This is a genomic window from Cupriavidus sp. 05N38 (assembly GCF_056397345.1).
The window spans coordinates 1-56,556 of sequence record NZ_JBFTNF010000022.1; the positions used below are offsets into that span (position 1 = coordinate 1).

Genomic DNA, 56,556 nt, shown 5'->3' on the forward strand with positions numbered 1-56,556 from the left:
TTGTAAGCTCCGATGCTTGCGCACCGGGCATCCGCTATCAAGCGCCCACACTTATCGGTTGTTTGTTTGTTAAAGAACTTGCCGCGGTTCGCTTTGCTTACCGCGTCGCTGCTTTGTTGTCAGCAGCAGAGAAACGAGATTATGAAGAAACTTAGTAATTAAATCAAGAGTTTTTTGCGAAATTTCTTTTTTTCAAAAACCTCGCTCACCTCGACTAATTACCTTCGCCGACCCAGGCAATCATTTTCCCTGCTTGATTCGCCGCAATATTTCCTGCTGCGGGGGACCGAATACTAAGGGTTCCACACCGAGCTTGCAAGTTTTTTCTGGAAAAAACCAAAAAGTGCCACCATGGCCACATCGAGGGTGCATCGAGGCCCGAAGCCGCCGGCACGCCTTCCTACGGCAGGCCCTCGTGACGGGCAACAGCGCAGGCATCCGGCAAGTTACGCAGGAGCGAAGCGGCATCCCCAGAGCGACGGCGTGTCCAGGTCCATGACTCGCTCAACACCCAGTGCGCCCGGCACTTCGTCGTAGAAATGCCGGGCGCCATGCCCATCCGACATCAGTCATGTGGCGGCGGGACGGGTGCACTCTGCGCTGCGCGCGTTCGCAGGCGTGGTGTCGCGAAGTCCAGGAAGGCACGCAACTTCAACGGCAGCGGCGCTTGTCCTTTATGCACAAGACTGACTGGCAATGGCGCCGACTCGAATTCCTCGAGCACGATGCAAAGTGTCTTATTACGTATGGCATCCGCAACCTGGTAGGACAGCACACGTACCAGTCCAACGCCGAGTATCGCGGCTGCAATAGCCGCCTCCGCGGTATTGACTGCAAGCCGCGAATGAATGGGCACGGATAACTCGGACTTGCCGAATCCAAAAACCCAGGCGCGCATGGACGCGAGAACCTCGAAGGTAATGCATTTATGCCCGGCGAGATCGCGCGGTCCGGCCGGCACGCCGTGAGTTGCCAGATATGCCGGACTTGCACATACGACCCGGCGGACGACTCCGACTCGCGTCGCCATGAGCGTGCTATCGGGCAATTTACCAATCCGGACCGCCACGTCGGCGTGCTCGTCCATCAGATGCACGACGCGATCCGTGAGCGCGAGGTTGATGTCGATCTCCGGATATTGCGCGAGAAATTCCGCAACGACCGGCACGACGTGCAAGCGCCCGAAAGTGACAGGAGCCGTGATGACGAGCTCGCCCCTGGGCGAGGAATGTTCACCGGTCGCAGCGCGCTCGGCCTCTCCGATTTGCTCGAGAATCCGCCTGCAGGCGGCCACGTATGAATCCCCGGCTTCCGTCAGCGAAAGCTTGCGCGTCGTGCGGTGAAGCAAACGGACTTTTAAATGTGCCTCCAGCTCCCCAATCTTGCGGCTGACTGTTGCCAGCGGCACGCCGAGGCGACGCGCGGCGGCGGACAAACTGCCCGAATCGGCGACCGCGATGAGCAGAGACATGGAGTCAAAAAGGTTCATCTGATTCTATCGATTCTATCAATTGATGGAAGGATGACTCTCAATTTTGCTGGATTCTCTTTTCAGATGCAAGGAGGTAACTTACGAACCTAGTATCTCGAGAATGAAAGGAGAGTGCCGTGAGCAACCCATCCAACCCACCCGACAGTCCGCACGCGCCTGCGATGGCGTCCCGTAGCAAGATCGTGATGATGGCAATCATCGCGGGCGCGGTGATCACCAACATCTATTGCACACAGCCGATCTTGCCGTTGATCGCGTCGGACCTGCACCTCGACGTGACAACGGTTGATCTCGTTGCCGGCGCTGCGTTGCTTGGCTTCGCAACGGGGCTGGCGCTTCTGTTGCCTCTGGGCGACCGCTTCGACCGTCGCAAGCTGGTACTCGGCCAGATCGCGCTCGCCTTCGGCTTTGCCGTGGTTGCAGCGCTCGCCCCCGGTGTCTGGGCGCTGATCGCAGCTTCCTTTGGTCTTGGCATTGTCAGCTGCGTGCCGCAACAGCTCGTGCCTTTCGCGGCCGTCATGTCGCCGCCAAGCGAGCGTGGGCGCTCGGTGGGGACGGTCGTCAGCGGGATCATGGTTGGCATCCTGCTTGGCCGCACGATCAGTGGCGTGGTCGGCGCGGCCTATGGCTGGCGCGCGGTCTATGGCGTGGAAGCGGCGTTCATGATCCCGGTCTGGATCGCCGCCGCATCGCTGCTGCCGCGGGGTCGGCCCACCACGAATCTGTCCTATGGACGCCTGCTCGCGTCGCTCTGGCCGCTGGCGCGGGACAATCGCCCGATCCGGGAATCGATGATCATCCAGGCGCTGTTGTGGGCTTGCTTCAATGCGTTTTGGGTGAATCTGGCCGCGCTCCTCGTAAGCGGTCCGTGGCACCTTGGTAGTGCCTGGGCGGGCGGCTTTGGCATCATTGGCGCGGCTGGCGCACTTGCCGCTTCACTCGGCGGTCGCGCCACTGACCGGTTGGGGTCGCGCAGCGTCATTGGGGCCAGTATCGGCATAGTGACGCTTGCGTACGTGCTTCTCGCCGGCGCCGATTCCTCGCTTGCCCTTCTGGTTATCGGTGTCATCGTGCTCGATATTGGCGTGCAGTCAGGCCTTGTGTCCAACCAGACGCGCGCCTTCGCCGTTGATCCGAAGGCGCAGGGCCGCATTAACAGCCTCTACATGACCGCTACCTTCTTCGGCGGCGCCCTCGGTACGGTGATCAGCGGCTGGCTCATGACTCGCTTCGGCTGGACGGGCATCGTCGCATTTGGAATCGTGCTTGGACTCATCGCTTCCGCAATACACTGGATCGGCGCCCGGGGCGGCCAGCGGAGCCCGAATACCGATGCGGCGATCAAAGCGGGCAACATCTCAGCGAGCGCAGATTGAATTGCCCCGGAGCCGGTCCGCGAGGATGCGTCGCGGACCATCCAAGACCTTATTCGAGACGGCGGGGGCCGGGCTCGCGGCCGCAAGCGCGGGCTATTTGCCGATCGCCAACGCTGCCTCAGGAGCGGCCGCCGGCTGGTGCGCCGGACCGGTGATCTCGGCGCTCGTCCTGATGAGGGTCTTGCGGAAAATCTCCACCAGGGGCCGCAGATTGACTTTGTGCCACGCCGCCCACAACGGCGTGCGGTAGGTGAACCACGACAGTTCGTGCAGGACCACCCCGTCCGGCGCCTGGTGGCGCAGGCTCTGCTGGATCATGGTCATGCCGAGGCCTGCTGCCACCAGTCCCAGTGCTGCCAGCGGCTCGGTGGCTTCCATGGTGATGGACGGCGTAAAGCCGGCCCTGGCGCAGGCGGCAATGAAGGTGTCGTGCCGCAGGGCACTCTCCCTGTGCATCACGCCAATCCACTTCTGCGCCGCGAGGTCGTCCGGCGTGAAGCGCTGCGCCGTTGCCAACGGATGTCCCTCGGGAATGGCAAGCAGCATCGGGTCGTTCAGCACCTGTGCGGACTCCAGGTCCGGGTCGTCCGGAGGCGGCGGCTCGCATACCAGGGCGATGTCCAGGCTGCGCTGGCGCAGTCCTTCGATCTGCGCCGCGGAGGGATGGTTGTAGAGCGCGATATGCACGTTCGGGCGCGTCTGCCGCAGTTCGCGCAAGGCATTGGGCAGCACGCCGGAATGCATGGCGTATTCGAGATACCCGATGCACAGCCCGCCCTCGTCCCCCTTCCCCAGGCGCCGGGCCAGTGACTCCAGCCGGTTGCCATGGGTGAGGAAGGCGCGCGTTTCGGCCAGGAATGTGCGCCCGTCCGTGGTCAGGCGGATGCGCTGCTGGGAGCGCTCGAACAGCGTCAACCCCAGCTTTTCCTCGAGTTGCGCGATCTGCCTGCTCAGCGGCGACTGCGAGATGTGCAGCCGCTCCGCCGCCCGTCCGACGTGTTCTTCCTCGGCGACGGCGACAAAATAGTGGAGTTGGCGAATGTCCAGCATCTCAGACCTCTAGAGACTTAACTTTTTCCTGATCATGTCCCGTCGAGGCTCAACTTGCAACGCCCGACCGTGCCGCGATCTGCGGATCTTCATCTCCGCATATTGCATGAAGCATGCCTTGCAATGATTTCCCCGCCGCGCCAGGAAAGGCGTGGCGGGGAGACGATCATTCGCCGCGCCGGAACAGCACGCGCGACGTGCCCGGCCCGGAGCCGACGCAGTACCGGCTTAGGCCGTCGATGGCCTTCAAGACGAAGCGCTGTCGCTGCTGCTGCCAAACGACGCTTCGAGCGCCTTCAGGCCGTCCCGGTAGATACCGCCGAACAGGGCGGACGCCTCCTCATCGCTCACACCAACCGGCGTGAACTGGCCGGACCATTCGACCTGCGCGCCCTGCTCGCCTGGGATTTCCAGCACGCGCAGCGTCGAGCGATAGCCGGTCACGGGGAACGGCGCCTCGAGGATCGAATAGGTGTAGCTGCGCGCCGCGTTGTCGAATACCTCGAGCCGCTCGACGATGGCATTGCCGTCGGGATTGGCCAGGCGACGCACGCGGCCGCCCTCGCTCAACTCGCTCCTGGGAATGTAGGGCAGCCAGTCCGGCAGCGAATCGAAGCCGCCGATCCGTTGCCATACCTGGTCTGCCGGGACCGCGAGCGTGATGCTTGCAAAAGCTTGTGCCATGTTGGCTCCTCAGGCGAGATCGATGGGAAGCGGCGCATTGGGCGCGACCAGGCCTTGCTCGCGCATTTCGCGCCAGAAGCCAGCGGGGATCGGCTCCGACAGCGCGGCCATGTCTTCGGCGATGCGCTCGGGACGGCTCGCCCCCGGGATTACCGCGGCGACGGCGGGATTGGCCAGTGCGAATTGCAGGGCGGCGGCCTTGATGCCGACCTGGTAGCGCCGGGCGATCGCCTTGATGCGCTCGACTTTGGCGACGATGTCGGCCGGCGCCTTCTGGTACTCGAAATGCGTGCCGCCGGCCAGGATGCCGGAGCTGTAGGGGCCGCCGACGACGATCTCGACCTTCTGCGCGGCGGCCGCCGCCATCAGGCGCTGCAGGGCGCGCTCGTGATCCAGCAGCGAGTAGCGCCCGGCGAGCAGGAAGCCATCAGGCTGCGCTTCGGCCAGGTCCAGCGTCAGCTCCAGCGGTTCGACGCGATTGACGCCCAGGCCCCAGGCCTTGATGACTCCTTCCTCGCGCAGCCGGGTCAGCACGCGGAAGGCACCCTTGCGGGCAGTCTCGAAGTAGGACAACCATTCGTCGCCATAGAAGTCCTGCGCGATATCGTGCACCCAGACGATATCGAGGCGATCGGTGCCCAGTCGTTTCAGGCTGTCGTCGATCGAGCGCAACGTGGCGTCGGCCGAATAGTCGTTGACCAGCTTGTTAGGACGCCCGGTGGCGAACAAACCACCTTTTTCGCCAAGATCGCGCGCGCTGGCGTCTTCGACTTCGTCCAGGATCAGGCGGCCAACCTTGGTGCTGATCACATAGTCATTGCGGTTGCGCTTGGCCAGGGCCTGGCCCAGGCGGATCTCGGACAGGCCGGCGCCGTAGAAAGGCGCGGTGTCGAAGTAGCGGATCCCGTGTTCCCAGGCGGCGTCCACGGTGGCGGCGGCTTCGGCTTCGGGGATATCGCGGAACATGTTGCCCAGCGGGGCGGTACCGAAACCGAGGACGCTGCCGGCGGGCAACTTGTCTTTGATGCTCATGACTGCTCTCCAGAAGTGAGTTGAGTGAAGGCAGTCTAGGATCGCAAGTTGAGCCTGTCCAAGACGGAATAGGGAGAACTTAAGTCTCCCAAGGTCTTAATATGAACGAGCGGGCTGGGCCGGACGCGCGTACATTGGCGTCGCATGGGCTGCATCGGCCACTCGGCATGCATCGGCGCGCTTCGTCGATGCCCGCGGCGGTGGGGCGATGCCAAGGCGGCTGGCGCGGGCCAGCCCATCCGAGGCCGGGTCCACGCCGACCATCGCGCCCATTTCCAGGTGCCGGCTATTGCGCATCACCTTGAACATCAGGTCGGTGCCGATATTGCCCGGCCCGATGATGGCGACTTTCAGTTTGCGGTTTTTGCTTGTTTTCCTTCTGGCGGCGATACATGGAAGCCTGCATGCCCGAGCCCTTCCATATCGACCGAGACGTACTGCCCCGGCCGGATCCATTCGGCCTGCGTGGCGCCGCCGGCCATTACCAGCCAGCCTGTCTGCAGGGGCTCGCCGGCGGCTGCGGCGACGCGCGCCGCGGCCACCAGCGAGCGCAGCGGATGGCCGAGAATCGCCGCCGTGGAGCCCACCTGCACCGCCCGGCCGTCGATCGACAGCACCAGGCCGAGGTTGCCGAAATCGCGGTGCGGATCGTGCCAGGCGCCGATCACGAAGCCGCTCGACGAGGCGTTGTCCGCGATGACCTCGGGCAAGGTGAACTTGAAATCCCGGTAGCGCGAATCGATGATCTCGAGCGCCGGCGCGATCGCCTCCACCGCGGCAAGCGCCTCGGCAGCGGTCGCGTCGCCGGCCAGGGGCTTCTTCAGCACGAACGCCAGCTCCGGCTCGACGCGCGGATGCACGTAGCGCGAGAAATCGACCGCCCCGCCCTCCTCCACCTGCATGCCGCTGGTCAGGCGGCCCCAGATCACGTCGGACAGCCCCATCTGGATCATCTTGGCGCGGCTGGTAAAGCCCATCTTCACGCCGACCCGCCGCTCGCCGCGCGCCTCGCGGCGACGCACCGCGGCCGACTGGATCGCGTAGGCGTCGGCGAGCGACAGCGTGCCATCGGCATCGAACTGCGCCACGGCGGTCGCGCCGGCGGCGGCGTCGTCCAGCATTGCAGCAAGATCCTGGATCGATGTCAGCGAGGTCATTGCGCGTTCTCCGGTTCGAATACGGCCTTCACGCTGCCCAGGCCGTTGATATGGGCATCGAACACGTCGCCGGGCTGCACCGGCACCATCGGGCCGAGCGCGCCGGACAGCACGAGATCGCCGGCGCGCAGCGGGCTGCCAAGCGCGGCCATCGTGCGCGCCAGCCAGACCACCGCGTTGAGCGGATTGCCAAGGCATGCGGCGCCCGCGCCGGTCGAAACCGGCTCGCCGCGCCGCATCAGCGCCATGCCGCACAGGCGCGCGTCGAATGCCTGCAAGGTCTTCGGCGTGGTGCCGAGCACGTAGGCTGCCGAGGATGCGTTGTCGGCCACCGTGTCCACGAACCGGATATTCCAGTTGTCGATGCGGCTGCCGACGATCTCCAGCGCCGGCAACGCGTACTCGATGGCGCCGAGCACGTCCACCAGGCCCGCGCGCTCGAGGTCAAGGTCGCGGCCCAGCACGAAGGCGACTTCCGCTTCGATCTTCGGCTGCTGCAGCGCCGACACCGGAACCGGCTCGCCATCGCCATAGCCCATGTCGTCGAACAGCGTGCCGAAGTCGGGCCGGTCCACGCCGAGCTGCGCCTGCACGGCGCGTGCCGTCAGGCCGATCTTACGACCGACGATGCGATGCCCGCCAGCCACGCGTGCCTCGGTGTTGATGCGCTGGATCGCATAGGCTGCCTCGGCGTCGATGCCCGGGTACTGCTCGCGCAGCGGAGCGATCCATTCGCCGGTGCGCGCGGCCTCGCGCAGCGCAAGCGCGGCGGCTTGTTGTTGCTGGGGTGTCATGGGTTCTCCCTGGCGGCGCGCGCAGCGTCGATCTCGTCCTTGGTGCGGTCGCCCACGCTCCACTGCGTGGCGGGCAACTGGCTGACCAGCACGCGGATGCTCTCCAGCGGCGCGCCGAGCGTGGCGTGCACGGTGCGCGCCACCTCCTGGATGCAGCGCTTGACGGTCGCTTCGTCGCGACCTTCGATAAGGGTGATCTGTACGATCGGCATGAAGGTTTTCGCTATGGAGTGGAATTCAGGCGGCGGGCGGCGCCACCGCGATATCGGTCTTGCCGGCGCGCTTGAGCGCGTCGGCCACGAAGCCGTTGCGCTTCATGGCTTCGACGAAGTCATGCAACCAGGCGGCACCGGCCTCGCGGCCGCGCGGCAGGCACAGCGCCTGGTCGATCGCCAGGAAGTCGTCGGCCATCACGCGCAGGTGCGGCCGCGTCGCCGCGTATTGCTCGATCACGCGGCGCACGCCGGCGGCGGCGTCGAGCGGCGCGGACTCGAACAGCGCGAAGGCCTCGGCGGCCGTGGGCCGGCGCTCGATCCGCGCCTGTTTCAAGGTCCGCGTCAGGTGCAGGTCGTAGGCGGCCCCCTTGCCGACGGCCACGCTGCGGCCCGGCGCATCGACGTCCTGCGGGCGCTGCAGCGGCGAAGCGGCGTGGACCATGTAGCAGGCAGCGATCTGCACATAGGCCGGCGAGAACGCCAGGCGGTCGGCGCGCACGGGGTCGACCGCCAGGAAGGCTACGTCCCAGGCGTCGTCGGCGAGGGCATCGGTGACCTTGCCCGCGGCATCGTAGGGCACGAGTTCGGTCTCGAGTCCGAGCTGCTCGCCCAGCGCATAGGCCATGGCGACCGAGATGCCCCCCGGCGCGCCGGTGGCCGGATCGCGCTGCGCGAGCGCGGCATTGCCGAAGTTGATCGCAGCACGTACGCGGCCGTGCGGCGCCAGGTCCCGGAGGACGGAAGCATCGATAGTCATCAGGTTCATTCCTGGTCTGGGGGTGGGCCGGTCAGGGCGGGTCGGGTCAGTCAAGGTGCACGCCGGCCGTCTTGATGACCGTGCCCCACTTCGCGCTCTCGCTCTTGATAAAGCGCGCCAGCACCTCGGGGGTGCCGCCGCCGAGCTCCACGCCCGAAGCCGCGAATTTTTCCTTGACCTCCGGCCGCTTGAGCGTGGCATTCATCGCGGCATTGAGCGCCTGCACTACGTTGGCGGGCGTGCCCGCCGGTGCGACGATGGCGAACCAGGCGATGGACTCGAAGCCCTTCACGGTCTCGGCGATCGCCGGGACGTTCTTGAGCGCCGGCACGCGGCCGGGCGTGGCCACGCCCAGCGCCCGCATCCGCTGGGCCTCGACGAACGGCAGCGTTGCCGGCGAATTGTCGAACATCACCTGCACGTTGCCGCCCATCAGATCCGTGGCCGCGGGCGAGCTGCCGCGGTACGGCACGTGCAGCAGGTCGATGCCGGCGCGGCTCTTGAGCAGTTCCATGGTGAGGTGGCTGGTCGTGCCGTTGCCCTGGGAGCCGTAGGAAAGCTTGCCCGGATGCGCCTTGGCGTAGGCGATCAGCTCCGGCAGCGTCTTGAAAGGCTGCCCGGTATTGGCCACCAGCATGATGGGCACGGTGGCGATCAGGCCCACGGGCGCGAAGTCCTTGGCGGGGTCATAGCCAAGCCGGCGGTAAAGATACTGATTGATGCTCAGCGGGCCGGCGGTGGTCACCAGCAGCGTGTAGCCGTCCGGCTTGGCATGCGCGACGATCTCCGCGCCGACGTTGCCGCCAGCGCCCGCGCGGTTGTCGACGATGACTGTTTGCTTGAGGGCGTCGCCCATGCCGACGGCCAGGGCGCGCGCGACGATGTCGGTGGTCCCGCCCGCCGGGAACGGCACGACGATGGTGACCGGCTTGTCGAAGCTCTGTGCGGCGGCGGCGCCGGCGGCAAGCATGGCGGTGCCGGCGAACAGCCCGGCGGCGAGACGCCGCCATGGCGAACGGCCCGGGCGGGTACTGGTGATGCGCAAAGGCATTTCTGTCTCCTGTCTGAATCTTGTCCTGCGGTCAGTCGTCAAAGCCGTACAGGCGCGCCGGATTGTCCACGAGCATGCGCCGCTGCTGGTCCGCGTCAGGCACCCAGAGCGGAATCAGGTCGACGAGGTCGGCATCGTTGGGCATCGCCCCCTTGTAGATGGGATGCGGCCAGTTGCTGCCCCAGATCACGCGGTCGGGATACGCGCGCACCACGGCATGGATCATCGGCAGCATGTCCRGGTGCGGATATGCCTGCGACGACGAGCGATACAGGCTGGCGAGCTTGACCCAGCAGCGGCCTCCCTCCAGCAGGCCCATGAGCGCAGCGAATCCCGCCGACTGCACGCCCTCGTCGCCAAGCACATGGCCGAGATGATCGACGACGAACGGGTTGGGCAATGCCATCAGGCGCGGCGCCAGGTCGCACAACTCCTTCGACTCGTGCAGATGCAGCACCAGATGCCAGCCGAGCGGATGGGTCTCCTGCGCCAACGCCTCCAGGTGTTCGAAACGGGCGCCGCCGCGCACGACGGTGGAGATCCGGCAGCCGCGCATGCCGCCGTCGTGCATTGCCTGCAGCGCGGCTCGCCCGAGTCCCGGCCGGATTACCGCAACGCCGCGTGCGCGTTTTCCCATGCGTGCGATGGCGTCCAGCGTGACACGGTTGTCCGTGCCGTGCGCGCCGCCGTGCACGATCACGCAGCGGTCGATGCCCAGCGTGGCGAGCAAGGCCTCGTATTGTTCGACAGTGCAATCCTCCGGCGTGTAGCTGCGCTCTTCGGAAAAAGGGTACTGCGCCTGCGGGCCGAACACGTGGGCGTGGCAGTCCACGGCGCCCCGGGGCATGCGGAACGCCGGCATGCGCAGGTTGCGGTCCGGCCCCTGGCAGGGCGGGGGGGCGGCGGTGAGGCCGGTGGGCATGGCTTGTCTCCAGTCTGGTGCTTCGCGGGACTTCTGCCCCTGCGCTGATGTGGATCATCGGCCAGTCAGCCCTATACGGTCTAATACTATTTTTTTCCGATACCATACCGATCCGGTATTGCCCTTCCTGATCTCCTCCCAACACGCGGACCTCCCATGGATCTCAAACAGATGCGTTACTTCCTCGCGGTCGCGGAGGAGCGCAATTTCACCCGCGCGGCTGCGCGCCTGCATATGGCCCAGCCACCGCTGACGCGCCACATCCACGCGCTCGAAGAGGAACTCGGCGCCGCGCTGTTCGTGCGCACGGCCAAGGGCGTGGAACTGACGGAAGCCGGCACGGCCCTGCTCGAGGAGGTGCCCAATGTGCTCAGCATGGCGCGGCGGGCAAGCGAAAAGGCGCAGCGCGCGGGACGGGGCCTGATCGGCCGGCTCGACGTCGGCATCTTCGGCTCGGGCCTGCTCAACGTGATTCCGGTGCTGCTGGCGCGCTTTCACAAGGCACGGCCGGAGGTACGGATCGGCCTGCACAACATGGGCAAGGCCGAACAGATCGAAGCGCTGCGCGAGCGCCGCATCACGGTGGGGTTCAATCGGCTGGTACCGAACGAGCCGGACCTGATGGTCGAGACCGTGCTGCGCGAAACCATGCTGGTGGCGCTGCCGGAACACCACCGCCTGGGCAAGAAGCCGGTGCTGACGCTGAAGGATCTCGACAGCGAGCCGATGATCCTCTATCCCAATGCACCGCTGCCGGGACTGGCCCAGGAGGTCATGTCAGCGTTTCGCAGCGAGGGCGTGCGACTGGTGATCGAGCAGGAGGTGGAGGACGTGGTCACCGCCGTCGCCCTGGTTGCCGGGGGCTTCGGGCTTTGCGTGACGACCGAGTCGGCATCGAACCTGCGGCTGCCGGGCGTGGTCTATAAGCCGCTCAGGTCGCGTGTACTGAAGGACATCGAACTGAGCTGCCTGTACCGCCGCGACGATCAATCGCAAATTCTCCAGGCATTCCTCAACGTTGCGCGACAGGGCGCGCAGCTACCGCTGAGGCGGCGCTGACGCAGGCCTGACGCGCCAGGCATCGTGCCCCGCCCTGCCCCGGCGGCCGTCGTCGTGTTGTTGCATTTCAGCTGAAAAAAGAAAAATTCAATACGGAGCGGCGCCTCAGCGACTAGAACTGCATAGACAGCGCGCCGGCATGTCGGCGACGGGCCTTGCCCTGCGGCACCGGCGTGACGAGGGAGGAAAAACACGATGGCTTCCATCACGATCAACGGCATCGCGATCGACACGTCGGCACCCAGGGAGACCCTGGCGGCGTTCTCCCTGGCCAACGAGAACGCCAGCACGACCGACTACATCGTCGTGGTGCCCCATGCCCCGATGAATGCCGCACAGAAGCAGCAACTGGCGCGCGCCGGCGCCGAGGTCCTGGAAGCGGTGCCGGGCGGCGGGCTGGTTTGCTACTTCCCGAAGACCAGCCTCGCCAGGGTGCGGGCACTGCCGTTCGTCGACTGGGCCGACCTGTATCCCAACGTGGTCAAGCTCTCGCCGTCGCTGCGCCGGGTGGCGCCGCAGCCCGGCGRCGTTGCCGTGGCGGCGGCCGCGCTGGCGCCGCCGGCCGAGCTCGATAGTTCGCGCGTCACGGTCGACGTGGTGCTGCACCGGAACGCCAGGGTGGCCGAAGCGCACAAGCTGGTTGCCGCCGCCGCGCACCTGGACGTATCCGCGGTGACCGTGGCCGGGCACAAGCTGCGCGTGACGCTCAAGCGCCGGCGCCTGCCGGAGGTCGCGGCGCTGGACCCGGTGCGCCACGTCGAGGAAGTATTCCCGCGCCGGCTGGCCAACAATATCGCGCGCACCATCCTGCGCGCCCCGGCCGCGGCCGACCCCGCTGCGCTGCGCGGCGATGGCGAAGTGGTGGCGGTGGCCGATACCGGCTTCGACAAAGGCTCCACGACCAATGTGCACCCTGCCTTCAAGGGCCGCGTCAAGGCGCTGTACGCGCTGGGCCGGCCCGGGCGCAAGGACGATCCCGACGGGCACGGCACGCACGTGGCAGGCTCCGTGCTTGGCGACGGCGTGTCCAGCACGGACGGCGCCATCTGCGGCGCGGCCCCCGGCGCCAGGCTGGTGCTCCAGTCGGTGCTGGACAGCCAGTCAGGCCTGGGTGGCCTGCCCGGCGACCTGAACGATCTGTTCCTGCCGCCCTACAAGACCCACAAGGCGCGCGTGCACACGAACTCGTGGTGCAGCCAGGGCAACTTCGGCAAGTACGATCCGCAGGCGCATGAAGTCGATGAATTCGTCTACAAGAACCGCGACATGCTGATCTGCTTCGCCGCCGGCAATGCGGGCACGGACAGCGACGCCAACGGCCAGGTCAACCCGTCTTCGGTCCCGCCGCCCGGGACCGCCAAGAACTGCCTGACCATCGGTGCCAGCGAGAACGACCGCCCGGCCATGAAGATGACCTACGGCGCCGGCTGGCCGGCCGATTTCCCGACCAATCCCATCAAGTCGGACCGGCTCGCCAACAACCCGGAAGGCATGGTCGCGTTCAGCAGCCGCGGCCCGACCATGGACCTTCGCTTCRAGCCGGACGTGGTGGCGCCCGGCACGTACATCTTGTCCACCCGCTCGCGCGCGACCAGGTCCGAAGGCTGGGGCCTGTCGGGCGATCCGCTCTACATGTTCGACGGCGGCACCAGCATGGCCACCCCGCTGGTGGCCGGATGCGCAGCCGTCGTGCGGCAGTTCCTGCGCACCCGTCACCGCTTGCGCAAGCCCAGCGCGGCGCTGGTCAAGGCGCTGATCATCAACGGCGCACGCCCGCTTGCCGGGCAATACTCGCCTTCCGAGGCCGGGGCCGTGCCGAACAACAACCAGGGCTTCGGCAGGGTCGACCTGCAGGCGGTGACCGGCCCCTACGCGGACCACGAGACGCTGCAGTTCTTTGACGAAGCCACCCGGCTCGACACCGGCGAGCGCGAGGACTACGAGGTGACCATCGCCGCCAGCGCGCGCAGGCTCAAGGTCACGCTGGTATGGACCGATCCGCCCGGCGAAGGGCTGCAGAGCGACCTCGACCTGGTGGTCGTGGCGGGCGGGCGCGAGTGRCACGGCAACATGGCCCTGGGCGCCACGGATTTCGACCGCGTCAACAATGTGGAGCAAGTGGAATGGAATCAGATCCCGGCCGGCAGCGTCACCGTATCGGTGGTGGCCCACGCCATTGCGCTGGCGAAGCAGAACTACGCGCTGGTGATCCGCGTGGGCGGCTAGCAGGGCCGCCCTGCCCCGCCCGTGCCGCTACAGCCCGGCAATCACGGCCCAGCACGCGAGCGCGCTGTTCATGCTGGTCCAGTAGCCGAAGCCCTCGTAGTAGTAGACCGCCCACATCGCCTGCAGGCTCTGCTTGGCCGGCTTGTTGCGCAGCTTGCCGTTGATCTGTGGGTCCGAGCAGTTGCGCACCACCAGCCAGTGTGGCGTGGACTTGCCGGCGGCGGCGCGTTCTTCCACCACCATGCCCAGCACCGCATCGCCCATCTCCACCGCGCTGCCGATCTGGTCGAGGTGGTTGAGCGACGTGCCGAACTCGAAGTAGTCGGTGGTGAGAATGGGATGGAAGGCCGGCAGCTCCCTGCCGTCGAGCTTGATGTCGGGATCGTTCTTGCGCACCGGCTTGGGCAGGTTGTCCAGCGGTGCGTAGTTGATCGTGGGCGGGAGGAACTCCGGCTCGGCGATCTGCTCCTTGAAGCCGGCCATCAGCTCCACGGCCTTGGCGAAGTGCGTGGTCTTGACCTGCCAGTCCGACTTGTAGACCTTGTCGTTGAACGGGCTGTCGCGGAACTCCTGCTTGAGGCGGAATTTCGCGCCGCGCGTAACGATCACGTCGCCGAGGTCGTGCTGCGCGAACACCGCGCCCGCGGTGCCCGTGGTGATCACCAGCTTCGCCTGCGTTTCGTCGATGATCTGGTGGAGCAGGTCCCTGATCGGCAGGGATGCCTTGTGCGGGCTGCCCGCCGGCGGCGTGGTGACGCCGTCCTGGTTGAGGTGGAGTTCCGACTTCATGCACAGCACGCGCTTGCTGCCGATCTTCACCGGGAAATAGCTGCCCAGGCGCATCACGCCGCGCGCGGGCGCGTGGGCACGGATGTTCGGCAGGTATTGGGCGAAGTTGCGCGCGTAACGATACCAATGATCGCGCGAGAAGCCCGGCGTCATCACATCACCGAGCGCCATGGTTTCATCCACCGTCCAGGTGATCACCACGACGTCGGCCTTGGGCAGCGGGTCGTTCAGATCGGGGATGGTGGCCAGTGGCACCGGTGTCGGGCGCAGCGCGGCCGGGAAGGCGATCTGCGGGTGTGCGGCCAGCCCCGGCGCGGCCGCGAGCGTGGTCGCCACGGTGGGATGGTTGTCGAAATCGGCGGCCGTCATGCCGGACGACAGCAGCTGGCGCGCCAGCTCCTTGCGGAAATCGAGTTCGTCGCTCATGGCTTCCCCTTTGCGCGCTCTGCGCGTTGCTGTGGCGTAGATAGCCTATGTCGCCGCAAAGCAGACATCAACCGTAGCGCACAACCGTAACGCACAACCGTAACGCGCCATTGAAGGCGGCCGGTTCATGTACTAGAGTCCTTTCCGGATGTGGGAGGTTAGCCAATGAAGTCAGTCGGCAAATCAGTACCGCGCATCGATGGCCACGCCAAGGTTACCGGGCATGCGAAATACGCCGCGGATACCGCGCCGGCCGATGCCGTGCATGCCGTCATCCGCGCCAGTGCCATTGCCAAGGGGCGTGTCCTGTCGATCGACGAAACCACCGCGCGCGCGGTGCCTGGCGTGCTGGAAGTCATCACCTCGTCGAACTGCCTCGCGCTCCATGCGGCCGACCCGTTCCCCGACTCCGCCGGGCAGCACCGCCTGCCGCTGCAGGATGACCGTGTCGACCACCTGGGCCAGGCCATTGCGGTAGTCGTCGCCACCAGCCGCGAGGCCGCCGAATACGCGGCGGACTGCCTGCAGGTGCGCTACACGCCGAAGGCGGCAGTGCTCGAGCCGGCCGCGCAGCCGGTGGCCCGGCCCGCGGCCTCGCCGCTGCACAACTTCCGCTGGGCTGCCGATGTGCCGGACAACGGCCCTGCCCCCGCCGCGGCCGACGTGACCATCGACCAGACCTATGTCACGCCCTTCGAGCACCACAACCCGATGGAGCGCCCCGCCGTGGTTGCCGCATGGAACGGAGCCGCGCTGACGCTGCACGATGGCTCGCAGTGGATACGCGGCGTGCAGGCCATGGTGGCGGCCTGTTTCGGCATGCCGGTGGCCAAGGTCCGCGTGCAATCGAAATTCGTCGGCGGCTCGTTCGGCTCGAAGCGGCTCACATGGCCGCATGTGCTGCTGGCCGCCGTTGCCGCGAAGATGGTAGGCAAGCCGGTGGTGCTGGCGCTCTCGCGCAACCAGATGTTCTCGATGGTCGGGCACCGCCCCCATACCGAGCAGCACCTGACCTTGCAGGCGGCCAGCGACGGCACGCTGAAGGCGCTCACGCATGCCGCCAAGACCACCACCTCGATGAACGACGACTTTGTCGAGCCGGCCACTTCGCGCACGCGCATGATCTACCGCTGCCCCACCGGCCAGGTCAGCCGCGCGCTGGTCCGGCTGGATCTGCCCACGCCCACCACCATGCGCGCCCCCGGCGAAGCGACCGGCTTCTTTGCGCTGGAGTCGGCCATGGACGAACTCGCGGTGGCGGTTGGCATCGACCCCGTGGCGCTGCGGGTGAAGAATTTCGCCAGCACCGACCCGGTCTCGGGCGCGGCATGGACCTCGAACAGCCTGCGCCAATGCTATGAGATGGCCGCGCAGCGCTTCGGCTGGTCGGCACGCACCAGCGCGCCGGGATCGATGCACGATGCGCAGGGGCAGCGCATCGGCTGGGGCATGGCGAGCGCCGCCTATCCGGTCAACCGTTCGGCCGCCTCCGCCAGCGTGGGCATCGATGGCACCGGCACGGTCACGGTCAAGAGCGGCACGCACGAGATGGGCGGCGGCATCTGCACCGCGCTGGCGCAGATCGCGGCCGACGGCGTGGGCGTGGCGCTGGCGCGCGTGCGCGTGGAGATCGGCGATACGGTGCTACCGAAGACCACCGTCTCGGGCGGATCGCGCACGCTGGCCAGCGTCGGGTCAGCCGTGCTGGCGGCCAGCCGTGACCTGCAGGGCAAGCTGCTGGCCGCCGCCTCTGCGCAAGCGGGCACCGTGTTGTCAGGCGCAGCCCCGGCCGACATGGACACAGCCGACGGCCGCGCGTTCCTGAAGGCCACGCCCCAGAGCGGCGTCGCGCTCGAAGCCATCATCGCGGCCAGTGGCGGGGCCACGCTGGAGGCCGCCGCGAATGCCGCGCCACCGGCTACGCCGCCGGGGCCGATGCTGTCCTTCGGTGCGCATTTCGTCGAGGTCGTGGTGGACCCCGGGCTGCCGGTGCCGCGCGTGAGCCGGGTCGTCAGCGCGTTCGGCGTCGGGCAGGTAGTCAATCCGATGCTGGTCAGGAGCCAGCTGGCCGGTGGCATCGTCGGCGGCATCGGCATGGCGCTGCTGGAAGACTCGCCGGCCGATTCGGTTGCGGGCGGCTTTGTCAATGCCAGCCTGTTGTCTTACCTGCTTCCCACCTGCGCCGACGTGCCGCAGATCGACGTGCTGCTGGTCAAGGAGGTGGACGACAAGGCAAATCCGCTGGGCAGCAAGGGCGTGGGCGAGCTGGGCATCGTCGGCCTGGYCGCGGGTATCGCCAACGCGGTCTACCATGCCACCGGCGTGCGCGTGCGCCGCCTGCCGATCCGCATCGACGACCTGCTGAACTGAAGCGCTGGAGAGGCACGCCATGGCTATCGCCACGATCCACCTGACTGTCAACGGCGCTCCGCACGAGCTCAGCGTCGATACCCGCGCCACCCTCGCCGACACGCTGCGCGATACCCTGGGGCTGTACGGCACCAAGGTAGGCTGCAACCGTGGCGAGTGCGGCAGTTGCACCGTGCATGTGGACGGACGGCGCGTGCTCGGCTGCCTGATGCTGGCGGTGATGGCGGACGGGCATGCCGTCAAGACCATCGAGGGCGTGGCGCCATCGGCGACGAAGCTGCACGCCCTGCAGCGCGCGTTCGTCAAGCAGGATGCCTTCCAGTGCGGCTACTGCACCGCCGGCCAGGTCATGTCGGCGCTGGCCTGTGTAACCGAAGGCCATGCCGGCACCGAAGACGAAGTGCGCACCTGGATGTGCGGCAACCTGTGCCGCTGCGGCGCCTATCCGAATATCGTGGCGGCGGTACTGGCCTACGCCCGCGACGGCGGGACCTGACGTGCGCGCGTTCGCGTGGGTACGCGCCACCAGCGTCGCGGACGCCCTGACGGCGATCGCGGCGGGCGACGCCATGTGCATCGCCGGCGGYGTGGAGTTGCTGAACCTGATGCGCGAAGGCGTCTGCGCACCCGGCACGCTGGTCGATCTGAGCGGCATTGCCGAGCTCGGCCAGATCGAGCTCACCGCCACCGATCTGGTGCTTGGCGCGCTGACGCGCATGAGCGACGTGGCAGCCCACGCCGACGTGGTGCGCGAGTGCCCGGCGATCGCCATGGCGCTGGAACAAAGCGGCTCGCCGCAGACCCGCAACGCCGGCACGCTGGGCGGCAACCTGCTGCAGCGTACGCGCTGCGTCTACTTCCGCAACGGTGCCGTCGATGCGGCCTGCAACAAGCGCACACCCGGCAGCGGCTGCGCCGCGCTCGCCGCGGGCGCCACCCGCGCGTTCGCGCTGTTCGGCCGCAGCAGCCAATGCATCGCCACTCACCCGTCCGACCTGGCGGTCGCCCTGGCCGCGCTGGACGCGCAGGTCGTGCTGCGCGGCGCGAGCGGCGAGCGCACGCTGGCGGCGGCGGATTTTCTCCGCCTGCCCGGCACCACGCCCCAGCGCGACAACAACATGAAGCCGGGAGAGCTGCTGATGAGAATCGTCGTTCCGCGCAGCGCGCTGGCCAGACGCAGCATCTACCTCAAGGTGCGCGACCGCGCAGCCTACCAGTCGGCGCTGGTCTGCGTGGCGGCCGCCGTGGCGCTCCAGAACCAGAAGATCACGCAGGCAAGGATAGCCCTGGGCGGGGTAGCCCACCGGCCATGGCGGCTCACCACGGTGGAGGCGGCCATCGCCGGCAAGCGGCTCGACGCCGCGGGCTTCCACGACGCCCTCTCGGCGGCCATGCTGACGCTTGCGCCACAGAGCGCCGATGCCACCAAGCGCCTGATCGCCATCCGGGCCGTGGAGCGCGCGCTCAGGAACGCGGCGGCGGTGCCCTGAGCGACGCGAGGCGCGCCGTCCAGCCGCATGCCGCACGGAGCGCGCCTTATTCTGGCTCGATACCGGCGACCTTGATGATCTTGCCCCAGCGCTCCAGCTCCGCGAGCTGGAACTTCGCGAGCTCCTCCGGCGAGGACACCTTGACCTCCATGCCGTTGTCCGCCACGTAGTGACGGATCGATTCGGTGGCCATGGCCTTGCGCATCAGCTCGTTGAGGCGGTTGATGACCGGCGCCGGCGTGCCTGCGGGCGCGTAGAGCGCATTCCAGTAGCCGAAGTCATAGCCGGCCACGCCCTGTTCGGCGATGGTGGGCACGTTGGGCAGCAGCTGCGAGCGGTGCGGGCTGCTGACGCCGAGCGCGCGCAGCTTGCCGGCCTTGACCTGCGGCAGGCTGGTGGTCAGGTCGACGATCATCACGTCGGTCTGTCCCGCCACGAGATCGATCACGGCGGGCGGATTGGCCTTGTACGGGACATAGGTCAGCTTCGTCCCCGTCATGTGCTCGAACTGCTCGGTGGCGACGCGCGCCGACGACGACCCCGAGCCGAACGTCATCTTGCCGGGCTCCTTCTTCGCCAGCGCGATGAACTCAGGCACGGTCCTGGCCTTCACGCCGGGGTTCACGACCATCAGCATGTAGCCCTGCACTACCTGGCCGATCGGCGCGAAATCCTTGATGGGGTTGTAGGGAAGATTCTTGACCAGGTGCGGGTTCGCGGCCTGCGTGGTGTTGGTGGTCATGAACAGCGTGTAGCCGTCCGGAGCCGAGCGCGCGACCAGCTGGGCCGCGATGCCCCCGAACGCGCCGGGACGGCTGTCGACCACCACCGCCTGCCCCGTCTCCTTGGTGATCTGGGCGCCCATGGCGCGGGCCAGGCCGTCCGTGGTGCTGCCGGGGCTGGAGCCGATCACGATGGTGATCGGTTTCGACGGATAAGATTGCGCGCCGGCCAGGCCGGCCGCAAGCATGGTGACGGCGGCCGCCGCCAGATGGGTGATTCGCATTACTGTCTCCTGATATCTGTTTTTTGATCTTGCCGATATTGCCGATATTGCCGATGTTGCCGGCGTTGCCGGTGTTTCCTGTTCTCTCGATTTTGCCTGTTATGGCTGCTTTACCTGTTTTGCCGACCGTGCCGGTTTTTGCCGGGGCGTCGGCCGGTCAGGTAGTCAGGCTGAACTCCGGCCGCTGGCCGGCGAGCGCCTGCGCGATGCTGGCCAGGACCATCTCTCCCATGGCCGTGCGCGTCTGGTGCGTGGCGCTGGCGCGATGCGCCTGGAGCGTGACGTTGTCCAGCCCCAGCAGCGCTTCGGGCACGTTCGGTTCGTCGACGAACACATCCAGGCCGGCACCGGCGATGCGCCCGGACGTCAGCGCCGCGACGAGGTCGTCTTCCTTGACCAGCCGGCCGCGTGCGATGTTGATCAGGTAGCCGCCCGTGCCCAGCGCGTCGAGCACCGCCGCGTCGACGATGCCCTCGGCCTTGTCCGCGGCGGCGGCGAGCACCAGCGCGTCACTCTTCGCGGCCAATTGCACGAGGTCCGGCACGAAGGTGTAGGGCACATCCGCCATCGCCTTGAGGTCGGTGTAGGCGATGGGGCAGCCGAACGCCGCCAGGCGGGTGGCGATGGCGCGGCCCACCCGGCCCATGCCGACGATGCCGACGCGCATGCCGCTGACGCGGCGCGCCAGCGGAATCGCGCTCGGCTGTGGATTGCGCACCCAGTCGCCGTTGCGGATGAACCGGTCGCCCGGGCATATGCCCCGGCAGGTGGCGATCAGCAGCCCGACGGCGAGATCGGCGACGTCCTCGGTCAGCGCGCCGAAGGTGCCTGTCACCGGGAGGCCGCGCGCGCGGGCATATGCCAGGTCCACCGCATCGGTGCCGACGCCGTTGACCGCCACCACCTCGAGCGCAGGCAACTGCTCCATCATCGCCCTGCCGATGCCGGTGTGGCCGCCGGTGATGACCGCGCGGATCGAGGCGCCGTGTTCGCGCAGGTAGGCGTCCTTGTCGCCCTGCTCGAACAGCCGGTGCACGGTGTAGAGCGTGCCCAGCTTGTCATTGATCTCGGGAATCAGGATCGGATTCAACTGCAGGATGTTGGCCTTCATGCGGTGTCTCGTCGTTATCGTCATCAGTTGTCTTATGACATGAAGGCTAGTGCAGTGGATGAAGACAGTCAAGATCTATTGAATCGCTACCAACTATCGGCGTTTAAAGTGGCTATACAGGCCTTTAATTTTGAAATTCACGGGGGAATCAAACTGAAATATTACGCACCATCCACCTGAGAGCTGAAATCGGTTCCACCGGAGGCTCGACCCAAATCTGGCTCGTTATTATGTGATGTCATATAACATGAGGCGGAATTACCTCCTTTCGTGACGCCAACCCCGCCCTCCCCATGGAGAAGCGCGTTCAAACCCCCGGAACCGCCCGCCGCGGCACAGCCGGGCGGGCTCGCTGGCACAGGCTCAGATGACCGGATTGCGGCCGCCGTTGACCGACAGGATCGCGCCGACGATGTAGCTGGCGCGGTCGCTGGCCAGGAACAACGCGGCATCGGCGACTTCCTCCGGACGGCCATAGCGGCCCAGCGGCACCTCCGCAGATCCGCGGGCAAACGCTTCGTCCCGGCTGATATCCAGCCGCTTGGCTTCCAGCGCCAGCGATTGCTCGACTCGCCCGGTCAGGGTGTAGCCCGGGTTGATCGCGTTGATCCGGATGCCCAGCGCGGCGTAGTGCGCCGCATGGCCGACCGTGGACAACATCAAGGCAGCGTTCGCCGCGCCGCCGGAGATATGGGTGGACGTCGGCATCTTGCCGCCGGAACCGATGATGTTGACGATCACGCCGCTGCCGCGCGGCCGCATATGGGCCAGCACCGCCTCCTGCGCGTTGGCGACCGGGAAGTATTTGTCTTCCATGCCGGCCCGCAAGGCGTTGCCGTCGAGCGCCTCCGGCTCGTAGCGCTTCGCCGCGCCGGCGCTGTTGATCAGCACGTCGACCGGGCCATGCGCGCCTTCGATCTCCGAGACCACGCGCGTGGCGTCCTCGTACGCCGACAGGTTGGCGGCGTAGCCATGGGCCTGGATGCCCTCCTGCGCGAGCCCGGCCAGCGCGCGCTCGACATTGGCCGCATCCCTGGAGACGATGACGACGCGCGCCCCTTCACCGGCGAATGCCCGCGCGCACGCCAGTCCGATCCCTTTGCTGCCGCCCGTCACGACGACGAGCTTGTCCTTCAGGTTGAGTTCCATCGTTGCATTCCATTGTTGCCGTTGAGACCGCCCACATCCTACCCGGGCTTGCTATCCGGCGTGCGGCCGCGGCCTGCCCGGCAAGCAGCCTCGCATCGCCAGGCTAGCTGGCCGCGATCATGCCCTGCAGCGCCCTGAGGACCTCGGGCGAGCGGAACGCGCTGTTGTGGGTGTCGTCCGGCAGGAGCCGGAACGAAGCGTTGATCCCGCGCTGCGCGAGCGCATCGATGTAGCTGCGGGCGAGGTCCGGCGCTGTGTTGTCGTCCCTGGCGCCGGTCAGCGCGACGACCTTCGCGCCGGCGTCAACCTTGCCCGCCCAGGCCATCGGGTTCTCGCTGCGGCTCCATGCGCGGCGTCCGCTGCGCCAGGCCACGGTGTCGCAGGGGCATGAAACCAGCACCGCGCCGTCCATCAGCCTGGGCTTCAGCCCGAGCAGGATCGCGGCAGTCGCAGCGCCGCCCGAGTGGCCGACCACCAGCACGAGCCGGGGCCTGAACCGCTCGCGCAGACGCTCGATCGCCGTGCCGACCTCGGTGACGTTCTCCCGCGTGTAATGATCGGCGCGCCCGCTATGGCTGAACGCGACGGTCGACTCATTCCCGCTGCCGTCCGGATAGCCCGGACGCACCAGGGCGATGGACGCCACGTTGCCACCGAGTTCCTTCGTTGCCGCCTCGGCGGCAGCGAACTGGTAGTTGGCCGGCCCGCCCGTGGAAAGGTCCCCGTGCAGCCAGATCACCATCACTTCCGGCGCATCGGAGCCGAACCGGCGCATCACCAGGCACTGGGACGCGCCGCTGACGTGCAGCTCGGTGATGTCGGGGGTGCAGGTGGCGGCCTGTGCCGGCTGGCCGGAAAGGAACAGGAGAAGCGCGGCAAGGAGGGCAGTGGCTAGCTTCGGCATGGGAAATTCCGTTTCATCAGCGTCCGGTCCGGCAGCATCCCGAGGCTGCGGACAACGAGCGCAAGCATTGCCCGAAACCACGTGCTTGTCCATCCGGCAGGGTACGCCGCCCTGCCCTGGCGCAACGCCGGCCTTTCGCAGGTCATTCTCCGGTCTGTCCCCTGGCGACACACCGCAGGCAAACGGATTCCCTCAGTGCGTCGGGAACACCTCCAGCTGCTTGACGATCAGCGAAGCGCCGTCGCGCGCGGCCCAGAGCATCAGCACATCGTAGGGTGCATGCTCGAGGACGGCGATCGCCACCAGCGGAGAATCGCGGCCCGCGGCGTGGGCGACGAATATCGCCTGCTCGCCGCTGCGTGGCCTGACAAGCAGGCTGCGCCAGTCTGCCGGTGATGCAGTGACGTACACCGGACTTCCGCCGCCATCGGCCTGGCGCTTCAAGCCGGGATCGTTCGCCAGCCCGCGATCGCGCAGGCGCAGCCGCGCGAGCGCGCGGATCGGGGGGCTTTCGGCGCTCATCTTGGCGCCGGCACCAAAGAACGGCGAGAGCACCGGCCCCAGCTCCGCCACCGAGGTGGTCAGCCAGGCTTGCATGAAGCGCTCGACCCATTGCGCTTCGTCCTTGTCCACCTCCGCGCGGGCCTGGCGCGCGGCTTGCTCGGCCAGCGCATTGACCGAGGCGTCGAGCTGCGTGACCGCGCGCGGTTCGGCCAGCGGGACGCGGGCGCCGCGGTAAAAGGCGGGACCTTCCTGCGGCTCGCCACCATCGTTCAAGGACAGGCCGCGCACGATGGCATCCGGATCCGGCACGCCCTCGCCCTTCAGCCACCCGGCCTTGTCGGCCTTGGTCGCGGCATGGCAGAACACGTCGACCCGCGGTTCCAGCCGGTCCCAGGTGGCTTTGCCCTTCGGCAGGCGCTGTGCGCGGCGGTATGCCAGCAGACGCTCGAAGGTAGCGCGGGCAGCGCTACGGCACTGGTCCGGGTACTTGTATGTGAGGTCGGCGTCGTGGGAGAGCGCGCCGCCCTTGGCAGCCGGATGCGCCCACATCAGCAGCCTGTCGCACGGCCCTGTCGAGGGCTCGCCGCCGTGCGAGAAGCTGTCCTGCCAGCCGTGCAGCGCCTGTCCCAGGCGCGTGAGCCGGTCGCCGGCCTCGCTGCCATGCTCGCCGGTGACGGCTTCGACCGCGATCGCGGCGAATGGCTGCCTGGCATCGACCACCCGGTTTGCCGGCTCGGCCGGCGGCGGGTGCTGGGAGCGGAAGTGCAGTTCGCGGGTCAGCGCGCTGGCCGTCTGGTCGTGACGCACGCACAGCGAGTAGAGCATCGCATGGACCGCATCGAGCATGCCCGTATCGCTTCGCTCGTCTCCGGCTGCGATCAGGCGGCTGTCGCCGCCGTCAAAGCCTGCCTGCCCCGCCAGCCAGTAGGTCAGGCCGTAGTGGAAGTCCATCTCGTAGGCCTGCGCGCCGCCCGCGAAGCCCAGCCACACAAGCATCGCTGGTACGACGCGACGTAGAACGGACGAGGAAGCTGGCATGGCGCGTCTCTCCTGGATGACATCGCGAGCGGGAACTCACGACCGGACGGGGGATGCCCGGTGCCGGCCTCCAGCGGGAAGTCTGTTGGCTGGCATGGTCAGGTTCCGTGCGCCACCGAACGGAGCCGCGGAGCCAGGCAGCACGGCAGGCAAACCCGGCCCGGCCCCCTTCCCGGCCGTCATCGCACGGCCGCATGCACCGCGGCTGAACCCCACTTCAGCGGGGGGGAAGTGGCGCTACCGATGATCCGATAAGGTAGGCGGGGCGCGGCAGCTCGCTGGTATCCCGTGTGGTGGATACCATGGGCACCATCAGCGAATCGTCGGGCAAGATCGTGGAGATCATCGGCGTGATCGAAGGCATCGCCTTCCAGACCAACATCCTGGCGTTGAACGCCGCGGTCGAGGCAGCCCGCGCCGGCGAGCAAGGCCGGGGCTTCGCGGTGGTGGCCGAAGAGGTACGCAGCCTGGCCCAGCGCTCGGGCTCCGCCGCCAAGGAAATCAAGGTGCTGATCGACGACTCGGCCTCGAAGGTGGCGATCGGCAACGACCTGTTGGCGCAGACGGGCCGCACCATGGACGATGTGGTCGACAGCGTCAGGCGCGTGACCGACATCATGGCCGAAGTCACCGCCGCCACGCACGAGCAGGCGGCCGGCATCGAACAGATCAACGAGGCCGTGAGCCAGATGGACCACGTGACGCAGCAAAACGCTGCCCTGGTCGAGCAAGCGGCCGCGGCGGCCGGCTCGCTGCAGGACCAGGCCCGCGGCCTGATACAGGCGGCCGGGCGCTTCCAGGTCGCCTAGTTGCCTGCCCCAGGGCCGGCCGGCATCGGTGGTTCAGCCGGCTGGACGCCTGCGCGTGGCGGCCAGCCCGCTTCCGATGCGGGTCAGAACGCCAGCCTGGCGCTCACGCTGACACTGCGCGGATCCGCCGGCTGGATGTAGTCGGCGTACTGGAAGCCCCAGTAGCGCTTGTTGGTCAGGTTGTTGACGGCCGCGCGCAAGGTCAGCTCCTTGCCGGCCACGCGGGTGACGTAGCTGGCACCGAGGTTGAACACGGTATAGCCGGCCAGCGTGATGTCGCCGGCCGGGCGCAGCTTGGTGGTGCCGGTGTACTTGCCGTCGATGCCCACGCGCAGGCCCGGCACGAACGGCACGTAGTACGCCAGCCGCGCCGCCAGCACGAAGTTCGGCGCCCCGGCCACGCGGTTGCCGTTGAAATCGGCGCCGCGCGCGTACCAGCTATCCAGGTACATGGCGCTGCCGCCCAGTTCGAACTGCCCCACGCGCGCGGCGCTGGCCAGCTCCGCGCCCTGGTAGATCGACAAGCCGTCCTGCACGAACACGTTGTCGCTGTTGGCGTACTGCGCGCCGCGTTCGATGCGGAACAGCGCGGCGGTGCCGGTCCAGCTGCCCTGGTCGGTCTTGGCGCCCAGTTCGTACTGCTTGCTGCGGATCGGCTTGAGCTGCGCGCCGGCGTTGGCGTAGATGGTGTCCACGGTGGTGCCGCCTTCGAGCGACTCCACGTAGCTGGCGTACAGCGTGGTGCTCCGCAGCGGCTTGTACATCAGGGCGACGGTCGGCGTGACAACACCGTTCTTGCTGTAGCTCGAGGTGGTGGCCCCGCCGCGCGCATAGCCGTTCTGCTCGTAGTTGGTGTAGCGCACGCCGCCGAGCACGGACCATTTCTCGGTCAGCTCGATGGTGTCGCTCACGAACAGCGCCATTTGCGAGATATCGCTGGCGCGGTACTGGCTGAAGCCACCCTGCGAGTAGTAGGTACGCGTGTTGGGCAGCGCCAGGTTGCCGGAGCCGAGCGAGAAGTACACGTCAGAGCCGGTGCTGTAGCGGTCGATCTGCTCCTGCCACGCCGTGCCTGCCACCAGCTGGTGGCGCAACGGACCGGTGGCGAACTTGCCCTCGACCATGGTCGTCCACTGGCTGAACTGATGCCCCTGCGTGCCGTCGTAGCGGAAGTCCTCGTAGTCGCCGTTCACGTTGGCGAGCACGAAGGAGGTCTCGTTGCGGCTGCGCGAGACCTTGCTGAAGCTGTAGCTGGTGCTGACGGTCCAGTCCGGGTTGATGTTGTAGCGCAAGCCGGTGCTGTACAGCTGCAGGTTGGTGAACAGGTGCTGGTCCGGGCCGGCGAACAGGCCGCCGCGGCCGCTCACCACGCCCGGCAGCGAAGTGCCGGTGTACGAATACGTGGCGAAGGTCGGCGTCTGGCCGAAGGTGCGGCGGTCCTGGTAGATGCCGTCGAAGGTCCAGGTCAGGTCCCGCGTCAGGCGGGCATCCAGCCCCAGCGAGACGGAATCGCGCTTGAGGCCGACCGCGTTGGATGGCTTGCCCTCCTCGTGCGTGACATTCAGGCGGTAGCCGAACATCTGGTCCGGCCCCGCACGCCCGCCGAGGTCCAGGTGCTCGGTCCAGACGTGGGCGCTGCGGTAGCCCAGCTCCAGGCTGCCGGTGAAGGTGTCGGTCGGGCGCTTGGTCACGTAGTTGACCGTGCCGCCCGGATTGGCGAAGCCGTACATGAAGCCGGACAAACCCTTGAGCAGTTCGACCTGCTCCAGTTGCTCGTATGGCAGCGTGATGCCGTATCCCACATACGGCATGCCGTTGATCTTGTAGCCGTTCTGCCAGTCGAGCTGCAGCCCGCGCACGGTCAGGTAGCTGGCCCAGCTATTGTTGGCGTTGCTGTTGTCGGAGACCGACGCATCCACGGCGAACACGTCGCCAAGCTTGGTGACCTGGCGGTCGGCCAGGTCTTCGCCGCTGACGATGGTGGTGGAGTACGGCGTATCGATCTGCGCGCGGTTACCCAGCGCGCCGCTGCCAACCTTCTTCTCGAGCTGCTGGCCGGCGTCCGCCATGGCGCCCGCGCTGACGGTCACGGCGGGTAGTGCCTGCTCGGTGGCTGGCGCGGCCTGCTGCGCCAGCGCCGCGCCACAGAGCGGGAATCCGAACAGGACCGCCATCCTGGCCAGTGAGGCAAGTTGGCGGGCTTGAGGCGCAGCAGGGTTCCGGCGCGCAGCGGGGCCGAGGTGAACGGTCATTGGGTCCTGGAAAGCGAAGTGAACAAGCGAAGTGAACAATTGGATACAACGCAAACGCAAATGCGATTGATTTGCATTTCGTTTTAGAGGTCTCGGATAATGCCCAAAATTGCTGGCTATCGCAACAGGCGCGGTGAATACGAAGCAGACAGGTGCAGGCAAGCCACCATCAGAGTGGCGTAACAGGCATAAAATGGTCGTCCCGGCGAGCCCGCCACCGGTATTCGCTGACTTTCCACAAATTCCGCTTGTATTTATCTGACCTGTCAGCTACTGTTGCATCAACCAAGACGAGGAGCACATCGTGGACCACTACTCGAAGGAAAACTTCCCGCTGACCTACAGCGTCGGGTTCTTCCTCAATCGTGCCCGCAACAGCCTGATGGAAGAACTGGATGCAGCGCTGAAGGAACTGGGCATCAGCAGCCAGCACATGGGCATCCTGCTGTCGATGCTCCGCGGCAGTGCGTCCACCCCGTTCGAACTGTGCAAGCGGCTCGGCGTGGACACCGGCCTGATGACGCGCATGCTGGACAAGCTGGAGAACGAGGGCCTGCTGAAACGCAGCCGCAGCGTGAGCGACCGTCGCGTGGTCAACCTGGTGCTGACCGACAAGGGTCGCGCGATCACCGAGCAGGTTTCCGAAATCGCGCCGCAAGTGCTCAATGCACGGCTCACCGCCTTTTCCCCGGATGAATTCGCCGAATTCAGCCGGCTGCTTGTGAAATTCGCGAGCGCCTGAACCTTTTTTTTTCGCTTAATTAACTGATAGGTCAGAAAATGAACAATCAGAAGATGCAGCCGGCTCGCAGCGTCAGCCGCTTCGTTCGCCCCGCCGGCCTTGCCCTCTCCGCGCTGATGGTGGCCGTTCTTGCCGGGTGCGCCAACTACGCGGGCATTCATAGCGACAAGCAGATCGCCGATACCAAGGCCTACGCCAGCACCCAGAGCATCCCTGCCGAGCAAGGCCGCTGGCCGTCGGCCGACTGGGCCGACCAGTTCGGCGACGCGCAGCTCAAGGCCCTGGTGGCCGAAGCGCTGGAAGGCAGCCCGTCGCTCGAGAAGGCCAGGGCCCGCCTGGCCGCCGCCGTGGCGGCCAGCGAAGGCGCCAACGCCAATACGCTGCCGCAGGTGGGCGCCGGATATTCGTGGACCCGCCAGCGCTTCTCGGAAAACGCCATGACGCCGCCCCCCTTCGCCGGCTCCTGGCAATCGGAAAACAAGGCCATGCTGGGCGCCACGTTCGAGCTGGACCTGTGGGGCAAGAACCGCGAAGCGCTGAAGTCGTCGGTCTCCGCCGTACATGCCACCGAGGCCGAATCCGAGCAGGTCAAGCTGACGCTCAGCTCGGCTATCGCGCGCGCCTACAACGAGCTGGCCCGCCTCTATGCGCTGGCCGATATTGCCCGCGACGAAGTCACCCAGCGCGCCGCCGTGCTGCGCGTGACCAGCGGCCGCGTGACGATGGGCCTGGAAACCGAAGTGGAGAAGCGCACCGCCGAAGCCAACCTGGCCACCAGCGAAGTCGCCGTCTCCGCGCTCGAAGGCAATATCCAGCGCACCCGCTACCAGCTCGGCGCGCTGCTCGGCAAGGGCCCGGACCGCGGCCTGGCCATCGCCCGCCCCAGCCTGGGCACCGGCGAGGAAGTGCGCCTGCCCGACAACCTGCCCGCCGACCTGGTCTCGCGCCGCCCGGACATCGTGGCCGCGCGCTGGCGCGTGGACGCCACCACGCATGACGTGAAGGTGGCCAAGGCCGAGTTCTACCCCGACATCAACCTGTCGGCCGCCATCGGCCTGGACGCCTTCGGCTTCGGCCACTTCCTGCGCGCCGCCAGCCGCACCGCTTCGGCCGGCCCGGCCATCCACCTGCCGATCTTCGACGGCGGCGCGCTGCGCGCCCAGCTCAAGGGCCGCTATGCGGAGTTCGACTTCGCTGTCGCCAACTACAACGAGACGCTGATCAACGCGCTGTCCGACGTGGCCACGCAGCTGTCGGACATCCGCGCCATCGACGTACAGATCGCGGGCGCCGTGCGCAGCGACGAAGCCGCCCGCCGCGCGCTGACCCTGGCCATGGCCCAGTACAAGGCCGGCCTGACCACGCAACTGACCGTACTGAACGCCCAGACCAACGCGCTGGCCAGTGCCCAGGCAGTCGCCAACCTGCGCATGACCCGCCGCGACCGCCAGATCGCGCTGGCCGCGGCGCTCGGCGGCGGCTACACCGACACCTCGGATTCCATCAAGCAGGCGGCCCTGATCCGCTGAGCCAGCCATCGCAATAACGCTAACCGCCAATCGCCAGTTTCCCGCATACAGGTACTGCCATGACTACCCAGAACCAAACCGAACAAGCTGCTCAACCGAACAACCCGCAAGCCGTTGCGCAGGCCGCCAGCCCGGCACCAGGCAAGCGCAAGCGCGCCCTCGCCCTGCTGGGCCTGGTCACCGCGCTGGCCGCCGCCGGCTGGGGCACGTACTACTACACCGAAGCCCGTTTCCATGAAGACACCGACGACGCCTACGTCAACGGCAACCTGGTGCAGATCACGCCGCAGGTGACCGGCACGGTGATCGCGGTCAACGCCGACGACACGCAGATCGTCAAGGCGGGCGAGCCGCTGGTGAACCTCGACGCGGCCGATGCCAGGGTGGCGCTGGCCAATGCCGAAGCCATGCTCGGGCAGACCGTGCGCCAGGTCAGCGCGCTCTATGTCAACAACAGCGTGCTCGAAGCCACCATCGCCCAGCGCCAGGCCGACCTGGCGCGCGCCCGCGACGACCTGCGCCGCCGCACCGAAGTCAGCGAGACCGGCGCCGTCGCCGCCGAAGACGTGGCGCACGCCCGCGATGCCGTCAAGACCGCCGAGGCCGCGCTCGAGACTGCGCGCCAGCAACTGGCATCGAACCACGCGCTGACCGACCAGGCCACCGTGCCCGACCACCCCAGCGTGCAGGCCGCCGCCGCCAAGGTGCGCGACGCCTACCTCGCCAATGCCCGCAACAGCCTGCCGGCGCCCGTGACCGGCTACGTGGCGCGCCGCTCGGTGCAGGTCGGCCAGCGCGTGGCCCCGGGCAACCCGCTGATGGCCATCGTGCCGCTGGACGGCGTGTGGATCGACGCCAACTTCAAGGAAGTGCAGCTCAAGAACATCCGCATCGGGCAGCCGGTGGAGCTGCATGCCGATCTCTACGGCAGCAGCGTGACCTATCACGGCCGCGTGGTGGGCTTCTCCGCCGGCACCGGCAGCGCGTTCTCCGCCCTGCCCGCGCAGAACGCCACCGGCAACTGGATCAAGGTCGTGCAGCGCCTGCCGGTACGCGTCCAGCTCGATGCGGCTGAGCTGCGCGYGCACCCCCTGCAGATCGGCCTGTCGATGCAGGTGGACGTGAACACGCGCAACGCCGGCGGCTCGCACCTGGCGCCGGTGGCCGACGCCGCCAACGCCTACCGCACCACCTACAAGACCAATGTGTTCGAGCGCTACGGCGCGGAAGCCGACGACGAGATCGCACGCATCGTCGCGCACAACAGCAATAGCCAGGGCCAGGGCGCGCAGGTCGCCCGGGCCGCGCAAGCGCCCAAGCCGCAGGCCAGCGCACCGGTGCAGGCAGCGCGCGCGGGAAAGCAAGGCGCGGGCGCCTGAAGCGTTCTTTTTCGTCCAAATATCTGACTTATCAGGCGATGCCGGCAGGGCGCGGGACAGCGACCCTTCCCGCGGCCCTCCCCGGCCGGCATCCCAAGCGACCTGAATACGCGACCAAACAAGCGAAACCTCGCCGGAGCGCACCATGCAAGCCCAATCCCGACCACTCGCCCCGCCACCGCCGCTCACCGGCGGCAAGCTCGCGCTGGCAACCTTCGCCGTGGCGCTGGCCACCTTCATGAACGTGCTCGATTCGTCGATCGCCAACGTGGCCATCCCGACCATCTCCGGCAACCTGGGCGTCTCGATCGACGAGGGCACCTGGGTCATCACGCTGTTCGCCGCCGCCAACGCGGTGTCGATTCCGCTGACCGGCTGGCTGACGCAGCGCATCGGCCAGATCCGCCTGTTCGTCGGCGCCATCCTGTTGTTCGTGCTGTCGTCGTGGCTGTGCGGCATCGCCCCCAACCTGCCTGTGCTGCTGGCCGCGCGTATTCTCCAGGGCGCCGTGGCCGGTCCGCTGATCCCGCTCTCGCAGGCCATCCTGCTCGGCTCGTATCCGAAGGAAAAGAGCGCGACCGCGCTCGCGCTGTGGGCCATGACCGCCACCGTGGGCCCGATCGCCGGCCCCGCGCTGGGCGGCTGGATGACGGACAGCTACTCGTGGTCGTGGATCTTCTACATCAACATCCCGGTCGGCCTGTTCGCAGCCGCCGTGACATGGGCCATCTACCGCGAGCGCGAGACCCCCCCGCGCAAGCTGCCCATCGACGTGGTCGGCCTGGGCTCGCTGATCGTGTGGGTGGCCGCGCTGCAGATCATGCTCGACAAGGGCAAGGACCTGGACTGGTTCAGCTCGCCGGTGATCGTCATCCTGGCCGTGGTGGCGGCGCTTGGCTTCGCCTTCTTCGTGATCTGGGAGCTGACCGAGAAGAACCCCATCATCGACCTGCGCCTGTTCAAGGGCCGCAACTTCCTCGGCGGCACGGTCGCCATCTCGGTGGCCTACGCCCTGTTCTTCGCCAACCTGGTGCTGCTGCCGCAATGGATGCAGCAATACCTGAACTATCCGGCCGTGAACGCCGGCATGGTGACCGCGCCGCTCGGTATCTTCGCCGTGCTGCTCACGCCCGTGCTCGGCAAGCTCTTGCCCAAGATCGACCTGCGCGTGCTGGGCACCATGGCATTCCTTGGCTTTGCCGGGGTGTTCTTCATGCGTTCGCAATACACCACTGGCGTGGATACCTGGACGCTGGTCCTGCCGACCTTGCTGCAAGGCATACCGACCGGGCTGTTCTTCGTGCCACTGACCGCGATCATCCTCTCGGGGCTGGCCCCGGAGAAGATTCCCGCCGCGGCAGGCCTGTCCAACTTCGCCCGCGTGTTTGCCGGCGCGGCAGGCACGTCGATTGCCAGCACCGCATGGAACAGCCGCAGCATCCTGCACCACAGCCAGCTTGCCGAGCAGGCCAGCCCGACCAACCCGCTCTACAACGCCGCGCTCGAATCGATCCAGGCCACGCTGCATTTCAGCCCGGCGCAGGCGGTGGCCTACTTCGAGCGCAGCCTCAACACGCAAGCGATCATGCTCGGCCTGAACGACATCTTCTGGATCTCGGGCGTGATCTTCGTGCTGATCGTGCCGCTGATCTGGCTGACCAAGCCGGTGAAGGGCGCGGTGTCGGAAGCGGCGGCTGCCGCGCACTGAAGCACCCGAGCGCGCCACGGCGCGGTCGCGCCGTGGCCAGCAAGCTTGCGCCTCCCGCCGGGAGGCGTTCCCGCTTTCCCGCTTTCCCTGCGCAACCCCTCGTCAGAACGTCAGAACAAATCCCGTTGCCCCGTCACCAGCCTGGAGAAATCCTCTTCCAGGAACGGCAGGATGGCATCCGCCACCGGCTGCAGCTGGCGCTCCAGGTAGTGCGCGTAGTCGAGCGCGCCGCGCCGCGTTTCCAGCGGCTCGGGCCCCGTGGTGGTCATCACGTAGCTGATCCAGCCGCCGTTCTGGTATTGCAGCGGGCGCCCCTCGCGCTGATTGAATTCGTCGGCGATGCGCGCGGCGCGCACGTGCGGCGGCACGTTGCGCTGGTACTCCTCCAGCGGGCGCCGCAGGCGCTTGCGGTAGACCAGCAGATCGTCGAACTCGCCGCCGAGCGTGCGCGCCACGTAGTCCCGCACGTACTCGCGAAAGGGTTGCTTCTTGAACACGCGCTGGTATAGCTCCTGCTGGAACTGCTGGGCCAGCGGCGTCCAGTCGGTGCGCACGGTTTCCAGGCCCTTGAAGACCATTTCGTCTTTGCCATCCGCGCCGGCGACGAGCCCCGCATAGCGCTTCTTGCTGCCTTGCTCCGCGCCGCGCACGGTGGGCATCAGGAAACGCAGGTAGTGGGTATCGAACTCCAGCTCCAGCGCGCTTTCCAGTCCATAGGACTGCCGCAGGTGATCGCGCCACCATTGGTTCACGTATTCCACCAGCGCGAGCCCGAGCCGGCGGGCATCCTGCTCCGAGTGCGGGTGCTTCAGCCAGACGAAGGTGGAGTCGGTATCGCCGTAGATGACCTCATAGCCCCTGGCCTCGATCAGCTCGCGCGTGCGGTGCATGATCTCGTGGCCGCGCATGGTGATCGACGAGGCCAGGCGCGGGTCGAAGAAGCGRCAGRCGCTSGWGCCCAGCACGCCGTAGAASGCRTTCATGATGATCTTGAGCGCCTGCGACAGCGGCTGGTTGCGCTGGCGCTTGGCCGCTTCGCGCTCCTGCCAGATCTGGCTGACGATGGCCGGCAGGCTGTGCTTGCTGCGCGAGAAGCGCCCGCCGCGGAAGCCCGGCACCGAATCGGCATCATCGGGATGCAGCATGCCTTCCACCAGCCCTACGGGATCGATCAGGAAGGTGCGGATGATGGACGGATACAGGCTCTTGTAGTCCAGCACCACCACCGAGTCATAGAGCCCCGGCCGCGAGTCCATGACAAAACCACCGGGGCTGGCCGCCTCCGGCACGTCCCCCAGGTTCGGCGCGACATAGCCCTGCCGGTGCATCAGCGGCATGTACAGGTGGCAGAATGCCGCCACCGAGCCGCCGCTGCGGTCCGCGGCCAGCCCCGTGACCGCGGCGCGCTCCAGCAGGAAATGCAGCAACTCGGTCTTGGCGAAGATGCGCGTGACCAGTTCGCAGTCCTTCAGGTTGTAGCGCGCCAGTGCGGGCTTGTCCTCGGCAAAGCGGCGGTCGATCTCGGCCATGCGCTGGTATGGGTTGTCGATGGACTTGCCCTCGCCGAGCAGCGTCTGCGCCACGTTCTCGAGGCTGAACGAGGGGAAGTTCCAGGTAGCCGAGCGCAGCGATTCGATGCCGTCGATGATCAGCCGGCCGGCGGCGGAGGCAAAGAAATGCTCCTGCTTGAAGCCGTGCTCGCGCCATTCCAGCAGGCCGCCGCCGCGGCCGAAGCGCAGCGGTATGCGGTAGCGCTCCGCATGCTTTTGCAGCACGCGCAGGTCGAACTGCACCACGTTCCAGCCGATGATGGCATCGGGATCGTGCCGTTCCAGCCACTGGTTGAGCTTCTCCAGCATGTCGGCATGGCTGGCGCAGTAGTCGAGGTCGAAGTCGATGCCGCTTGCATCGCCGTTGGGCGGCCCGAGCATGTAGACCTGGCGCTGGCCGCAGCCTTCGAGCGCAATCGAATACAGCTCGCCGTGGGCGGTGGTCTCGATATCGAGCGAAACCAGCTTCAGGCGCGGGCGGTAAGCCGGCGCGGGCTTCATCTGGGCGTTGAGCAGCGGCCCGCGCGGATCGGCCGCGTTGGCTTCGCCGCCGAACCACACCGGCGCATTGATGAAGCGCTCCATCAGGTAGCGGTCGGGGGGGCGGATATCGGCTTCGTAGACATCGATGCCGTATTCGCGCAGCTGCTTTTCCAGCTTGCCGAGCTGGCGGTATTGCGGGCAATACAGGCCCAGCACCGGGCGCTGGTGGAAGTCGGTCAGCGGCAGGGGTTTCAGTTCGGCGCCGCGCTCGCCGCGCAGGACCAGTGCTGCGCGCTCGCCGTGCTCGGCCGGGATGAAGGCCACGGACTGCTGCGGGGCGAGACGGATATGGCGCGGCCCGTCGTCCGTCGCGAGCCAGAACTCGACCTCGGTGCCCGCCGCGGTGTCGCGCCAGTGCCGGGTCAGAAGAAAACCCTGATGTAGTTGATCCACCCTGCTGCTGCCTTGGAAAGCCCTGCCTTTGCGGCCACCGGCTATTCTACCGGCCCGCCGGCCTAGAGCATGGCCGAATGCAGGTGATGGGGATCGTCCAGCGTCTCGGCGACGATCTGCAGCGACTCTTCCACTTCGTCGCGGTCGCTCGGCCCGCCGAGGCAGATGCGCACGGCTTCCGGCGGATTGCCGTCGGTCGAGAACGCGGCGCTGGACACCGCGCCAATGCTCCGGGAGCGCAAGTGCAGTGCCAGCTCCGACGGGCTCCATACGCTTTCGCCGGGAATCGGCAGCCACAGGTGAAAGCCGCTCGGATCGGCGTCGAAGGGGCGGCCCGCCAGCACCCGCTGCGCGATCGCCTGGCGCGCCACGCTCTCGGCGCGGATCGCCTTGAGCATGTCGTCCACCGTGCCGTCCTTGATCCAGGCCGTGGCCAGCAGGGTATTGAACGGACTGGCCATCACCGTGGTGGCGCGCAAGGTGCCGGCCAGCCGCTGGGTCTGGCGGGCGCTGGGGCCGTGGATGAAGGCGATGCGCAGGCCCGCGCCGAAGCATTTCGACAGCCCGGTCACGTAGTAGGTGAGCTCCGGTGCCAGGGTGGCGAATGCATCGGGCACGCTCTGCGGCAGCATGCCGTAGGCATCGTCCTCGATGATCGGCACGCTGTAGCGCAGCGCGATATCGGCCAGGATCTCGCGCCGGCCCTGCGGGATCGTCCTCGTGCTCGGATTCTGCAAGGTGGGATTGCAGTAGAACGCGGCGGGTTTCTGCGCCTTGCACAGCGCCTCGAAGGCCGGCGCGAGCGGCCCCTCTTCGTCGCCGGGCAAGGCCAGCAGCTGCACCCCGAGTTGCGCGGCGATGGCCTTGATGCCGGGATAGGCCAGCGTGTCCAGGCAGATGGCCTGGCCGGGGCGCGACAACTGCGACAGCAACGCCACCAGCGCGCTATGGATGCCGGGGGCGATCAGCACGGTCTCCGCGCTGCATGCCGGCACCAGCCGGCGCAGCCAGCCGGTCGCCACCGCACGGTCGGCCGGCGTGCCGCCGAAGTCCTGGTAGCGCAGCAGCGCATAGGGATCGGTGGCCCCCATCAGGCGCGTCATCGATTCGCGCAGCCGCGCGGCCAGCGCCGCCGGCTCCGGCGGCATGTTCATCGTCATCTCGGCGCCCGTGCCCGCGCGCAGCGGCAGCGCCGGCGCGCGCCCGCGCACATAGGTGCCGCTGCCGGCCTTGGTGTCGATCAGGCCGCGCTTGCGCGCCTCGTTGTAGCCGCGCGCCACGGTGGTGTAGTTGAGCTTCAGCGCGTCGGCCAGGTCGCGCAAGGCCGGCAACCGGTCCCGCGCCTGCAGGCGGCCGCTGGCAAGCGCCTCCTCGATCAGCTCCGGGATCATCAGATAGGCCGGCTTCGCGCTCTCCGCGATGCGCTTTTCCCAATGGTTCGTCAGGCCAGACAAGACGGACTCCGCGATATGGATTCAGCCATTCAGGCTAGCACAAGTGATCGCATTCACCATGCAATATTGATTGCACCCGGATACGCAACATGATGGTGCGCGAATGAGCCTGATTGCACCGATTGAGCGCACGCGATTGCCGCAAAGCCGCCACCCGGTGCATCCCTGCGGCGCCGCGCGCCCGGCCCCGAGTGGTGCCGGCAGTACCTTGCGCGGCCGCCGCGTTGCCGATCACCGATGCGATCAATCCGGCGGCGCCTGCCAGATCGCGGATTGATCGCATGGCTGGACCGCGCGGATGGCATACCGGTTGCACAAGTCTCCACGTCGGCCCCCCGGCCGATCGATCGATCGACGGATCGCTTGATCGACTGAACCACCAACGAATTGGAGCAAAACATGCCCGCAGTGAACAAACCGGCCCACCAGAAGGGCGATTTCCTGGTCGACTACGAAGAGAAGGTCTTCGAGGACGTAAAAGCCGAGCGGGGCGAGAAGGCGCTGGTCACCTTCCACACCGTGGCCTTCGAAGGCTCGATCGGCTTCGTCAACATGCTGCAGGCCACCCGCCTGCAGCGCAAGGGCTTCGAGACCTCGATCCTGCTGTATGGCCCGGGCGTCACGCTCGGCCTGCAGCGCGGCTTCCCCACGCTGGGCGACGAAGCCTTCGCCGGTCACCTGAACTTCAACAAGCAGCTCACCAAGTTCATGGACGAAGGCGGCAAGGTCTACGCCTGCCGCTTCGCGCTGCAAGCGCTGTACGGCCACGGCGAAGCCTCGCTGATCGAAGGCATCCGCCCGATCAACCCGCTCGACGTGCTCGACCTCCGGCTCCTGCATCGCAAGGAGAACGCACTGATCGTCGACACCTGGACTGTTTAAGTAAAGAGAGGCGGGTATCACCATGTCACAGAAACGCATCGTGCGCGCGGCCGCGGTCCAGATCTCCCCGGACCTCGAGAACGGCGAGGGTACGCTCGGCAAGGTCTGCGAAGCGATCGACAAGGCCGCCCTGGAAGGCGTGCAACTGATCGTCTTCCCCGAGACCTTCGTGCCGTATTACCCGTATTTCTCCTTCGTGCGGCCGCCGGTGCAGTCCGGCAGCGACCACATGCGCCTGTACGAGCAAGCCGTGGTGGTACCCGGCCCGGTCACGCACGCCGTCGCCGAGCGCGCGCGCCGGCACGGCATGGTGGTGGTGCTCGGCGTCAACGAGCGCGACCACGGCAGCATCTACAACACCCAGCTGATCTTCGACGCCGATGGCCGCCTGGTGCTCAAGCGCCGCAAGATCACGCCAACCTTCCACGAACGCATGATCTGGGGCCAGGGCGACGCTGCCGGTCTCAAGGTCGCCGACACCGCCGTCGGCCGCGTGGGCGCGCTGGCCTGCTGGGAGCACTACAACCCGCTGGCGCGCTACGCGCTGATGACCCAGCACGAGGAAATCCATTGCAGCCAGTTTCCCGGCTCGCTGGTGGGCCCGGTCTTCGCCGAGCAGATCGAGGTCACCATCCGCCACCACGCGCTGGAATCGGGCTGCTTCGTGGTCAACGCCACCGGCTGGCTGACCGAGCAGCAGATTGCCTCGGTGACCACCGACCCGGGCCTGCAGAAGGCCCTGCGCGGCGGCTGCAACACCGCGATCATCTCGCCCGAAGGCCAGCACCTCGCCACGCCGCTGCGCGAAGGCGAAGGCCTGGTGATCGCCGACCTGGACATGTCGCTCATCACCAAGCGCAAACGCATGATGGACTCGGTGGGGCACTACGCGCGCCCCGAACTGCTGAGCCTAGCCATCAACGACCGGCCGGCCGCCACGTCCTCGGCCATGGCTTCGGCCATGAGCACCGCATTCGCCAACTTCAACGGGAGCACCCAACATGCACTCCAGCGAGACGACGCCGGCCTCGAGCCGGCAGTTGATGACTGAGCTTCAATCTGTCGGGATGCGCCTGGAAGACCCCCGTGCCGGCGCGGCCAGCCGCCGCGGCGGGGCGGGCCCTTCGGACCACAAGGCAGTGACCATCGACGGCGTGACCATCATGGTGCCGGTGCATACCAGCACGGCCTGGGACTCCCCGTTCGTGGCCTCCGCCCCGGATGCCCGGGGCGAGGTGAAGCTCTCGCGCGGCACCATCCCCATCGCCAGCATCAGCTTCCCGAAGGCGCCGCGCTTCTATGCGATGCAGACCATGGAAGGCATCCCCTACTCCCACATCGCCACGCTGCACGGCGCCGACGTGCTGGCCACCACCGTGCTGCAGACCTGCATCCGCTATGAAAGCCGGCGCAAGACCTGCAAGTTCTGCTCGATCGGCCAATCGCTGGCGGCCGGGCGCACCATCGCCCGCAAGACCCCCGAGCAGCTGGCCGAGGTGGCCCGCGCGGCCGTGCTGCTCGACGGCGTCAAGCATATGGTGCTGACCACCGGCACGCCGCCCACGCCGGACCGCGGCGCCAGCATCCTGTGCGACAGCGCGTTCGCCATCCGCGCCGCGGTCGACCTGCCGATCCAGGCGCAGTGCGAGCCGCCCGACGACGACCGCTGGTTCGGCCGCATGCGCGCCGCCGGCATCGACACGTTGGGCATGCACCTCGAAGTGGTCACGCCCGCCGTGCGCGAGCGCATCATGCCGGGCAAGGCCTCGGTGCCCATCAGCCGCTACATGGAGTCGTTCAAGGCGGCGGTAGCGGTGTTCGGGCGCGGCCAGGTCAGCACCTATATCCTGGCCGGCCTGGGCGACACCGCCGAGGCCATCCTGTCGATCTCGCGCGAACTGCTCGACATCGGYGTCTACCCGTTCGTGGTGCCMTTYGTRCCGATCTCCGGCACGCCGCTGGARGACCATCCSGCGCCMACGCCCGAGTTCATGAAGTCGGTGCTGCAGCCGCTGGGCGCGATGGTCGGCGCGGCCGGCATGCGCTCGGCCGACATCAAGGCCGGCTGCGGCAAGTGCGGCGCCTGCTCGTCGCTGTCGTCCTACGAAGGATTGCCAGCATGAAAGCCGATCTCTGCGTGGAAGTGCCGGCCGCCGACGTCTTGCGCGTGCGCTGGGCCGATGCAGCCTGGGAAGCCGAGCAGGCCTACCGCCTGCGGCAGGCGGTGTTCTGCGACGAGCAGGGCATCTTCGCCGGCGACGACCGCGACGCCGTCGATGACGTGGCCCAGTTGCTGGTAGCGGTGGCGTCCCGGCCCGGGCAGGCGGACCAGGTGGTCGGCACGGTGCGCATCCACGAGAGCGAGCCCGGCGTGTGGTTCGGCTCGCGCCTGGCCGTGGACGCCGCCTTCCGCCGCCACGGCAAGATCGGCGCCACGCTGATCCGCCTGGCCGTCAGCAGTGCCAACGCGCTGGGCTGCCAGCGCTTCCTGGCCCACGTGCAGAGCCAGAACGTGCCGCTGTTCCGGCGCCTGCACTGGAGCGTGCTGTCGGAGGAAACGCTGCTGGGCCATCCGCACCACCTGATGCAGGCGGACCTCAATATGTATCCGCCCTGCCATACGCCGCGCATAGGCTTCGTCGCCGAAGGCAGGGCCGCACGATGACCCTCGACGAACTCGTCCAGGCGCAGCGCGCCAGCCGCGGCTTCGGCCACAAGACCGATATCGCCGGCATGCTCTCCTCGCTGGGCAGCGCGCTGCCCAACGGCGCGCGCGACCTCGCACAGGCCGTGGCGGTGGGCGACGACTGCGCCGCCATTGCCGACGGCGACGACTATCTGCTGTTCGCCATCGAAGGCATGGTCAGCGACTTTATCCGCACCATGCCGTGGTTCGCCGGCTACAGCGCGGTCATGGTCAATATCAGCGATGTCTATGCCATGGGCGGGCGCCCGCTGGCCGTGGTCGACGCGATCTGGAGCCAGGGCGTGGCCGACGCCGCCGAGGTGTTCAAGGGCATGGCCGCGGCGGCGTCGCGCTATGGCGTGCCGATCGTCGGCGGACACAGCAATGCCCGCAGCGACCAGGCCCAGCTCGCGGTGGCCATCCTTGGCCGCGCCACGCGCCTGCTGTCGAGCTTCGCCGCGCGTCCCGGCCAGCGCCTGCTGATGGCGGTGGACCTGCGCGGCGCCTTCGTCGAGCCGTATCCCTACTGGAACGCTTCCACCGAGGCGCCGGCCCAACGCCTGCGCGGCGATCTCGAGATCCTCCCCGCGCTGGCCGAGGACGGCCTGTGCGGTGCCGCCAAGGACATCAGCATGGCCGRCACGCTCGGCACGGCGCTGATGCTGCTGGAGTGCTCCGGCGTGGGCRCCAGCATCGACCTGGCGCGCATTCCCATGCCGCCCGGCGTGGACATGCAGCGCTGGCTGACGGCCTTCCCCAGCTATGGCTTCCTGCTGGCGGTGGACGAACAGGACGTGCAGGCCGTCAGCGCGCGCTTCGGCGCGCGCGGCATCGCCTGCGCGGACATCGGCGCCATCGACGCCTCGCGCACGGTGCAGGTCAAGCGGCATGGCGAGCGCGCCTTGCTGTGGGACTTCGCCCGCGACGCCTTCATCGTTCCGCGCGACGCGGAACCGCTCACCGCATAAGGAGTACCCATGCCAGTCACGCATTTCCGGGTGCAATGGCCGGACCACAGCCAGGCTACCTGTTATTCGCCGTCCTCCGTCGTCACCGAGTACTTCGCCGCCGGGCAGGACTATCCGCTGGAAGACTTCCTGGCGCGCGCGCGGCAGGCCCTGGGCAGCGCCTCCGAGCGGGTCATGGCCAGGTACGGCTACGCCTGCTCCTCGGCCATGGACCAGCTCGGCCAGATCGAGACCACCGCGGCCAGATGGCAGGCCCAGCCCGGCGCCACCGTGCGCGTGCTCGGCTTCGGGCGATAGCCCCCACATACGGCACCCGCAGTTTCGTTTCATCGATTTCATTTCATCGATTTCGTCTCACCGATTTCGTCTCACCGAACGCCAAGAAGGAAAACCATCATGTCCAGCACACACAGCCAAAGCCAGGCCAGCGGGGCCGCCGCAAAGCATTACAGCGTGATCGTGGTCGGGGGCGGCCAGGCGGGCCTGTCCATGAGCTACTACCTGCAGCAGGCAGCCATCGACCACCTGGTGATCGAAAAAAATACCATCACGCACACCTGGCGCAAGCAGCGCTGGGACGCCTTCTGCCTGGTCACGCCCAACTGGCAGTGCGCCCTGCCCGGCTACCCCTACCAGGGCGACGATCCCCACGGCTTCATGAGGAAGGACGAGATCACCGCCTACCTGGATGGCTTCATCGCCATGGTGAACGCCCCCGTGCTGGAGCACACCGAGGTGCGCCGCGTCCGGCCGCGCGAGCGCGGCGGCTACGAGGTCTCGACTTCGCAGGGTGACTTCACCGCCGACCAGGTGGTGGTGGCCTCGGGCGGCTATCACTCGCCCATCGTGCCGCGCATGGCCGAGCGCCTGCCGGCCGGCATCCGCCAGATCCAGTCGTCCGAGTACCGCAGCCCGCAGGCGCTGCCCGCGGGCGGCGTACTGGTGGTGGGCTCGGGCCAGTCGGGCGCGCAGATCGCCGAAGACCTTCACCTGGCGGGGCGCGATGTTTACCTGGCCGTGGGCGAGGCACCGCGTTGCGCGCGCTTCTACCGCGGCCGCGACGTAGTGGACTGGCTCGCCGACATGCAGTACTACGACATGCCGGTGCAGGAACATCCGCTGCGCGAAGGCGTGCGCGACAACACCAACCACTATGTGACCGGGCGCGACGGCGGCCGCGACATCGACCTGCGCAAGTTCGCCACCGAGGGCATGGAGCTGTACGGGCTGCTGCAGGACTACCGCGACGGCAGGCTGCACTTCGCGCCCGACCTGGCGGCCAACCTGCAGGACGCCGACGACACCTACAACCGCATCAACGCCGGCATCGACAAGTACATCGAGAAGCATGGCATCGCTGCGCCGCCGGCCAGCATCTACGAGCCCGTATGGCAGCCCGCCGCGGAGCGTACCGCGCTGGATCTGGCCAGCGCGGGCATCGGCACCATCATCTGGTGCATCGGCTTCCGCCCGGATTTCAGCTGGCTGGAAGCGCCGGTCTTCAACGGCCGCGGCTACCCCGGCCACGTGCGCGGCGTCACCGCCCAGCCCGGCCTGTACTTCCTGGGCCTGCCCTGGCTCCATACCTGGGGATCGGGCCGCTTCTCGGGCATCGCGCGCGATGCCGAGCACCTGGCTGGCCAGGTGCGCGCCTCGCTGGCCAGCGAAGCCCTGGCCGCCTGACATGCACCGCGCTCGCACCCGCTACGTGGCGGGCATGCCGCAACTGTCGTACACGGGCCTGTCGGAAAACTGGCTGCTGAAGACCTGCGGGGACCTGCACTGGCAGGGCCTCGCGGCGCTGGCCGGGCAGCCCGTGCCCGAGTTCCGCGACGCCGGCGGCCACAAGTCCTACGCCGCCTTCCTGGCGATCCGCGTGCGCGAGGCCGCGCTGGAGACGATGGGCGAGCATGCGGCGTTCGCCATCGACACCGGGCTCCAGCGCGTGACCGGCGCGCGCCACCACAGCACGCACCGCGTCATGGCGGGCGACGCGCGCCGCGCCGAGGTATCGATGATGTCCACCTTCATCCGCCGCGAGCGCGAGCGCGACAACCGCTCGGTGGTGCGCGCCGCCTTCGGCCCCGCGGCCGAGGCGCCGCTGGCGCAGGCCACCGAGATGGCAAGCCTGGCCAAACGCTTCCGCGCCGCCGACTGGGGCGCGCACCTTGGGCTGGCGCAGGACACGGCGCCCGCGCGCCATACGGCCGAGTACCTGCCCTGCCCGTACACCGACTTCAACGGCGCCGACCTGCTTTACTTCGCCAGCTTCCAGGCCATCGTCGACCGCGCCGAATGGCAATGGCAACGATTCGACGAGCCGCCGGCGGTATCGCAGCGCGACCTGTTCTTCCACGGCAACGTCAACCTGGGCGATGCGCTGGAGCTGTCGTTCAGCGCCGTGCAGAGCGGCCCCGCCGGGCTCGCCCACTGGTGCGAGATCCGCCGCGCCAGCGATGGCGAGAAGATCGCCGACGCGGTCACGCGCAAACGCTGGAGAACGAGATGACAGCGCAGGACAGCACCACCCTCGCCATGCCCGGCGGCGACCACGGCGTGCCCCGGCGCGCCGTCTATGCCGCCGCCGACCTGGACGGCATCGCCCACCTCGGCACCCCGCCCGGCGAGGCGCCCTTCGTGCGCGGCGTGCACCGCACGATGTACGCGGGCAAGCCGTGGACCGTCCGCCAGTACGCCGGCTTCGCCGATGCCACGGCCTCCAACCTCGCCTTGCGCACCGCGCTGGAACAAGGCGCGCAGGGCCTCTCGGTGGCCTTCGACCTGCCCACCCACCGCGGCTACGACTCGGACCACCCGCTGGCGCAGGCCGATGTCGGCATGGCCGGCGTGGCGATCGATTCGGTCGAAGACATGAAGCGGCTGTTCGAGGGCATTGCGCTGGACCGCGTCTCGGTCTCGATGACCATGAGCGGCGCGGTGCTGCCCGTGCTGGCTGCCTTCCTGGTGGCCGGAGAAGAAAGCGGCGTGCCGCTGGCGCGCCTGAGCGGCACCATCCAGAACGACATCCTCAAGGAGTACATGGTCCGCAACGCCTGGATCTTCGGGCCGGCGCCGTCCATGCGCATCGCCGGTGACGTGGTGGCCTGGCTGGCCCGGCACGTGCCGCGCTTCAACGGCATGTCGATCTCCGGCTACCACTTCCAGGAGGCCGGCGCCGACCCGGTGCTGGAACTGGCGCTGACGCTGGCCAATGGCCAGGCCTATGTCGAGGCCATCCGCGAGCGCGGCATCGGCGTGGACGCATTCTGCGGCACGCTGAGCTTCTTCTTCGGCGTCGGCAAGGACTTCTACCTGGAGATCGCCAAGCTGCGCGCCGCGCGCCTGCTGTGGTGGGAGATCATCCAGGCCGCCGGCGGCACCAGTGCGCGCGCCGGCGCGCTGCGCATGCACTGCCAGACCTCGGGCTGGTCGCTCACCGCGCGCCAGCCGCAGAACAATGTGGTGCGCACCACGGTGGAGGCGATGGCGGCGGTATTCGGCGGCACGCAGTCRCTGCATACCAATGCCTATGACGAAGCGCTGGCGCTGCCCGGCGCCGACGCCGCGCGCCTGGCGCGCGACACCCAGCTCATCCTGCAGCGCGAGATGGGCCTGTGCGAGGTGGCCGACCCGTGGGCCGGCTCCTACATGATGGAGTCGCTGACCCGCGACGTGGCCGACCAGGCACGCGCGCTGATGGCGCAGATCCGGGCGCGCGGYGGCGTGCTCGCCGCGCTCGAATCCGGCTGGGTGCACGCCATGATCGCGCGCAGCGCCGCGCGCACCCAGGCCCGCATCGATGCCGGCCATCAGGCCATCATCGGCGTCAACCAGTTCGAGGCGCCGGATGAGGCGCCGGCCTGCTTCGCGGTGGACGGGCGCGCGGTGCTGGGCGCGCAGGCGCAGCGCCTGGCCACGCTGAGGGCAAGCCGCGATCCGGCGGCGCTGCAGCGCGCCTTGTCCGCCCTCACGGCGGCAGCCCGCGACGGCGGCGGCAACCTGCTCGCGCTCAGCGTCGACGCCATGCGCTGCCGCGCCACGGTGGGCGAATGCACCGCCGCGCTGGAGCAGGCGTGGCCGCGCCACCGGGCCAGCCCCGTCTTTGCCGAAGGCGAGTATGGCGGCGCGCGCGCCGGGGATGCGGCCTGGGAGCAGGCCGTCGCGCGGGTGCGGGCGCTGGGCGCGCGGCTGGGCCGGGCGCCGCGCATCCTGGTCGCCAAGCTGGGGCTGGACGGGCACGACCGCGGCGCGAAGGCCGTTGCCGCGGCGCTGTCAGACGCCGGCTTCTCGGTCACGCTCGGCCAGCTTTTCCAGCAGCCGGAAGAGGTGGCCGCCGAAGTGGCACGCGGCAGCTTCGACGCCGTGGGCGTTTCCACGCTGGCCGGCGCGCATCTCGCGCTGCTGCCCCGCCTGCTGCAGGCGCTGCGGGCCAGGCAGTTGCAAACCCCCGTTTTTGCCGGCGGCATCGTGCCCGACGGCGATGCGCGCATGCTGCTCGGACTCGGCGTGCGCCGCATGTTCGGCCCGGGAACCGCGATGGACGTCATCGTCCGGCAGATCGCCGTTGTACTGGAGGACGTCGCACATAGAGATCCGGCGCGGCCGGGTGCCCTGCATGCAACTGCCTGACAGGCTGCGCCTTCCGGCGCGCTGACCCGGGTCGGCTCCAGGGCACACGGGTGGCCCCGGCACCGCCACGTGTCAGACGGTCCCCGATTGCCATGCCTGCCAGGGCGACCCAGAATGCAGGTATGCCCTGGCCAGGTACCACGCCGGCAACCAGGCAATAGTCAGGAGAAACAGTCAGGAGATCGAGATGACAGTCCGCAATATCCACGTCGTCCCCCACGGCAACGGATGGGACGTGATCCACGAAGGGGCCAGGTATGCCGACTCGCATCACGACTCGCAAGAGGATGCCATCGAGGCTGGCACGCGCGATGCACAGCGCGAACGCGTCGAGTTGCTGATCCACGGGCAGGACGGCCAGGTCCGCTCGCGCAACAGCTATGGCGGAGATCCGCGCGGGGTGGAGGGCTAGGTTTGCCGCCCTCGCCCGGCTTTAGCCTTGTCTCTGGCTTTTCTTGCGCGCCTTCGCGTCCTCGCCGGGTTCTCCAGCGTCGCCAGAGTCTCCGGGCTCTCCAGCCTGCTCAGGCACTTCAGGCTCGGAGGGCTTGGTGTGACTTCCCACCGTTCCCCGCCAGGCCGGCATCGCGCGCTGCGTTGGCGCGGACCCTGCGTCCTCCCGGATCATCTCGATCAGTGCGCGTAATCCCGCCGGCACATGGCGGCGGCTGGGGTAATACAGGCACAGGCCGCCAAACGGTGGCGTCCAGTCTTCCAGCACCCGCTGCAAGGTGCCCGCGGCGAGGTCCGCGGCGACATTCCATTCGGTCAGATAGGCCAGCCCCAGGCCTGTGCGTACCGCCTCGAGCATCAGCGAGGCATCGTCCAGCGTCAGCGCGCCCTGGACATCGATGCTCATCGATTCGCCATGGCGCGCGAATTCCCAGCGGTAGAGCGCGCCGCTTGGCATGCGCGTGCGGATGCAGCTGTGCGCGAGCAAGTCGGCGGGCGTGCGCGGCACCGGATTGGCGGCGAAGTAAGCCGGGCTGCCCACCACGGCAAAACGCTGCGGCGACCCCAGCGGCACCGCGACCATGTCCAGCGGCAGGCTCTCGGCAAGGCGGATGCCGGCATCGAAGCCGGCCACCACGATATCGACCAGGCGGCCTTCGGTGACGATATCCAGCTTCATCTCCGGATAACGGCGCAGGAAGGCCATGAACAACGGCATCGCCTGCAGGGCGGCACCCACCGCGGTATTGATACGCAAGGTGCCGGAGGGCGTATCGCGAAAGCTGCCCGCCTGCTCCATCGCGCCGCGGATCGTCGATAGCGCAGGCGCAACGCCGTCGACGAACTGCGCGCCGGCCTCGGTCAGCGAGACGCTGCGCGTGGTGCGATGAAACAGCCGCACGCCGATGCGCGCCTCCAGCGCGGCAATGGCGTGGCTCAGCGCCGAGGTGGAAACGCCCAGCTCCGTCGCCGCGGCACGAAAACTGCGCAGGCGCGCCACGGCGATCACGCCTTCGAGTTCACTGAGTCCCGATGTCTGCATTATCCCAATCTGTTCAACAGTCCATGCGAAATTATATGGCTAGACCGGCTAATTAGCAGGGCTTATCGTTGAGCCCATGTTGCTACGCGTCCTGCGCATTCCCGGAGTCTTCATGCATCGCATCGATCAGATCTACATCGACGGCGCCTTCGTCACCCCGCACGGTGAAGAGTGGTTCGACCTTTTCAATCCCGCCACCGCCGAGGTCATCGGCCAGGTGCGGCTGGCCGACGCGCAAGATGCCCGGCGCGCCATCGCCGCCGCCAGGCGGGCCTTTCCCGCCTTTTCGCAAACCACCAAGGCCGAGCGCATCGGCTGGCTGCGGCGCATGCACGCCGCGATGCTGGCGCGCGAAGACGAACTCTTCGAGGCCATCGTCGAAGAATATGGCGCGCCGGTATCGCGCGGGCGCTGGATGGCGCAGCACGCCTCCAGCGTCCTGCTGGAAGCCGCCAAAGTGCTGGAGGATTATGCGTTCCGGCGCACCATGGGCACGGCGGAAGTGGTCATGACGCCGCTTGGCGTGGCCGGGCTGATCACGCCATGGAACAGCAACGGCGGCTTTATCTGCGGCAAGCTGGCCGCAGCCGTGGCGGCGGGCTGCACCGCCGTGATCAAGCCCAGCGAGATGAGCGCCATCCAGACCCGCATCGTCACCGAGGCGCTGCATGAGGCGGGCCTTCCACCCGGCGTGTTCAACATCGTGACCGGGCGCGGGGACACCGTGGGCGCCGAGATCAGCGCGCATCCCGATGTGGCCAAGGTATCGTTCACGGGTTCCACCGCTGTCGGCAAGACCATCCTGCGCGTCGGCGCCGACACGCTCAAGCGCGTCACGCTGGAGCTTGGCGGCAAGTCGCCCGTGCTGGTGCTCGACGATGCCGACCTGGCGCATGCCGTGCCGCTGGCGCTCCAGGCCGGCTTCATGAACAGCGGCCAGGCCTGCGTTGCCGGCACGCGCATCCTGGTGCCGCGCGCGCGGCTGGACGAGTTCGAGGCGGCCGTGGTGGCGGAGGTGGCCCGCACCCGCAGCGGCGACCCGCGCGACCCCGGCACCGCCATCGGCCCGATGGTGAGCGAAAAGCAATGGCAGCGCGTGCAGCGCTACATCCGCATCGGCATCGAAGAAGGGGCGCGGCTGCTGGCCGGCGGCGAGGGCCGGCCCGAAGGCGCGGGCAAGGGCTGGTTCGTGCGCCCGACAGTGTTCAGCGGCGTGCGCAATGACATGACCATCGCGCGCGAGGAGATCTTCGGCCCGGTCCTGTCGATCCTGCCTTACGGCGACACCGAGGAGGCCATCGCCATCGCCAATGACACCAGCTACGGCCTGCAGGCCTATGTGCTGTCGTCGGATGCCGCCCGCGCCCGCGCGGTGGCGCAGCGCATCGAGGCCGGCCGCGTGCTGGTCAACACGCTGGCCCACGAGCCCGCCGCACCGTTCGGGGGATTCAAGCAATCGGGCATCGGCCGCGAATACGGCACGTTTGGCCTGGAAGCCTTCATGGAACCGAAATCGCTGCTGGGCGTGGCCTGAGCGGGCTGGCCAGCGGGTGCACGGGGATCAGGCCGGGTTCCGTGCGACCGGGCCGCACCTGCACGGTGCCAGCCTGGCCGTTCCCCGACAGTTCCCCGACGGTTCCGCGACAGTTCCGCGTCTATTCCTGCGAACTGGCAGAAATGACCGAGACATTCACCGCGGCGATGCCCAGCGGCTGGCGCTCGGCATCGCTTGCCGCCGAGGCGCCGGTCCATGCGCGCAGGGTCTGCCCGAGCGACTGCAGCACCGCGCTGCCATCGGTGGATTCCTGCTCCAGGCCCAGCAGCACTTCGAGCGAGACGCTGTGTTCACCGGCCTGCTGCAAGCGCGCGTCGAGTTCCGCGAGCACCGCATGGACGGCATTGGCCATCTGCAGCACGAAGCCGCGCTGCGCGCCCAGGGACTGGTATTGCGGGCGGATCCAGGATTCCACCAGGGTGACGAAGACCACGCCGGTCTCGTCGGCATTGATTTCGAAGGCGCAATAGCCCGCCGGATCCAGGTCGTGCGCGAGGATCAGGCGGTAGAACAGCACCTGGCCGCACACGTCGTCGCTCTCCATGTCCATCTCGAAGGCCTGGCCCGGCTCCCAGTCTTCGCTGTCGAGCACCTCGCCGCTGGCCTCGGCGTCGCTCTGCGCGGCCAGCAGGCCGCGCAGCCTCCCCAGCACCTCGTCACGGCCCGGGGCCTCGGGCGGCTCGGTATAGATCGCGAAGCGGTTGCCCTCGCCGCGATCGATGAACCCGGTGCCCATCAGCGGCGCGAGTTGCAGCGGCAACGGCTCCTGCAGGGCTTGCCGCAGGGTGTTGGTATTGGAGGCAGAAGTCATGGGTGTGGAAGGGGCGGGATGACGATCGGAAAAAGTAGCGCCGAGTTTGCCACAGATGTGGCGCCGCAAGCCATTGCACCGTCGGCGGGCCGGGCGGCGTGCGCTGTGCCACAATCCACAGCGCGCGCCGCTGCCTTCCCCGCAAGACACAGATCCGGGCACCGGCCGCAACCAGTTCCTCTTGCCAGAAAAGGAAACAGCATGTCGACCCGCCGTCAGTTCCTGAAGACCGTGCCGCTGGCCGTGGTGGCGGGCCTTGGCGCCAGCGCCGCCGCGCACGCGGCATCCCCCGTGCTCGACGAGAAAGACCCGCAGGCCGTCAGCCTCGGGTACAAGGCGGACACCCGCAAGGTGGACCAGGCCAGGTACCCCAGGCACGCGGCCAGCCAGACTTGCGCCAACTGCCAGCTGTTCCAGGAAGGCAGCAGCCCTGCCGCCGGCAGTTGCGTGCTGTTCGGCGACAAGCAGGTGGCGGCCGCCGGCTGGTGCAGCGCCTGGGAACAAGGCTGAGTCAGCGCCCGCGGGCGCAACCGGAGAGCCAACTAGGAAGCCCCGTCGGCGTCCCCTGCCGATGCGCCGCCCTGCGCTTCCCATGGCCGCCCGCGCGTGCGCGGGTCCACCGGCAGGCGCTGCTGCATGGCCGCCTTGGCCAGCATATGCGCGCTGATCGGCGCGGTGAGGAACAGGAAGGCCGTGATCAGCAATTCGTGCAGGCTCAGCCCGTCGCCCCCGGTGCTGAAGCACACCACCGACGCCACCACGATGCTCCCCACGCCCAGCGTGGTCGATTTGGTCGGCCCGTGCAGGCGCATGTAGAAATCGGGCAGCCGGAACAGGCCGAACGCCCCGACCAGGGTGAAGACACTGCCCACCAGCAGCAGCACGCAGGTGGCGATCTCGGCAACGGCGCTCATGACGTCTCCCTTGCTCCGCTCACTTGAGTTCGATGATGTCGCCGCGCTGCAGGTACTTGGTCAGCGCGACCGTGCCGATAAAGCCCATCACGGCGATCAGCAGGGCGATTTCGAAGAACAGCGCCGAATGCAGCCAGATACCGAGCACCATGATCAGGGCGATCGCATTGATATTGAGCGTATCGAGCGCCACGATGCGGTCCGGCAAGCTGGGGCCGCGCACCAGGCGGATGAAGGTCAGCACGAAGGCCAGGCCAAGGATGGCCAGGGCTACCGGTATCACGATGGCAAGCATGCGAATATCTCCCGCAGGGGCGCTTCGTAGCGCGATTTGATCAGTGCTGCCAGCGCGGCCTCGTCGTCGAGGTCGAGCACATGGACCAGCAGGCGGCGGCGGTCGTCGCTGAGTTCGGCGCACAGCGTGCCGGGACTGAGCGAGACGATGCTGATCAGCATGGCCAGCGCCAGTTCATGCTCGACGTCGAGCGGCACCACGATGAACGTCGGACGCAGCCGCGCTACCGGGCCCAGCACCAGCATGGCTACTTCCACATTGGCCACCACGATATCGATCAGTACATGTCCCGCCAGCCGCAGCAGCAGCCCCGGGCGGGCCAGCCGCACCGGCCGCAGCCACAGCCGCTGGCCGACGCGCAGCGCGATGGCCCAGCCCAGCAAGGCGCCCAGCACCCAGCTGGCGGGCGACGCGCTGTTGGACAGCAGCAGCCACGCGGCCAGCAGCACCAGGCTGAGCCAGGGATGGGGGAACAGGCGCCGGGCCAGCGTGCGCATGCGCCTAGCCCTTCCCGGCAGGCAGCACCGCGCGCAGGTAGGCAGCACGGTCGAACAGCTGGGTGGCGGTGGCGGCCAGGTACTGGTGCAGCGGAAGCGCGAACACCACCAGCGCCACGCTGCAGCCCAGCAGGAACGCGCAGCAAGCCAGCTTCCATCGGTCCGGCGCCTGGCGGTGGACGCTGGCGTGCCGCTCCGCCGCCTGCTGCGGCAGGCGCCACAGCAGGCGCGTACCGGTGCGGCTCACCGCGACCAGCAGCGCCAGGCTGGACAGCAGGATGACCGGCCATAGCACGGCCGCGCTGGCCAGCGGCGTGCTGCGCATCACCATGACCTTGCCGATGAAGCCGGACAGCGGCGGCAGCCCGATCGCCGCCACCGCGCCGACCAGGAACAGCACCCCGGCCAGCCGCGACGGCTGGACCACGGCCGGGGCCGCCTTCGCCGGCGCCGGCTCCAGCGCGTCCGCCAGCAGGAACAGGGCCGCCGTGCACAGCGTGGTGCTGAGCAGGTAATACAGCGCGCCGCTCCACGCCGGCCCGGTCTGCATCGATATGCCGGCGGCCAGCAACCCCACCGATGCGAGCACGAGGTAGCCGGTCAGCGACTTGAGGCCCTGCGCGGCCAGCGCCCCGGCCGCCCCGAAGGCCATGGTCGCCAGCCCCAGCGACCAGATCCAGTCGTGCATGAACGCGGCCAGCATGCCGTCCGGCGCACCGAACACCAGCGCCGCGCAACGCAGCATGGCGTAGAGGCCGACCTTGCTCATGATGGCGAACAGCGCGGCCACCGAGCCCGTGGCGCTGGCGTAGGCCCGGGGCAGCCAGAAGGCCATCGGAAACAGCGCCGCCTTGAGCGCAAACACCAGCATCAGCATGGCCGCGGCGGCCGTTGCCAGCGGCATGGCGCCGGGCTCGAGGCCAGCCAGGCGCAAGCCCATGTGCGCCATGTTCAGGGTGCCGGTCAGGCCGTACAGCACGCCGACCGCGATCAGGAAGAACGCCGACCCCGCCAGGTTCAGCAGCACATAGTGCAGCCCGGCGCCGATGCGCGCGCGGCCGCCGCCATGCACGAGCAAGGCATACGAGGCGATCAGCAATATCTCGAAGAAGACGAAGAGATTGAACAGGTCGCCTGCCAGGAAGGCGCCGTTGAGGCCCATCAGCTGGAACTGGAACAGCGCGTGGAAATGCCGGCCGAGGCGCGCGTCGCCGCGCCCGGCGCACACCGCCGCCGCCGAAGCCAGCACCGCGGTGAGCAACAGCATCATGGCGCCCAGGCGGTCGAGCTGCAGCACGATGCCGAAGGGTGCGGGCCAGTTGCCGGGGCTGTAGACCTCGATGGCGCCGCTGGCGGCGTGCCACACCAGGGCACAAGCCAGCGGCAGCAAGAGCAAGGTGGCGACGATGTTCAGGGCCCGCCACGCGCCGCTCCAGCGGGCCGGGCCGGCGGCCAGCAGGCCACCGGCGAACATCGGCAGCAGGACCACAAGCAGGATCGGCAGCGGCGGGGCGGCACTCATGCGTCGGGCTCCCCGTCCGGCTCCTGGCCATCGACATGATCGCTGCCCGAGATCCCGAGCGAGCGCAGCGCCAGTACCGCCGCGAACGCGGTCATCGCAAAGCCGATGACGATCGCCGTGAGCACCAGGGCCTGCGGGAGCGGATCGGCATACTGCGCGCCGGCGGCGATCACCGCCGGCTTGCCGGTCGCCAGCCGGCCCATGCCCAGCAGGAACAGGCTCACCGCGTAGGAAACCAGCGCCAGCCCCAGCACCACGGTAAACGTGCGCGCGCGCAGCAGCAGGTAGAGGCCGCTGGCCATCAGGACGCCGATCGTGCATGCGTAGGCCGCCTCCATTACGTGCCCTCCCCGGCGCCTGCCTGGCTTGCCTGGCCGGCGCGCTTGTCGCGCACGCCCAGGTGCGACACGATCAGCAGCGTGGTGCCGACCACCGTGAAATACACCCCAAGGTCGAACAGCATGGCGGTGGCAAGCTCGACCTCGCCCAGCAGCGGCACGTGGAAATGCCCAAAGGCGGTGGTCAGGAACGGATAGCCGAAGGCCCAGCTGCCCAGCCCGGTCAGCCCCGCGAGCAGGATGCCGCCGCCCGCCAGCGCACGGTGGTTCAGCGCGATGCGGGCTTCGGTCCACAGCACGCCGCTCGCCACGTATTGCAGCAACAAGGCCACCACCGTGACCAGCGCGGCGACAAATCCGCCGCCCGGCAGGTTATGCCCGCGCAGCAGCATGAACACCGCCACCATCATGGTCAGCGGCAGCATCAACCTGGCCAGGATGGCGAGCAGCAGCGGATGGCTCTGGCCCGACCATGGCAGCCCGTTGGGCCCTGCCGGCGGCGCCGCCAGCCTCAGCCCCTTGAGCATGGCGTGCACGCCCAGGCCGGCGACCAGCAGCACGCAGATCTCGCCCAGGGTATCGAAGCCGCGGAAATCCACCAGGATCACATTGACCACGTTGTGGCCGCCACCGCCGCTCACGCTGTTGTCGACGAAGAAGGAGGCAATCGAATCGTAGGGGCGCGTCATGACGGCGTAAGCCAGCACCGCGGCCAGCGCGCCGCCGCCCAGCGCGAGCACGGCGTCGCGGACATGCCGCAGCGGCCTGGCGGCCTCGGGCCGGTCGACCGGCAGGAAGTACAGCGCCAGCACCAGCAAGAGGATGGTCACCACCTCCACGGACACCTGGGTCAGCGCCAGGTCGGGCGCCGAGAAACGTGCGAACGCCAGCGTCACCAGCAGCCCGCAGGCGCCCAGCAGGATCAGGGCGTTCAGGCGCTGCCGGCGGGCGATCGCCACGCCGATGGCCGACAAGGCAAGCAGGCCCATGCCGCCGAGGGTGACGCTGTCGGGCGGCGTCGGCGGCAGCGGGCCGGCCAGCGTGTCGAGGTCGGCCAAGAGGAGCGCGGGGATGCCGAGCATCGCGGCCAGCATCCAGGCAAGGTATGCCTGCAGCGAACCGTTCTCGAACACGGCCGCGAGACGCCCGGCGGCCCGCGCGATGCAGGCAATGCCGGCCTCGAACACATCGCGCGCGCTGAGATGCGCGATGCGCGCGTGATAGCGGTGGAAGGCGCCGCGCCGCAGGATGAAGAAGGCCGTGCCGGCCGCCATCGAGACCAGGCTCATGAGCAGCGGCAGGTTCACGCCGTGCCACAGGCTCAGGCTGTAGTCCGGCAGCGGCGCGGCCAGTGTGGCCAGCGCCGCTGCCGCCAGCAGCGGGCCGACCGTATAGGCGGGGAACAGGCCCACCACCAGGCAGGTCACGACCAGCACCTCGACCGGGATCTTCATGGACCGGGGCGGCTCGTGCGGCGGGTAGTGCGGCAAGGCGTCCGGCTTGCCGTCGAAGAACACCCCGTAGCTGAAGCGCAGCGAATACGCCACCGTCAATGCCCCGGCAAGCGTCGCCGCCGCCGGGATGACCCAGTTGAAGTCGCCGAGCAGGCCCTGCGCCAGGGTCTCGCCGAAGAACATCTCCTTGCTCAGGAAGCCGTTGAACAGCGGCACGCCCGCCATCGAGAGCGAAGCCACGATGGCAAGCAGCGCGGTGTGCGGCATGTAGCGGCGCAGCCCGCGCAGCAGCTGCAGGTCGCGCGTGCCGGTCTCGTGGTCGATGATGCCCGCGGCCATGAACAGCGAAGCCTTGAACACCGCGTGGTTGATGATGTGGAACAACGCGGCCACCGTGCTCAGCTGCGTATCGAGCCCGAACAGCAGCGTGATCAGGCCGAGGTGGCTGATGGTCGAATACGCCAGCAGGCCCTTCAGGTCGCGCTGGAACAGCGCCATGGCGGCGCCCGCCACCAGCGTGGCCAGCCCGGTCAGGCTGACCAGGTAGAACCACCAGTTGCTGCCGTCGAGCACCGGATAGAGCCGCGCCAGCAGGAACACGCCGGCCTTCACCATGGTGGCGGAATGCAGGTAGGCCGACACCGGCGTGGGCGCGGCCATGGCGTGCGGCAGCCAGAAATTGAATGGAAACTGCGCCGATTTGGTGAACGCCGCCAGCAGGATCAGTACCAGCATCGGCACATACAGCGGGTGGTGCTGCACGGTGCCGGCCTGGGCCAGCACATCCGACAGCTCCATGCTGCCGCAGATATGCCCCAGCAGCAGCACGCCGGCCAGCAGCGCCAGGCCACCCCCGCCGGTCACGGTCAGCGCCATGCGCGCGCCCTTGCGTGCGTCGGCGCGATAGGACCAGAAGCCGATCAGCAGGAACGACACGATGCTGGTCATTTCCCAGAACACGGCCAGCAACAGCAGGTTGGAGGACAGCACCACGCCCAGCATGGCCGCCATGAACAGCAGCAGCAAGGCAAAGAAACGCGCGCTCGATTCGCCGCGCGGCAGGTAGTAGCGCGCGTACAGGATGACCAGCAGCCCGATGCCGAGCACCAGCAGGGCGAACAGATAGGACAGCCCATCCAGGCGCAGGCTGAGGTTCAGGCCGATCTCTTCCAGCCAGGGCTGGCGCCACGCGATCACGCCGCCGTCCAGCGCCTGCCCGCCCATGCCCAGCAGCAGCGCCAGGCCCGCCAGCGGCGCGCCTGCCACGATGGGTGCGGCCAGCACGCGCGCATGGCGGCGCGCCGGCAGTACCAGCATCGCCGCCAGCAGCGGTAGCGCGATCAGGCAAACCATCAACATCGCCCATCTCCAGGAACCGGCTTGCCAGGCACCGCCATGCGCGCAATGCAGATGCGCGCGGTCCCGGGCATGCTCAATGGTGGTCGGCGCCCGCCGTGGGCGGCCGCGCTTCGGGCACGCTCAGGCCATGTTCGGTAATGTCTTGGACCATCTCCAGTCGTCGGCAGAAGGTGAGTCGGGCATTCTGATGGCT

50 protein-coding genes and 2 pseudogenes (1 of these 52 only partly in view) are annotated in these 56,556 nt (G+C 67.9%); 23 read left to right on the top strand and 29 right to left on the bottom strand.

Features of this window, described 5'->3' with window-relative positions:
• Positions 1-565 precede the first annotated feature (565 nt).
• Positions 566-1,489, bottom strand: a complete 924-nt coding sequence (locus AC1DK4_RS17440) for a LysR family transcriptional regulator (protein WP_441649943.1) — start codon at positions 1,487-1,489, stop codon at positions 566-568.
• A 164-nt stretch (positions 1,490-1,653) separates the two neighbouring features.
• On the opposite strand from AC1DK4_RS17440, the gene AC1DK4_RS17445 reads away from it, so the two are divergent.
• Entirely contained in the window at positions 1,654-2,868 is a 1,215-nt protein-coding gene (locus AC1DK4_RS17445; RefSeq protein WP_441620340.1) for an MFS transporter, read from the top strand.
• 93 nt (positions 2,869-2,961) lie between these two features.
• On the opposite strand, the gene AC1DK4_RS17450 is transcribed toward AC1DK4_RS17445, so the two are convergent.
• The 10 genes and pseudogenes from AC1DK4_RS17450 to AC1DK4_RS17495 all read right to left on the bottom strand — a co-directional run bounded on the left by AC1DK4_RS17450 (position 2,962) and on the right by AC1DK4_RS17495 (position 10,530).
• Positions 2,962-3,918 (bottom strand): LysR substrate-binding domain-containing protein, encoded by a 957-nt coding sequence (locus AC1DK4_RS17450; RefSeq protein ID WP_441620187.1) that lies wholly within the window; start codon positions 3,916-3,918, stop codon positions 2,962-2,964.
• Positions 3,919-4,164: 246 nt separating this feature from the next.
• Positions 4,165-4,602 (bottom strand): SRPBCC family protein, encoded by a 438-nt coding sequence (locus tag AC1DK4_RS17455; protein ID WP_441620189.1) that lies wholly within the window; start codon positions 4,600-4,602, stop codon positions 4,165-4,167.
• 9 nt (positions 4,603-4,611) lie between these two features.
• The gene (locus AC1DK4_RS17460) at positions 4,612-5,634 is read right to left on the bottom strand and encodes an aldo/keto reductase (RefSeq protein WP_441620191.1); all 1,023 of its coding nucleotides are present in this window, start codon (positions 5,632-5,634) and stop codon (positions 4,612-4,614) included.
• A gap of 204 nt (positions 5,635-5,838) precedes the next feature.
• Positions 5,839-5,943: pseudogene (locus AC1DK4_RS17465) on the bottom strand (acetaldehyde dehydrogenase (acetylating)); the annotation flags it as partial.
• A gap of 41 nt (positions 5,944-5,984) precedes the next feature.
• Positions 5,985-6,791 carry a 2-keto-4-pentenoate hydratase gene (locus tag AC1DK4_RS17470; RefSeq protein ID WP_441620193.1) on the bottom strand — a complete coding sequence of 269 codons (807 nt, stop codon included), beginning with the start codon at positions 6,789-6,791 and terminating at the stop codon, positions 5,985-5,987.
• Positions 6,788-7,585: a 2-keto-4-pentenoate hydratase gene (gene mhpD, locus AC1DK4_RS17475; RefSeq protein WP_441620195.1), complete on the bottom strand. Its 798-nt coding sequence runs from the start codon at positions 7,583-7,585 to the stop codon at positions 6,788-6,790. The genes AC1DK4_RS17470 and mhpD overlap by 4 nt, the downstream gene beginning before the upstream one ends.
• On the bottom strand, positions 7,582-7,797 hold the full coding sequence (locus AC1DK4_RS17480) for a tautomerase family protein (protein ID WP_441620197.1): 216 nt from the start codon (positions 7,795-7,797) through the stop codon (positions 7,582-7,584). The genes mhpD and AC1DK4_RS17480 overlap by 4 nt, the downstream gene beginning before the upstream one ends.
• 25 nt (positions 7,798-7,822) lie before the next feature.
• Positions 7,823-8,557 (bottom strand): transporter substrate-binding domain-containing protein, encoded by a 735-nt coding sequence (locus tag AC1DK4_RS17485; protein WP_441620199.1) that lies wholly within the window; start codon positions 8,555-8,557, stop codon positions 7,823-7,825.
• A 46-nt stretch (positions 8,558-8,603) separates the two neighbouring features.
• On the bottom strand, positions 8,604-9,608 hold the full coding sequence (locus AC1DK4_RS17490; RefSeq protein WP_441620201.1) for a Bug family tripartite tricarboxylate transporter substrate binding protein: 1,005 nt from the start codon (positions 9,606-9,608) through the stop codon (positions 8,604-8,606).
• Between the two features lie 31 nt (positions 9,609-9,639).
• Positions 9,640-10,530, bottom strand: coding sequence for an amidohydrolase family protein (locus AC1DK4_RS17495; protein ID WP_477131663.1), 891 nt, complete (start codon positions 10,528-10,530; stop codon positions 9,640-9,642).
• A 156-nt stretch (positions 10,531-10,686) separates the two neighbouring features.
• Between AC1DK4_RS17495 and AC1DK4_RS17500 the strand changes: the two genes are divergently transcribed.
• Positions 10,687-11,589, top strand: a complete 903-nt coding sequence (locus tag AC1DK4_RS17500) for a LysR family transcriptional regulator (RefSeq protein ID WP_441620204.1) — start codon at positions 10,687-10,689, stop codon at positions 11,587-11,589.
• Between the two features lie 195 nt (positions 11,590-11,784).
• On the top strand, positions 11,785-13,815 hold the full coding sequence (locus tag AC1DK4_RS17505) for a S8 family serine peptidase (RefSeq protein WP_477131664.1): 2,031 nt from the start codon (positions 11,785-11,787) through the stop codon (positions 13,813-13,815).
• 27 nt (positions 13,816-13,842) lie between these two features.
• On the opposite strand, the gene AC1DK4_RS17510 is transcribed toward AC1DK4_RS17505, so the two are convergent.
• Positions 13,843-15,030: a hypothetical protein gene (locus AC1DK4_RS17510; RefSeq protein ID WP_441620208.1), complete on the bottom strand. Its 1,188-nt coding sequence runs from the start codon at positions 15,028-15,030 to the stop codon at positions 13,843-13,845.
• Between the two features lie 165 nt (positions 15,031-15,195).
• Between AC1DK4_RS17510 and AC1DK4_RS17515 the strand changes: the two genes are divergently transcribed.
• Genes AC1DK4_RS17515 through AC1DK4_RS17525 form a run of 3 tightly spaced genes read left to right on the top strand, consistent with a single transcriptional unit; the run spans position 15,196 to position 18,890 of the window.
• A complete protein-coding gene (locus AC1DK4_RS17515; protein WP_477131665.1) occupies positions 15,196-17,400 on the top strand; it encodes a xanthine dehydrogenase family protein molybdopterin-binding subunit in 2,205 nt (734 codons plus the stop codon).
• Positions 17,401-17,419: 19 nt separating this feature from the next.
• Positions 17,420-17,896 carry a (2Fe-2S)-binding protein gene (locus tag AC1DK4_RS17520; protein WP_441620212.1) on the top strand — a complete coding sequence of 159 codons (477 nt, stop codon included), beginning with the start codon at positions 17,420-17,422 and terminating at the stop codon, positions 17,894-17,896.
• Between the two features lies 1 nt (position 17,897).
• Positions 17,898-18,890, top strand: coding sequence for an FAD binding domain-containing protein (locus AC1DK4_RS17525; RefSeq protein ID WP_441620214.1), 993 nt, complete (start codon positions 17,898-17,900; stop codon positions 18,888-18,890).
• Positions 18,891-18,936: 46 nt separating this feature from the next.
• On the opposite strand, the gene AC1DK4_RS17530 is transcribed toward AC1DK4_RS17525, so the two are convergent.
• From AC1DK4_RS17530 to AC1DK4_RS17550, 5 genes are all read right to left on the bottom strand, one after another.
• Positions 18,937-19,896 (bottom strand): Bug family tripartite tricarboxylate transporter substrate binding protein, encoded by a 960-nt coding sequence (locus tag AC1DK4_RS17530; RefSeq protein WP_441620216.1) that lies wholly within the window; start codon positions 19,894-19,896, stop codon positions 18,937-18,939.
• 157 nt (positions 19,897-20,053) lie between these two features.
• Complete coding sequence (locus AC1DK4_RS17535) at positions 20,054-21,007, bottom strand: 2-hydroxyacid dehydrogenase (protein ID WP_441620218.1); 954 nt, start codon at positions 21,005-21,007, stop codon at positions 20,054-20,056.
• 363 nt (positions 21,008-21,370) lie between these two features.
• On the bottom strand, positions 21,371-22,156 hold the full coding sequence (locus AC1DK4_RS17540; RefSeq protein WP_441620220.1) for an SDR family NAD(P)-dependent oxidoreductase: 786 nt from the start codon (positions 22,154-22,156) through the stop codon (positions 21,371-21,373).
• Between the two features lie 103 nt (positions 22,157-22,259).
• Positions 22,260-23,060, bottom strand: a complete 801-nt coding sequence (locus tag AC1DK4_RS17545; RefSeq protein WP_441620222.1) for an alpha/beta hydrolase family protein — start codon at positions 23,058-23,060, stop codon at positions 22,260-22,262.
• Positions 23,061-23,252: 192 nt separating this feature from the next.
• Complete coding sequence (locus AC1DK4_RS17550; protein WP_441620224.1) at positions 23,253-24,602, bottom strand: hypothetical protein; 1,350 nt, start codon at positions 24,600-24,602, stop codon at positions 23,253-23,255.
• A gap of 260 nt (positions 24,603-24,862) precedes the next feature.
• On the opposite strand from AC1DK4_RS17550, the pseudogene AC1DK4_RS17555 reads away from it, so the two are divergent.
• A pseudogene (locus AC1DK4_RS17555) lies at positions 24,863-25,411 on the top strand (methyl-accepting chemotaxis protein); the annotation flags it as partial.
• Between the two features lie 83 nt (positions 25,412-25,494).
• On the opposite strand, the gene AC1DK4_RS17560 reads toward AC1DK4_RS17555, so the two are convergent.
• Positions 25,495-27,663 (bottom strand): TonB-dependent siderophore receptor, encoded by a 2,169-nt coding sequence (locus tag AC1DK4_RS17560; protein ID WP_441620226.1) that lies wholly within the window; start codon positions 27,661-27,663, stop codon positions 25,495-25,497.
• A 304-nt stretch (positions 27,664-27,967) separates the two neighbouring features.
• Between AC1DK4_RS17560 and AC1DK4_RS17565 the strand changes: the two genes are divergently transcribed.
• From AC1DK4_RS17565 to AC1DK4_RS17580, 4 genes are all read left to right on the top strand, one after another.
• Complete coding sequence (locus AC1DK4_RS17565; RefSeq protein ID WP_441649945.1) at positions 27,968-28,405, top strand: MarR family winged helix-turn-helix transcriptional regulator; 438 nt, start codon at positions 27,968-27,970, stop codon at positions 28,403-28,405.
• A gap of 38 nt (positions 28,406-28,443) precedes the next feature.
• Positions 28,444-29,934 carry an efflux transporter outer membrane subunit gene (locus AC1DK4_RS17570; protein ID WP_441620230.1) on the top strand — a complete coding sequence of 497 codons (1,491 nt, stop codon included), beginning with the start codon at positions 28,444-28,446 and terminating at the stop codon, positions 29,932-29,934.
• 59 nt (positions 29,935-29,993) lie between these two features.
• Complete coding sequence (locus AC1DK4_RS17575) at positions 29,994-31,313, top strand: EmrA/EmrK family multidrug efflux transporter periplasmic adaptor subunit (protein WP_477131666.1); 1,320 nt, start codon at positions 29,994-29,996, stop codon at positions 31,311-31,313.
• 145 nt (positions 31,314-31,458) lie between these two features.
• On the top strand, positions 31,459-33,021 hold the full coding sequence (locus AC1DK4_RS17580) for a DHA2 family efflux MFS transporter permease subunit (protein WP_441620233.1): 1,563 nt from the start codon (positions 31,459-31,461) through the stop codon (positions 33,019-33,021).
• Between the two features lie 110 nt (positions 33,022-33,131).
• Here AC1DK4_RS17580 and AC1DK4_RS17585 read toward each other — a convergent pair whose 3' ends face one another.
• Together AC1DK4_RS17585 and AC1DK4_RS17590 are read right to left on the bottom strand one after the other, a co-directional pair.
• Entirely contained in the window at positions 33,132-35,507 is a 2,376-nt protein-coding gene (locus tag AC1DK4_RS17585) for a DNA polymerase II (RefSeq protein WP_477131667.1), read from the bottom strand.
• A 62-nt stretch (positions 35,508-35,569) separates the two neighbouring features.
• A complete protein-coding gene (locus tag AC1DK4_RS17590) occupies positions 35,570-36,961 on the bottom strand; it encodes an aminotransferase-like domain-containing protein (RefSeq protein ID WP_441620237.1) in 1,392 nt (463 codons plus the stop codon).
• Between the two features lie 399 nt (positions 36,962-37,360).
• Between AC1DK4_RS17590 and AC1DK4_RS17595 the strand changes: the two genes are divergently transcribed.
• From AC1DK4_RS17595 to AC1DK4_RS17640, 10 genes are all read left to right on the top strand, one after another.
• Positions 37,361-37,843, top strand: coding sequence for an MSMEG_0572/Sll0783 family nitrogen starvation response protein (locus AC1DK4_RS17595; RefSeq protein ID WP_441620239.1), 483 nt, complete (start codon positions 37,361-37,363; stop codon positions 37,841-37,843).
• Between the two features lie 22 nt (positions 37,844-37,865).
• Positions 37,866-38,894 (top strand): Nit6803 family nitrilase, encoded by a 1,029-nt coding sequence (locus AC1DK4_RS17600; protein ID WP_441620241.1) that lies wholly within the window; start codon positions 37,866-37,868, stop codon positions 38,892-38,894.
• The gene (locus tag AC1DK4_RS17605) at positions 38,887-39,966 is read left to right on the top strand and encodes an MSMEG_0568 family radical SAM protein (protein WP_441620243.1); all 1,080 of its coding nucleotides are present in this window, start codon (positions 38,887-38,889) and stop codon (positions 39,964-39,966) included. Before AC1DK4_RS17600 ends, AC1DK4_RS17605 begins: the two co-directional genes overlap by 8 nt.
• Complete coding sequence (locus tag AC1DK4_RS17610) at positions 39,963-40,508, top strand: MSMEG_0567/Sll0786 family nitrogen starvation N-acetyltransferase (protein WP_441620245.1); 546 nt, start codon at positions 39,963-39,965, stop codon at positions 40,506-40,508. Before AC1DK4_RS17605 ends, AC1DK4_RS17610 begins: the two co-directional genes overlap by 4 nt.
• Complete coding sequence (locus AC1DK4_RS17615; protein ID WP_477131668.1) at positions 40,505-41,497, top strand: sll0787 family AIR synthase-like protein; 993 nt, start codon at positions 40,505-40,507, stop codon at positions 41,495-41,497. Before AC1DK4_RS17610 ends, AC1DK4_RS17615 begins: the two co-directional genes overlap by 4 nt.
• Before the next feature lie 9 nt (positions 41,498-41,506).
• Positions 41,507-41,794 carry an MSMEG_0570 family nitrogen starvation response protein gene (locus tag AC1DK4_RS17620; RefSeq protein WP_441620249.1) on the top strand — a complete coding sequence of 96 codons (288 nt, stop codon included), beginning with the start codon at positions 41,507-41,509 and terminating at the stop codon, positions 41,792-41,794.
• 99 nt (positions 41,795-41,893) lie between these two features.
• Positions 41,894-43,180 carry an MSMEG_0569 family flavin-dependent oxidoreductase gene (locus AC1DK4_RS17625; RefSeq protein WP_441620251.1) on the top strand — a complete coding sequence of 429 codons (1,287 nt, stop codon included), beginning with the start codon at positions 41,894-41,896 and terminating at the stop codon, positions 43,178-43,180.
• 1 nt (position 43,181) lies between these two features.
• Positions 43,182-44,006: a Pnap_2097 family protein gene (locus AC1DK4_RS17630; RefSeq protein WP_441620252.1), complete on the top strand. Its 825-nt coding sequence runs from the start codon at positions 43,182-43,184 to the stop codon at positions 44,004-44,006.
• Positions 44,003-46,126 carry a methylmalonyl-CoA mutase gene (scpA, locus tag AC1DK4_RS17635; RefSeq protein ID WP_441620254.1) on the top strand — a complete coding sequence of 708 codons (2,124 nt, stop codon included), beginning with the start codon at positions 44,003-44,005 and terminating at the stop codon, positions 46,124-46,126. Before AC1DK4_RS17630 ends, scpA begins: the two co-directional genes overlap by 4 nt.
• A gap of 187 nt (positions 46,127-46,313) precedes the next feature.
• Positions 46,314-46,538 (top strand): DUF2188 domain-containing protein, encoded by a 225-nt coding sequence (locus tag AC1DK4_RS17640; RefSeq protein WP_441620256.1) that lies wholly within the window; start codon positions 46,314-46,316, stop codon positions 46,536-46,538.
• 21 nt (positions 46,539-46,559) lie between these two features.
• On the opposite strand, the gene AC1DK4_RS17645 is transcribed toward AC1DK4_RS17640, so the two are convergent.
• Positions 46,560-47,618: a LysR family transcriptional regulator gene (locus AC1DK4_RS17645; RefSeq protein WP_441620258.1), complete on the bottom strand. Its 1,059-nt coding sequence runs from the start codon at positions 47,616-47,618 to the stop codon at positions 46,560-46,562.
• Positions 47,619-47,730: 112 nt separating this feature from the next.
• Between AC1DK4_RS17645 and AC1DK4_RS17650 the strand changes: the two genes are divergently transcribed.
• Entirely contained in the window at positions 47,731-49,152 is a 1,422-nt protein-coding gene (locus AC1DK4_RS17650) for an aldehyde dehydrogenase family protein (RefSeq protein ID WP_441620260.1), read from the top strand.
• A 121-nt stretch (positions 49,153-49,273) separates the two neighbouring features.
• On the opposite strand, the gene AC1DK4_RS17655 is transcribed toward AC1DK4_RS17650, so the two are convergent.
• Entirely contained in the window at positions 49,274-49,984 is a 711-nt protein-coding gene (locus tag AC1DK4_RS17655; RefSeq protein WP_441620262.1) for a hypothetical protein, read from the bottom strand.
• 201 nt (positions 49,985-50,185) lie between these two features.
• Between AC1DK4_RS17655 and AC1DK4_RS17660 the strand changes: the two genes are divergently transcribed.
• Positions 50,186-50,494, top strand: coding sequence for a high-potential iron-sulfur protein (locus AC1DK4_RS17660; protein WP_441620264.1), 309 nt, complete (start codon positions 50,186-50,188; stop codon positions 50,492-50,494).
• A 32-nt stretch (positions 50,495-50,526) separates the two neighbouring features.
• Here AC1DK4_RS17660 and AC1DK4_RS17665 read toward each other — a convergent pair whose 3' ends face one another.
• The 7 genes from AC1DK4_RS17665 to AC1DK4_RS17695 form a co-directional block, all read right to left on the bottom strand.
• Positions 50,527-50,898, bottom strand: coding sequence for a Na+/H+ antiporter subunit G (locus AC1DK4_RS17665; protein ID WP_441620266.1), 372 nt, complete (start codon positions 50,896-50,898; stop codon positions 50,527-50,529).
• A gap of 19 nt (positions 50,899-50,917) precedes the next feature.
• Positions 50,918-51,193 (bottom strand): K+/H+ antiporter subunit F, encoded by a 276-nt coding sequence (locus tag AC1DK4_RS17670; RefSeq protein WP_441620268.1) that lies wholly within the window; start codon positions 51,191-51,193, stop codon positions 50,918-50,920.
• Entirely contained in the window at positions 51,178-51,681 is a 504-nt protein-coding gene (locus AC1DK4_RS17675; protein WP_441620342.1) for a Na+/H+ antiporter subunit E, read from the bottom strand. Before AC1DK4_RS17675 ends, AC1DK4_RS17670 begins: the two co-directional genes overlap by 16 nt.
• Positions 51,682-51,694: 13 nt before the next feature.
• The gene (locus AC1DK4_RS17680) at positions 51,695-53,212 is read right to left on the bottom strand and encodes a monovalent cation/H+ antiporter subunit D (RefSeq protein ID WP_441620270.1); all 1,518 of its coding nucleotides are present in this window, start codon (positions 53,210-53,212) and stop codon (positions 51,695-51,697) included.
• Positions 53,209-53,550, bottom strand: coding sequence for a Na+/H+ antiporter subunit C (locus AC1DK4_RS17685; protein ID WP_441620272.1), 342 nt, complete (start codon positions 53,548-53,550; stop codon positions 53,209-53,211). Before AC1DK4_RS17685 ends, AC1DK4_RS17680 begins: the two co-directional genes overlap by 4 nt.
• Complete coding sequence (locus AC1DK4_RS17690; RefSeq protein ID WP_441620274.1) at positions 53,550-56,363, bottom strand: monovalent cation/H+ antiporter subunit A; 2,814 nt, start codon at positions 56,361-56,363, stop codon at positions 53,550-53,552. Before AC1DK4_RS17690 ends, AC1DK4_RS17685 begins: the two co-directional genes overlap by 1 nt.
• A gap of 73 nt (positions 56,364-56,436) precedes the next feature.
• On the bottom strand, positions 56,437-56,556 hold the 3' portion of the coding sequence (locus AC1DK4_RS17695) for a hypothetical protein (RefSeq protein WP_441620346.1). 6 nt of this gene lie beyond the right edge of the window; only the last 120 of its 126 coding nucleotides appear in the window; its start codon lies off the right edge, out of view; the stop codon is at positions 56,437-56,439.

What these genes read in the sequence shown, in the direction of transcription:
- AC1DK4_RS17440 (WP_441649943.1), bottom strand. Translation starts at nt 1,489, where the DNA reads ATGAACCTTTTTGACTCCATGTCTCTGCTCATCGCGGTCGCCGATTCG.
- AC1DK4_RS17445 (WP_441620340.1), top strand. Translation starts at nt 1,654, where the DNA reads ATGGCGTCCCGTAGCAAGATCGTGATGATGGCAATCATCGCGGGCGCG.
- AC1DK4_RS17450 (WP_441620187.1), bottom strand. Translation starts at nt 3,918, where the DNA reads ATGCTGGACATTCGCCAACTCCACTATTTTGTCGCCGTCGCCGAGGAA.
- AC1DK4_RS17455 (WP_441620189.1), bottom strand. Translation starts at nt 4,602, where the DNA reads ATGGCACAAGCTTTTGCAAGCATCACGCTCGCGGTCCCGGCAGACCAG.
- AC1DK4_RS17460 (WP_441620191.1), bottom strand. Translation starts at nt 5,634, where the DNA reads ATGAGCATCAAAGACAAGTTGCCCGCCGGCAGCGTCCTCGGTTTCGGT.
- AC1DK4_RS17470 (WP_441620193.1), bottom strand. Translation starts at nt 6,791, where the DNA reads ATGACCTCGCTGACATCGATCCAGGATCTTGCTGCAATGCTGGACGAC.
- mhpD (WP_441620195.1), bottom strand. Translation starts at nt 7,585, where the DNA reads ATGACACCCCAGCAACAACAAGCCGCCGCGCTTGCGCTGCGCGAGGCC.
- AC1DK4_RS17480 (WP_441620197.1), bottom strand. Translation starts at nt 7,797, where the DNA reads ATGCCGATCGTACAGATCACCCTTATCGAAGGTCGCGACGAAGCGACC.
- AC1DK4_RS17485 (WP_441620199.1), bottom strand. Translation starts at nt 8,557, where the DNA reads ATGACTATCGATGCTTCCGTCCTCCGGGACCTGGCGCCGCACGGCCGC.
- AC1DK4_RS17490 (WP_441620201.1), bottom strand. Translation starts at nt 9,608, where the DNA reads ATGCCTTTGCGCATCACCAGTACCCGCCCGGGCCGTTCGCCATGGCGG.
- AC1DK4_RS17500 (WP_441620204.1), top strand. Translation starts at nt 10,687, where the DNA reads ATGGATCTCAAACAGATGCGTTACTTCCTCGCGGTCGCGGAGGAGCGC.
- AC1DK4_RS17510 (WP_441620208.1), bottom strand. Translation starts at nt 15,030, where the DNA reads ATGAGCGACGAACTCGATTTCCGCAAGGAGCTGGCGCGCCAGCTGCTG.
- AC1DK4_RS17520 (WP_441620212.1), top strand. Translation starts at nt 17,420, where the DNA reads ATGGCTATCGCCACGATCCACCTGACTGTCAACGGCGCTCCGCACGAG.
- AC1DK4_RS17530 (WP_441620216.1), bottom strand. Translation starts at nt 19,896, where the DNA reads ATGCGAATCACCCATCTGGCGGCGGCCGCCGTCACCATGCTTGCGGCC.
- AC1DK4_RS17535 (WP_441620218.1), bottom strand. Translation starts at nt 21,007, where the DNA reads ATGAAGGCCAACATCCTGCAGTTGAATCCGATCCTGATTCCCGAGATC.
- AC1DK4_RS17540 (WP_441620220.1), bottom strand. Translation starts at nt 22,156, where the DNA reads ATGGAACTCAACCTGAAGGACAAGCTCGTCGTCGTGACGGGCGGCAGC.
- AC1DK4_RS17545 (WP_441620222.1), bottom strand. Translation starts at nt 23,060, where the DNA reads ATGCCGAAGCTAGCCACTGCCCTCCTTGCCGCGCTTCTCCTGTTCCTT.
- AC1DK4_RS17550 (WP_441620224.1), bottom strand. Translation starts at nt 24,602, where the DNA reads ATGCCAGCTTCCTCGTCCGTTCTACGTCGCGTCGTACCAGCGATGCTT.
- AC1DK4_RS17560 (WP_441620226.1), bottom strand. Translation starts at nt 27,663, where the DNA reads ATGACCGTTCACCTCGGCCCCGCTGCGCGCCGGAACCCTGCTGCGCCT.
- AC1DK4_RS17570 (WP_441620230.1), top strand. Translation starts at nt 28,444, where the DNA reads ATGAACAATCAGAAGATGCAGCCGGCTCGCAGCGTCAGCCGCTTCGTT.
- AC1DK4_RS17580 (WP_441620233.1), top strand. Translation starts at nt 31,459, where the DNA reads ATGCAAGCCCAATCCCGACCACTCGCCCCGCCACCGCCGCTCACCGGC.
- AC1DK4_RS17595 (WP_441620239.1), top strand. Translation starts at nt 37,361, where the DNA reads ATGCCCGCAGTGAACAAACCGGCCCACCAGAAGGGCGATTTCCTGGTC.
- AC1DK4_RS17600 (WP_441620241.1), top strand. Translation starts at nt 37,866, where the DNA reads ATGTCACAGAAACGCATCGTGCGCGCGGCCGCGGTCCAGATCTCCCCG.
- AC1DK4_RS17610 (WP_441620245.1), top strand. Translation starts at nt 39,963, where the DNA reads ATGAAAGCCGATCTCTGCGTGGAAGTGCCGGCCGCCGACGTCTTGCGC.
- AC1DK4_RS17620 (WP_441620249.1), top strand. Translation starts at nt 41,507, where the DNA reads ATGCCAGTCACGCATTTCCGGGTGCAATGGCCGGACCACAGCCAGGCT.
- AC1DK4_RS17625 (WP_441620251.1), top strand. Translation starts at nt 41,894, where the DNA reads ATGTCCAGCACACACAGCCAAAGCCAGGCCAGCGGGGCCGCCGCAAAG.
- AC1DK4_RS17630 (WP_441620252.1), top strand. Translation starts at nt 43,182, where the DNA reads ATGCACCGCGCTCGCACCCGCTACGTGGCGGGCATGCCGCAACTGTCG.
- AC1DK4_RS17640 (WP_441620256.1), top strand. Translation starts at nt 46,314, where the DNA reads ATGACAGTCCGCAATATCCACGTCGTCCCCCACGGCAACGGATGGGAC.
- AC1DK4_RS17645 (WP_441620258.1), bottom strand. Translation starts at nt 47,618, where the DNA reads ATGCAGACATCGGGACTCAGTGAACTCGAAGGCGTGATCGCCGTGGCG.
- AC1DK4_RS17650 (WP_441620260.1), top strand. Translation starts at nt 47,731, where the DNA reads ATGCATCGCATCGATCAGATCTACATCGACGGCGCCTTCGTCACCCCG.
- AC1DK4_RS17655 (WP_441620262.1), bottom strand. Translation starts at nt 49,984, where the DNA reads ATGACTTCTGCCTCCAATACCAACACCCTGCGGCAAGCCCTGCAGGAG.
- AC1DK4_RS17660 (WP_441620264.1), top strand. Translation starts at nt 50,186, where the DNA reads ATGTCGACCCGCCGTCAGTTCCTGAAGACCGTGCCGCTGGCCGTGGTG.
- AC1DK4_RS17665 (WP_441620266.1), bottom strand. Translation starts at nt 50,898, where the DNA reads ATGAGCGCCGTTGCCGAGATCGCCACCTGCGTGCTGCTGCTGGTGGGC.
- AC1DK4_RS17670 (WP_441620268.1), bottom strand. Translation starts at nt 51,193, where the DNA reads ATGCTTGCCATCGTGATACCGGTAGCCCTGGCCATCCTTGGCCTGGCC.
- AC1DK4_RS17680 (WP_441620270.1), bottom strand. Translation starts at nt 53,212, where the DNA reads ATGAGTGCCGCCCCGCCGCTGCCGATCCTGCTTGTGGTCCTGCTGCCG.
- AC1DK4_RS17685 (WP_441620272.1), bottom strand. Translation starts at nt 53,550, where the DNA reads ATGGAGGCGGCCTACGCATGCACGATCGGCGTCCTGATGGCCAGCGGC.
- AC1DK4_RS17690 (WP_441620274.1), bottom strand. Translation starts at nt 56,363, where the DNA reads ATGTTGATGGTTTGCCTGATCGCGCTACCGCTGCTGGCGGCGATGCTG.